Annotated in this window: 55 protein-coding genes, 1 tRNA gene and 2 pseudogenes (2 of these 58 only partly in view); 27 read left to right on the top strand and 31 right to left on the bottom strand. The window is 73.4% G+C overall.

What is annotated here, in order from left to right; translation table 11 throughout:
• Positions 1-110 carry the end of a TetR family transcriptional regulator gene (locus ACGF5C_RS16755; protein ID WP_393302762.1) on the top strand. Its footprint begins 574 nt before the window's first position, so only the last 110 of its 684 coding nucleotides appear in the window; its start codon lies beyond the left edge, outside the window; its stop codon occupies positions 108-110.
• Positions 111-122: 12 nt separating this feature from the next.
• On the opposite strand, the gene ACGF5C_RS16750 is transcribed toward ACGF5C_RS16755, so the two are convergent.
• From ACGF5C_RS16750 to ACGF5C_RS16720, 7 genes are all read right to left on the bottom strand, one after another.
• Complete coding sequence (locus ACGF5C_RS16750) at positions 123-599, bottom strand: DUF4383 domain-containing protein (protein ID WP_357694138.1); 477 nt, start codon at positions 597-599, stop codon at positions 123-125.
• 249 nt (positions 600-848) lie between these two features.
• A complete protein-coding gene (locus ACGF5C_RS16745; protein WP_393302483.1) occupies positions 849-1,304 on the bottom strand; it encodes a DUF4383 domain-containing protein in 456 nt (151 codons plus the stop codon).
• A 113-nt stretch (positions 1,305-1,417) separates the two neighbouring features.
• A complete protein-coding gene (locus ACGF5C_RS16740; protein WP_393302480.1) occupies positions 1,418-3,223 on the bottom strand; it encodes an ABC-F family ATP-binding cassette domain-containing protein in 1,806 nt (601 codons plus the stop codon).
• A gap of 172 nt (positions 3,224-3,395) precedes the next feature.
• Complete coding sequence (locus ACGF5C_RS16735) at positions 3,396-4,352, bottom strand: 4-(cytidine 5'-diphospho)-2-C-methyl-D-erythritol kinase (RefSeq protein WP_393302477.1); 957 nt, start codon at positions 4,350-4,352, stop codon at positions 3,396-3,398.
• Complete coding sequence (locus ACGF5C_RS16730; RefSeq protein WP_350701394.1) at positions 4,349-4,489, bottom strand: hypothetical protein; 141 nt, start codon at positions 4,487-4,489, stop codon at positions 4,349-4,351. The genes ACGF5C_RS16735 and ACGF5C_RS16730 overlap by 4 nt, the downstream gene beginning before the upstream one ends.
• A 9-nt stretch (positions 4,490-4,498) precedes the next feature.
• The gene (gene rsmA / locus ACGF5C_RS16725) at positions 4,499-5,368 is read right to left on the bottom strand and encodes a 16S rRNA (adenine(1518)-N(6)/adenine(1519)-N(6))-dimethyltransferase RsmA (protein WP_357457251.1); all 870 of its coding nucleotides are present in this window, start codon (positions 5,366-5,368) and stop codon (positions 4,499-4,501) included.
• A gap of 64 nt (positions 5,369-5,432) precedes the next feature.
• A complete protein-coding gene (locus tag ACGF5C_RS16720) occupies positions 5,433-6,368 on the bottom strand; it encodes a TatD family hydrolase (protein ID WP_393302473.1) in 936 nt (311 codons plus the stop codon).
• A gap of 95 nt (positions 6,369-6,463) precedes the next feature.
• On the opposite strand from ACGF5C_RS16720, the gene ACGF5C_RS16715 reads away from it, so the two are divergent.
• Positions 6,464-7,693 carry a hypothetical protein gene (locus tag ACGF5C_RS16715; protein WP_393302470.1) on the top strand — a complete coding sequence of 410 codons (1,230 nt, stop codon included), beginning with the start codon at positions 6,464-6,466 and terminating at the stop codon, positions 7,691-7,693.
• An 87-nt stretch (positions 7,694-7,780) separates the two neighbouring features.
• Complete coding sequence (locus ACGF5C_RS16710) at positions 7,781-8,632, top strand: alpha/beta fold hydrolase (RefSeq protein WP_393302467.1); 852 nt, start codon at positions 7,781-7,783, stop codon at positions 8,630-8,632.
• An 88-nt stretch (positions 8,633-8,720) separates the two neighbouring features.
• On the opposite strand, the gene metG is transcribed toward ACGF5C_RS16710, so the two are convergent.
• On the bottom strand, positions 8,721-10,553 hold the full coding sequence (gene metG / locus ACGF5C_RS16705; RefSeq protein ID WP_357457242.1) for a methionine--tRNA ligase: 1,833 nt from the start codon (positions 10,551-10,553) through the stop codon (positions 8,721-8,723).
• A 149-nt stretch (positions 10,554-10,702) separates the two neighbouring features.
• On the opposite strand from metG, the gene ACGF5C_RS16700 reads away from it, so the two are divergent.
• Complete coding sequence (locus tag ACGF5C_RS16700; protein ID WP_393302464.1) at positions 10,703-11,716, top strand: hypothetical protein; 1,014 nt, start codon at positions 10,703-10,705, stop codon at positions 11,714-11,716.
• A 13-nt stretch (positions 11,717-11,729) separates the two neighbouring features.
• Here the strand turns inward: ACGF5C_RS16700 and rsmI are convergent, their stop codons facing one another.
• A complete protein-coding gene (gene rsmI, locus ACGF5C_RS16695) occupies positions 11,730-12,569 on the bottom strand; it encodes a 16S rRNA (cytidine(1402)-2'-O)-methyltransferase (protein WP_393302760.1) in 840 nt (279 codons plus the stop codon).
• A 92-nt stretch (positions 12,570-12,661) separates the two neighbouring features.
• Between rsmI and ACGF5C_RS16690 the strand changes: the two genes are divergently transcribed.
• The 6 genes from ACGF5C_RS16690 (at position 12,662) to ACGF5C_RS16665 (ending at position 23,287) form a co-directional block, all read left to right on the top strand.
• A complete protein-coding gene (locus ACGF5C_RS16690) occupies positions 12,662-14,347 on the top strand; it encodes a dolichyl-phosphate-mannose--protein mannosyltransferase (protein ID WP_393302461.1) in 1,686 nt (561 codons plus the stop codon).
• 1,085 nt (positions 14,348-15,432) lie between these two features.
• Positions 15,433-19,476 carry a Pls/PosA family non-ribosomal peptide synthetase gene (locus tag ACGF5C_RS16685; RefSeq protein WP_393302459.1) on the top strand — a complete coding sequence of 1,348 codons (4,044 nt, stop codon included), beginning with the start codon at positions 15,433-15,435 and terminating at the stop codon, positions 19,474-19,476.
• Between the two features lie 83 nt (positions 19,477-19,559).
• The gene (locus ACGF5C_RS16680; RefSeq protein WP_393302456.1) at positions 19,560-20,369 is read left to right on the top strand and encodes a dimethylarginine dimethylaminohydrolase family protein; all 810 of its coding nucleotides are present in this window, start codon (positions 19,560-19,562) and stop codon (positions 20,367-20,369) included.
• On the top strand, positions 20,369-21,130 hold the full coding sequence (locus ACGF5C_RS16675; protein WP_393302453.1) for a BPL-N domain-containing protein: 762 nt from the start codon (positions 20,369-20,371) through the stop codon (positions 21,128-21,130). Before ACGF5C_RS16680 ends, ACGF5C_RS16675 begins: the two co-directional genes overlap by 1 nt.
• Complete coding sequence (locus ACGF5C_RS16670; RefSeq protein WP_393302450.1) at positions 21,127-22,446, top strand: heparan-alpha-glucosaminide N-acetyltransferase domain-containing protein; 1,320 nt, start codon at positions 21,127-21,129, stop codon at positions 22,444-22,446. The genes ACGF5C_RS16675 and ACGF5C_RS16670 overlap by 4 nt, the downstream gene beginning before the upstream one ends.
• 16 nt (positions 22,447-22,462) lie before the next feature.
• A complete protein-coding gene (locus ACGF5C_RS16665; RefSeq protein ID WP_393302447.1) occupies positions 22,463-23,287 on the top strand; it encodes a BPL-N domain-containing protein in 825 nt (274 codons plus the stop codon).
• Positions 23,288-23,300: 13 nt separating this feature from the next.
• On the opposite strand, the gene ACGF5C_RS16660 is transcribed toward ACGF5C_RS16665, so the two are convergent.
• Positions 23,301-23,537, bottom strand: coding sequence for a hypothetical protein (locus ACGF5C_RS16660; RefSeq protein WP_393302444.1), 237 nt, complete (start codon positions 23,535-23,537; stop codon positions 23,301-23,303).
• A gap of 173 nt (positions 23,538-23,710) precedes the next feature.
• Between ACGF5C_RS16660 and ACGF5C_RS16655 the strand changes: the two genes are divergently transcribed.
• The 3 genes from ACGF5C_RS16655 to ACGF5C_RS16645 all read left to right on the top strand — a co-directional run bounded on the left by ACGF5C_RS16655 (position 23,711) and on the right by ACGF5C_RS16645 (position 26,690).
• Complete coding sequence (locus tag ACGF5C_RS16655) at positions 23,711-24,823, top strand: DNA glycosylase AlkZ-like family protein (RefSeq protein ID WP_393302441.1); 1,113 nt, start codon at positions 23,711-23,713, stop codon at positions 24,821-24,823.
• Complete coding sequence (locus tag ACGF5C_RS16650) at positions 24,816-25,472, top strand: 4'-phosphopantetheinyl transferase (RefSeq protein ID WP_393302438.1); 657 nt, start codon at positions 24,816-24,818, stop codon at positions 25,470-25,472. Before ACGF5C_RS16655 ends, ACGF5C_RS16650 begins: the two co-directional genes overlap by 8 nt.
• 147 nt (positions 25,473-25,619) lie before the next feature.
• Positions 25,620-26,690, top strand: coding sequence for a DUF4352 domain-containing protein (locus ACGF5C_RS16645; protein ID WP_393302435.1), 1,071 nt, complete (start codon positions 25,620-25,622; stop codon positions 26,688-26,690).
• A 92-nt stretch (positions 26,691-26,782) separates the two neighbouring features.
• Here the strand turns inward: ACGF5C_RS16645 and ACGF5C_RS16640 are convergent, their stop codons facing one another.
• Positions 26,783-27,460 carry a hypothetical protein gene (locus ACGF5C_RS16640; RefSeq protein WP_393302432.1) on the bottom strand — a complete coding sequence of 226 codons (678 nt, stop codon included), beginning with the start codon at positions 27,458-27,460 and terminating at the stop codon, positions 26,783-26,785.
• Between the two features lie 245 nt (positions 27,461-27,705).
• Here ACGF5C_RS16640 and ACGF5C_RS16635 point away from each other — a divergent pair, with 245 nt between their 5' ends.
• The gene (locus tag ACGF5C_RS16635) at positions 27,706-28,260 is read left to right on the top strand and encodes a M23 family metallopeptidase (protein ID WP_393302429.1); all 555 of its coding nucleotides are present in this window, start codon (positions 27,706-27,708) and stop codon (positions 28,258-28,260) included.
• Positions 28,261-28,551: 291 nt separating this feature from the next.
• Positions 28,552-28,743 (top strand): general stress protein CsbD, encoded by a 192-nt coding sequence (locus ACGF5C_RS16630; RefSeq protein ID WP_393302426.1) that lies wholly within the window; start codon positions 28,552-28,554, stop codon positions 28,741-28,743.
• Positions 28,744-28,800: 57 nt separating this feature from the next.
• Here ACGF5C_RS16630 and solA read toward each other — a convergent pair whose 3' ends face one another.
• Positions 28,801-29,946: an N-methyl-L-tryptophan oxidase gene (solA, locus tag ACGF5C_RS16625; RefSeq protein ID WP_393302423.1), complete on the bottom strand. Its 1,146-nt coding sequence runs from the start codon at positions 29,944-29,946 to the stop codon at positions 28,801-28,803.
• A 215-nt stretch (positions 29,947-30,161) separates the two neighbouring features.
• Between solA and ACGF5C_RS16620 the strand changes: the two genes are divergently transcribed.
• The 6 genes and pseudogenes from ACGF5C_RS16620 (at position 30,162) to ACGF5C_RS16595 (ending at position 34,752) form a co-directional block, all read left to right on the top strand.
• Positions 30,162-30,785: an AAA family ATPase gene (locus ACGF5C_RS16620; protein WP_393302420.1), complete on the top strand. Its 624-nt coding sequence runs from the start codon at positions 30,162-30,164 to the stop codon at positions 30,783-30,785.
• A 414-nt stretch (positions 30,786-31,199) separates the two neighbouring features.
• Positions 31,200-31,766, top strand: coding sequence for a hypothetical protein (locus ACGF5C_RS16615; protein ID WP_393302417.1), 567 nt, complete (start codon positions 31,200-31,202; stop codon positions 31,764-31,766).
• A 177-nt stretch (positions 31,767-31,943) separates the two neighbouring features.
• Positions 31,944-32,338 (top strand): annotated as a pseudogene (locus tag ACGF5C_RS16610) (replication initiator); the annotation flags it as partial.
• 421 nt (positions 32,339-32,759) lie between these two features.
• A complete protein-coding gene (locus ACGF5C_RS16605; protein ID WP_393302414.1) occupies positions 32,760-32,936 on the top strand; it encodes a hypothetical protein in 177 nt (58 codons plus the stop codon).
• Between the two features lie 45 nt (positions 32,937-32,981).
• Positions 32,982-33,425, top strand: a complete 444-nt coding sequence (locus ACGF5C_RS16600) for a hypothetical protein (RefSeq protein WP_393302411.1) — start codon at positions 32,982-32,984, stop codon at positions 33,423-33,425.
• A 571-nt stretch (positions 33,426-33,996) separates the two neighbouring features.
• On the top strand, positions 33,997-34,752 hold the full coding sequence (locus tag ACGF5C_RS16595; protein ID WP_393302408.1) for a hypothetical protein: 756 nt from the start codon (positions 33,997-33,999) through the stop codon (positions 34,750-34,752).
• A gap of 209 nt (positions 34,753-34,961) precedes the next feature.
• Here the strand turns inward: ACGF5C_RS16595 and ACGF5C_RS16590 are convergent, their stop codons facing one another.
• Positions 34,962-35,192, bottom strand: coding sequence for a winged helix-turn-helix domain-containing protein (locus ACGF5C_RS16590; RefSeq protein WP_350708492.1), 231 nt, complete (start codon positions 35,190-35,192; stop codon positions 34,962-34,964).
• 201 nt (positions 35,193-35,393) lie between these two features.
• On the opposite strand from ACGF5C_RS16590, the pseudogene ACGF5C_RS16585 reads away from it, so the two are divergent.
• A pseudogene (locus tag ACGF5C_RS16585) lies at positions 35,394-35,669 on the top strand (hypothetical protein); the annotation flags it as partial.
• Positions 35,670-36,283: 614 nt separating this feature from the next.
• On the opposite strand, the gene ACGF5C_RS16580 reads toward ACGF5C_RS16585, so the two are convergent.
• From ACGF5C_RS16580 to ACGF5C_RS16550, 7 genes are all read right to left on the bottom strand, one after another.
• Positions 36,284-36,706, bottom strand: coding sequence for a DUF6193 family natural product biosynthesis protein (locus ACGF5C_RS16580; RefSeq protein WP_393302405.1), 423 nt, complete (start codon positions 36,704-36,706; stop codon positions 36,284-36,286).
• Positions 36,707-37,236: 530 nt separating this feature from the next.
• A tRNA-Ala gene (locus ACGF5C_RS16575) sits at positions 37,237-37,310 on the bottom strand.
• Positions 37,311-37,497: 187 nt separating this feature from the next.
• Complete coding sequence (locus ACGF5C_RS16570; protein ID WP_393302402.1) at positions 37,498-38,289, bottom strand: hypothetical protein; 792 nt, start codon at positions 38,287-38,289, stop codon at positions 37,498-37,500.
• Between the two features lie 178 nt (positions 38,290-38,467).
• Positions 38,468-39,076 carry a GNAT family N-acetyltransferase gene (locus ACGF5C_RS16565; protein ID WP_393302758.1) on the bottom strand — a complete coding sequence of 203 codons (609 nt, stop codon included), beginning with the start codon at positions 39,074-39,076 and terminating at the stop codon, positions 38,468-38,470.
• A gap of 131 nt (positions 39,077-39,207) precedes the next feature.
• Positions 39,208-40,521, bottom strand: coding sequence for a gephyrin-like molybdotransferase Glp (gene glp, locus ACGF5C_RS16560; RefSeq protein WP_393302399.1), 1,314 nt, complete (start codon positions 40,519-40,521; stop codon positions 39,208-39,210).
• Positions 40,518-41,480: a UTP--glucose-1-phosphate uridylyltransferase gene (locus tag ACGF5C_RS16555; RefSeq protein ID WP_393302396.1), complete on the bottom strand. Its 963-nt coding sequence runs from the start codon at positions 41,478-41,480 to the stop codon at positions 40,518-40,520. The genes glp and ACGF5C_RS16555 overlap by 4 nt, the downstream gene beginning before the upstream one ends.
• A 9-nt stretch (positions 41,481-41,489) precedes the next feature.
• Positions 41,490-43,892, bottom strand: coding sequence for a diguanylate cyclase (locus ACGF5C_RS16550; protein WP_393302393.1), 2,403 nt, complete (start codon positions 43,890-43,892; stop codon positions 41,490-41,492).
• A gap of 85 nt (positions 43,893-43,977) precedes the next feature.
• Between ACGF5C_RS16550 and ACGF5C_RS16545 the strand changes: the two genes are divergently transcribed.
• Positions 43,978-44,664 (top strand): 5-formyltetrahydrofolate cyclo-ligase, encoded by a 687-nt coding sequence (locus ACGF5C_RS16545; RefSeq protein WP_393302390.1) that lies wholly within the window; start codon positions 43,978-43,980, stop codon positions 44,662-44,664.
• 40 nt (positions 44,665-44,704) lie between these two features.
• Entirely contained in the window at positions 44,705-45,100 is a 396-nt protein-coding gene (locus tag ACGF5C_RS16540; RefSeq protein ID WP_393302387.1) for an FmdB family zinc ribbon protein, read from the top strand.
• A 374-nt stretch (positions 45,101-45,474) separates the two neighbouring features.
• Here ACGF5C_RS16540 and ACGF5C_RS16535 read toward each other — a convergent pair whose 3' ends face one another.
• A complete protein-coding gene (locus ACGF5C_RS16535; RefSeq protein ID WP_350701446.1) occupies positions 45,475-45,657 on the bottom strand; it encodes a hypothetical protein in 183 nt (60 codons plus the stop codon).
• A gap of 249 nt (positions 45,658-45,906) precedes the next feature.
• Between ACGF5C_RS16535 and ACGF5C_RS16530 the strand changes: the two genes are divergently transcribed.
• A complete protein-coding gene (locus ACGF5C_RS16530) occupies positions 45,907-46,227 on the top strand; it encodes a hypothetical protein (RefSeq protein ID WP_393302384.1) in 321 nt (106 codons plus the stop codon).
• Positions 46,228-46,340: 113 nt separating this feature from the next.
• On the opposite strand, the gene ACGF5C_RS16525 is transcribed toward ACGF5C_RS16530, so the two are convergent.
• The gene (locus tag ACGF5C_RS16525; protein WP_393302381.1) at positions 46,341-46,823 is read right to left on the bottom strand and encodes a DUF2231 domain-containing protein; all 483 of its coding nucleotides are present in this window, start codon (positions 46,821-46,823) and stop codon (positions 46,341-46,343) included.
• A 194-nt stretch (positions 46,824-47,017) separates the two neighbouring features.
• Between ACGF5C_RS16525 and ACGF5C_RS16520 the strand changes: the two genes are divergently transcribed.
• Both ACGF5C_RS16520 and ACGF5C_RS16515 read left to right on the top strand, forming a co-directional pair.
• Positions 47,018-47,446 carry a Fur family transcriptional regulator gene (locus tag ACGF5C_RS16520; protein WP_393302378.1) on the top strand — a complete coding sequence of 143 codons (429 nt, stop codon included), beginning with the start codon at positions 47,018-47,020 and terminating at the stop codon, positions 47,444-47,446.
• 164 nt (positions 47,447-47,610) lie between these two features.
• Positions 47,611-48,468, top strand: a complete 858-nt coding sequence (locus tag ACGF5C_RS16515; RefSeq protein WP_393302375.1) for an oxygenase MpaB family protein — start codon at positions 47,611-47,613, stop codon at positions 48,466-48,468.
• A gap of 5 nt (positions 48,469-48,473) precedes the next feature.
• Here ACGF5C_RS16515 and ACGF5C_RS16510 read toward each other — a convergent pair whose 3' ends face one another.
• The 9 genes from ACGF5C_RS16510 to ACGF5C_RS16470 form a co-directional block, all read right to left on the bottom strand.
• Positions 48,474-49,316, bottom strand: coding sequence for a RecB family exonuclease (locus tag ACGF5C_RS16510; protein WP_393302756.1), 843 nt, complete (start codon positions 49,314-49,316; stop codon positions 48,474-48,476).
• A 135-nt stretch (positions 49,317-49,451) separates the two neighbouring features.
• Complete coding sequence (locus tag ACGF5C_RS16505) at positions 49,452-50,066, bottom strand: MarC family protein (RefSeq protein ID WP_357457187.1); 615 nt, start codon at positions 50,064-50,066, stop codon at positions 49,452-49,454.
• A gap of 40 nt (positions 50,067-50,106) precedes the next feature.
• Positions 50,107-50,973 carry a PHP domain-containing protein gene (locus tag ACGF5C_RS16500; protein ID WP_393302372.1) on the bottom strand — a complete coding sequence of 289 codons (867 nt, stop codon included), beginning with the start codon at positions 50,971-50,973 and terminating at the stop codon, positions 50,107-50,109.
• A 47-nt stretch (positions 50,974-51,020) separates the two neighbouring features.
• Positions 51,021-52,247, bottom strand: coding sequence for a hypothetical protein (locus tag ACGF5C_RS16495; protein WP_393302369.1), 1,227 nt, complete (start codon positions 52,245-52,247; stop codon positions 51,021-51,023).
• Positions 52,248-52,303: 56 nt separating this feature from the next.
• Positions 52,304-53,233 (bottom strand): SigE family RNA polymerase sigma factor, encoded by a 930-nt coding sequence (locus ACGF5C_RS16490; protein ID WP_393302365.1) that lies wholly within the window; start codon positions 53,231-53,233, stop codon positions 52,304-52,306.
• A 102-nt stretch (positions 53,234-53,335) separates the two neighbouring features.
• A complete protein-coding gene (locus tag ACGF5C_RS16485; protein WP_350678039.1) occupies positions 53,336-54,211 on the bottom strand; it encodes a PH domain-containing protein in 876 nt (291 codons plus the stop codon).
• Between the two features lie 6 nt (positions 54,212-54,217).
• Positions 54,218-54,376, bottom strand: coding sequence for a hypothetical protein (locus tag ACGF5C_RS16480; protein ID WP_007455302.1), 159 nt, complete (start codon positions 54,374-54,376; stop codon positions 54,218-54,220).
• Between the two features lie 133 nt (positions 54,377-54,509).
• Positions 54,510-55,196 carry a DUF6758 family protein gene (locus ACGF5C_RS16475; RefSeq protein WP_393258221.1) on the bottom strand — a complete coding sequence of 229 codons (687 nt, stop codon included), beginning with the start codon at positions 55,194-55,196 and terminating at the stop codon, positions 54,510-54,512.
• Between the two features lie 95 nt (positions 55,197-55,291).
• Positions 55,292-55,529: the 3' end of an RNA methyltransferase gene (locus tag ACGF5C_RS16470; protein ID WP_357694048.1), read on the bottom strand. 386 nt of this gene lie beyond the right edge of the window; the window shows 238 of its 624 coding nt (coding positions 387-624); the start codon falls outside the window, past its right edge; the stop codon is at positions 55,292-55,294.

The following is a 55,529-nucleotide window of genomic DNA, read 5'->3' as shown; positions in this document are numbered from 1 at the left end:
TGCGCAAGCCGCGGAAGGAGACGGTGGCGGCGCACCTGGTCAACCTGGCCTGGAACGGGCTGTCGCACCTGGAGGCCAAGCCGGGCCTGATCACGGTGCGGGGGCGCTGAGTCCGCCGCCGGTCAGCGGGTGTGCGCCTCGGAGACGGGGTGGTGGCGGTGGCGCCGCTCCTCCGCGGCGTGTTCGTCGGTGCCGACCTTGTCGTACAGGCCGGTGCCGAGCAGGAGGAGGCCGAAGAACATCGACACGATGACGGTGGACATCGAGAAGTTGAGGAAGTTGGCCTCGGTCTGGAGCACGGCCATCATGAGGATGCTGGTCACCAGGAAGACGACTCCGGCGGTCAGGTTCATGTAGTGGCCGAGGTTGCCGCGCCGTGAGGCGCCGATGATCAGGACGATTCCGAAGATCACCGAGACCAGCGAGAACGCCAGGTTGGTGCGGAGCCCGAGGACCCAGGTGTCGCCCCGGTCGAAGAGTGGTTCGCCTAGCGTCTGGACGGTGCCCCAGACCCCGAAGACCAGGATGTAGAGCCCGACCAGCCCGGCGAGGACCCGGTAGATCGGCCGCGCCGGGTGGTTTACCGGAAAGTGCACCATGGCCCCTCCGCCCGAGTAGTGACAATCACCCGATTGTCACCCGGACAGAAGGCCGATGTCCGGCAAAACGCGCGAAGGCGGCATTCGGCAGAGGCCAGAACCACAAAGATCCCACCCCACCGGCCGCAGGGCCGGGATGGAGCGGGACCAGGTCGGTTGTCGCCGGAGCCCGACCTGCGGAGGGATCAAGCCTGACCGCCCGGAGCGGGGCGGGCTCCGGCGACAACCCGGAGAGCAACCAGCGACGACTCAGAGCACGAGGCGGGCCTTCTGCCAGGCCTCCTGCTCCTCCTCGGTGCCGACCTTGCCGTACATGCCGGCCGTCAGCAGGACCAGGCTGACCACCATCAGCACGATGACGGTGATGATGCTGAAGTTGAAGATGTTGGCCTCGGTCTGGATGAAGGCGAGACCGGCGAGGCTGATCACCATGATGCCGTACGCCATCCACTGGTTGATCATGACGTCGATGTTGCGACCGATCACGGTGCCGGCCAGCACCGCCGCCCCGAGCAGGGCGGTGAGCAGCGAGAAGCCGAGGTTCGTGCCCTGGCCGAGGACCTGGGTGTCATCCTGGGCGAGGACCTCGTTGCCGGCGCTCGCGATGATGCCGAGCACGCCGAAGGCCACCAGGTACAGACCGGTCAGCCCGCCGATCGCCCGGTAGACCGGCCGCGCGGGGTGGTTGACGGGGGTGTGGGCCATGTCTGTGTCTCCAACGCCGTTCGGGTGAGGGGTCGCGGACGATTGTCCCGCACGTGGCGGTGTGACGCCGCACACGGGGTCCTCCCGCGTGCGACGCCACGCCGAGGGCCGGCTCAGATCGCCGGGATCTCGTCCGCCAGGGCCAGCCAGGTCTCCTCGGTCCGCTCCCGCTCGGCCCGCAGCTCCTTGAGTTGCGCGTCGAGTTCCGCGACCTTGGCGTAGTCGGTGGCGTGCGCGGCGAGCTGGTCGAGCAGGGCGGCCTCCTTCTGCTCCAGCTTGGCGATCTGCCGTTCCAGCCGGGCCAGTTCCTTGCGGGCCTGGCGCGCCTCGGCGGCGGACATGCCGACCTCGGCCGGCGCGTCGGCGCTGACCGCGGCGGCCGGCTCGGTCGGGGCCGGTCCGGGTCGGCCGGCGGCCCGGGCGAGGTACTCGTCGACGCCACCGGGCAGGTGCACCAGCCGCCCGTCGCCGAACATCCCGTACGCGACGTCCGTGACCCGCTCGATGAGGTAGCGGTCGTGGCTGGCCACGACGATGGTGCCGGGCCAGGAGTCGAGCAGGTCCTCCAGAGCGGCGAGGGTGTCGGTGTCGAGGTCGTTGGTGGGCTCGTCGAACAGGAGCACGTTGGGCTCCCCGGCGAGCAGCCGGAGCATCTGCAACCGGCGGCGCTCGCCACCGGAGAGGTCGCTGACCGGGGTCCAGAGCCGCCGGTCGTCGAAGCCGAACACCTCGGCGAGCTGGGCGGCGGAGACCTCCCGGTCGCCGAGCTGCACCCGGCGGGCGACCTCCTCGACGGCTTCGAGGACCCGCAGGTGACCGGGCAGCTCGGCCAGCTCCTGGGAGAGGAAGGCCGGCCGGACGGTCGAGCCGGTGGCGAGGCGCCCGCCGTCGGGGCGGGTGACGCCGGCCAGCATCCGCAGCAGGGTTGTCTTGCCGGCGCCGTTGCGGCCGAGGATCGCGATGCGGTCACCGGGGCCGACCTGCCAGGTGACGTCGCGCAGGATCTCCTTCGGGCCGGCGTGCAGGGTCACCTGCTCCAGGTCGTACACCTGCTTGCCGAGCCGGGCAGTGGCGAGCCGTTGCAGCGACATGGTGTCGCGCGGCGGCGGGACGTCGGCGATGAGCGCGTTGGCCGCGTCGATGCGGAACCGAGGCTTGGAGGTGCGGGCGGGCGGGCCCCGGCGCAGCCAGGCGATCTCCTTGCGGAGCAGGTTCTGCCGGCGGGCCTCGGTGGCCGCGGCGACCCGCTCGCGCTCGGCGCGGGCGAGGGTCCAGGCGGCGAAGCCGCCCTCGTACGCCCGGACGGTCTGGTCGGCGACCTCCCAGGTGGTGGTGCAGACGGCGTCGAGGAACCACCGGTCGTGGGTGACCACGACGAGCGCGCCCTTGCGGCCGACGAGGTGGCGGGCCAGCCAGTCGACGCCGCCGACGTCGAGGTGGTTGGTGGGCTCGTCGAGGATGAGCAGGTCGGACTCGCGGACCAGCAGCGCGGCCAGGGCGACGCGCCGCCGCTCGCCGCCGGACATCGGGCCGACCCGCTGGTCGAGCCCGAGATGGGGCATGCCGAGGCCGTCGAGGATGGCACGGACGCCGGCGTCGCCGGCCCACTCGTGCTCGGCGCCCATGCTCTCGCCGAGCCAGGCCGTGCCGAGCACCACGTCCCGGACGGTGGCGTCGGGGGCGAGCGTCAGGCTCTGCGGCAGCCAGGCGACCCGCAGGTCACGGCGGTGGGTGACGCGCCCGTCGTCCGGTTCCTCCTGCTTGGTGAGCAGCCGCAGCAGGGTGGACTTGCCGGCGCCGTTGAGGCCGACCACGCCGATCCGGTCGGCGTCGTCGAGGCCGAGCGAGACGTCGGTGAGCAGTGGCCCGGCGGCGCCGTAGCCCTTGGACACCCGGTCCAGGTTGACGATGTTGGCCACGACCTCACCTCCCATGATCAAGGCGTCCCCGTGCCGGTCGGCACCTGGGACGCCTGAGCCTCCCAGGGTACGCGGGCGCCGGGGCCCGCCCCGGCCGGAGCCGGGCCCGCCGCGGGTCAACCAGCGGGGCGGCCGGCTTGTTCCAGGTCAGCGGGCGCCGGAGCGCCGGCGGTCAGATGACGCGGGCGCCGGCGACCGGGCCGTGGGCGGTCCGTGCCTCGCGGCACACCCCGGCCGACGCCAGCTCGGCGGCGATCCGTTCGGCGTCGGCGGCGTCCACGGCGAGGAAGACGCAGGTCGGCCCCGAGCCGGAGACGATGCCGGCGAGCGCGCCGGCCGCCTCGCCGGCCTTCAGCGTCGCCGCCAGCGACGGGCGCATGGCCAGGGCGGCGTCCTGGAGGTCGTTGCCGAGGGCCGCGGCGAGCACCCGCGGGTCCCGCTGGCGCAGCGCCGCGAGCAGCGCGTCGGTGCTGCCCAGCGGCGCACCGGCGGTGCCGGCGTCGCGGAGCCGGTCCAGTTCGCGGTAGGCGGCCGGGGTGGAGAGGCCGCCGTCGGCGACGGCGACCACCCAGTGCCAGGACGTGGGGCGGGCCAGCACCGGGCTGACCGCCTCGCCCCGGCCGGTGCCGAGCGCCGTGCCGCCGTGGATCAGGAACGGCACGTCGGAGCCCAGGTCGGCGGCGATCCCGGCCAGTTCGTCGCGGGACAGCCCGGTGCCCCAGAGCGCGTCGCAGGCGACCAGTGCGGCGGCGGCGTCGGCGCTGCCCCCGGCCAGCCCGCCGGCCAGCGGGATCTGCTTGCGCAGGTGCAGCCGGGCGTGCGGCGTCACCCCGGCGTACGCGGCGAGGGCGTGGGCCGCCCGGATGACCAGGTTGGAGTCGTCCAAGGCCAGCTCGCCGGCGCCCTCGCCCTCCATGGTGAGGGTGAGCGTGTCGCCCCGGCGGGCGGTCAGCTCGTCGTGGATGGAGATGGCGTGGTAGACGGTGTTCAGCTCGTGGTAGCCGTCGCGGCGCAGCGGCCCCACCCCGAGGTGCAGGTTGACCTTGGCGGGCACCCGGACCCGCACCGGTCCGCTGGCGCCGCGCCGCCGCTGCTCGTCCTCGTCGTCCGGTCCCCAGGCCTCGGTCACGGGGCGGTGTCCCGCAGGCGCAGGCGGATGTCGAACGGCTTCTCCACGATCAGCTCCTCGGCGGCGTCGGCGGCCGGCACGCACCGGCCGTCGACCAGGTCGTACGCGTACACGTGCGGATGGCCCGGGGCGGGCACGGCGTCAGCCTACTGTGCGGCGGACGGGGCGGCCGGAGCCGACGCGGCGATGGCGGCGAACTGCTCGACGGAGAGCGACTCGCCGCGCGCGCCGGGGTCGACGCCGGCGGCGGCGAGCGCGGCGGCGGCCCGGTCCGCGCCGCCTGCCCAGCCGGCCAGCGCGGCGCGCAGGGTCTTGCGGCGCTGCGCGAACGCCGCGTCCACCACGGCGAAGACCCGTTCCCGGGGTACGTCGTCGCGGGGCGGCTCGCGGCGGGTGAAGGCGACCAGCCCGGAGTCGACGTTCGGCACCGGCCAGAACACGTTCGGCGGGACCTTCCCGGCGGCGCGGGCGCGGGAGTACCAGGCGAGCTTGACCGACGGGACGCCGTACACCTTGGAGCCGGGACCGGCGACGAGCCGGTCGGCGACCTCCTTCTGCACCATCACCAGGCCGTGCCGCAGGCTGGGCAGCTCGGCGAGCAGGTGCAGCACCACCGGCACGGCCACGTTGTAGGGCAGGTTCGCCACCAGCGCGGTCGGCGCCGGGTCGGCCAGGTCGGCGGCGCGTACGCGCAGCGCGTCGGCGTGGTGCACGGTGAGCCGGGCGGCGTCCGGGCCGGCGTGCCGGGCGGCGGTCTCCGGCAGCGCGCCGGCCAGCGTCGGGTCGATCTCCACGGCGTGCACGTGGGCGGCGGCGGGGAGCAGGGCCAGGGTGAGCGAGCCGAGGCCGGGGCCGACCTCCAGCGCAACGTCGTCCGGGGTCAGCCCGGCGGCGGTGACGATGCGCCGCACCGTGTTGGGGTCGTGCACGAAGTTCTGGCCGAGCCTCTTGGTGGGGGCGACGCCCAGCCGGGCGGCCAGTTCCCGGATCTCCGCCGGGCCGAGGAGACCGGTCACGCCCCGTAGCCTATGCGGGCGGGCACGGGCGTGCGGAGGGGGCCCGTGGCGGGGGACCTGCCGGTCACCACGGGCCGAAGACGCGGTCGCCGGTGGCGGAGATGGCGGCGCAGAGATCATCCAGGTCCGCGCCGGTCGTCTCGGCCAGCGCCCGGACGGTCAGCGGGATCAGGTACGACGCGTTGGGTCGGCCACGGTGCGGCATCGGGGTCAGGTACGGCGCGTCGGTCTCCACCAGGATCTGGTCGAGCGGGGTCAGCGCGGCGGCCTCGCGCAGCGCCCCGGCGCTGCCGAAGGTGACGGTGCCGGCGAAGCTGAGCAGGTAGCCGCGGCGGACGCACTCGGCGGCGAAGTCGGCGTCGCCGGAGAAGCAGTGCAGCACCACGGTGTCGGGCGCGCCCTCGTCGTCGAGGATCCGCAGCACGTCGGCGTGCGCGTCCCGGTCGTGGATGACCAACGCCTTGCCGTACCGCTTGGCGATGGCGATGTGCGCGCGGAAGCTCTCCTCCTGCACGGCCCGCCCCTCCTCCCCGGTGCGGTAGAAGTCCATCCCGGTCTCGCCGACGCCGCGTACCCGGTCGCGGGCGGCGAGTGCCTCGATCTCGCGCAGCGCCTCGTCGAGGTCGGCCAGGCGGGGCGCCTCGTTCGGGTGCAGCGCCACGGTGGCCAGCACGGCCGGGTGGGCGTCGGCGGCGTCGGCGCCCCAGCGGGACGACGCCACGTCCACCCCGACCTGCACCAGCCGGTCGACGCCCACGGAGGCGGCGACGGCGACGACCGCGGCGACGGGGTCCTCGGCGGGGCCGCCGCCCGAGTCGGCATCTGCCCGCGCCCCCGGCTCGCCCGTCGCGCCCTGTGGGGGCACGCCGGCCTCGCTGACGGTGATGTCGAGGTGGGTGTGGCTGTCCAGCACGGGGCGGGGCAGCGGCTCGGGGGCGGGCGGGAACTCCCCGGCCCGGCGGGCGGCGCGCTGCTTGCGGGTTTCGGTGGGCTCGCTCATCGCAGGCCAGCATCACACACCGTCGGCGGCCCGCGTCGCGGGGACGCCACCGGCCGTTCACCGACTCGGCACATGTCGGGCCTAGCGTCAGCGGGGTGACCGTCACCCCTCAGACCAGCGAAAACGGCCTCAGCGTCACGTACGAGGGCGCGGTGTACCCGGCGGAGGAGATCGCCCGGGGCGCGGCGTACGAGTTGTCCAGCGCGGCCGAGGCGCCCGGCTTCGAGTGGTCCCGGCCCGGCACGACCCGGCCGTGGCGCAGGTTCGTGCACGCCACCGAGGTCAGCGACGTGCATCCGGTGACCGAGCCGGCCGAGGAGCCGGAGGCGCCGCTGCTGGTGCCGCTGCACCGGGAGCGGGGCTGGTCGTACGTGCAGCAGCTCAGCCAGCAGCCGACGGCGGCCGGCGACCCGACGCTGGCGGCGGTGCGCGCCTCGGCGGTGGTCCGGCGCGGCACCCGGATGGTGAAGGTGCTCTCCGCCCGGCAGCTCGCCGGGTACGTGCGCGGGTGGCTGCCGCACGGCTTCTGCTACCGGGAGCACGACGTGGCGCACCTGCGTACCCCGGCGGCGACGACGGTGCTGCGCACCGACGGCTCGGACGCCCGGGACGGCGCGGACGTGACGTACGCGCTGCGCTGGCGGGCCGCCGACCCGGACGACTACGACGTGCCGGTCGGCGAGACGCACCGCGGCCTGACGGCGCTGGCGCCCCGCGACCGGCTCGGCGCGGCGGTCCTCGGCACGGGGTTCGTGCCGAGCAACAGCCAGCTCGTCCCGGAGTTCGTCACGCGGGACTTCGCGGACCTGCCGATGCCGGCGAACGCCACCCTGCTCGCCTACCCGGCCGACGGCGTGGAGGTGGTGCTCTACAGCTACCAGGCCGAGCAGCGCGGCTGGCTGCGGATGGCCGGCCCGCAGTGGCGGCACCTGCTCGCGGCGGTGCCGGGGCTCTCCCCCGACCAGGAGTACGTGCCGACGCGCGAGGCGCCCCGCTCCACCCGGCTGGTCGGTGGCTACGCCGGCGGCGACTACGAGGCGGTGGCCGACCTGCCCGGCGGGTTCCGGGTGCTGGCGATGACCCGCGCCGCCCGGTACCCGGTCGAGTGGGCGGCCCGCCGGCTGCGGCTGGCCGACTGGCGGGGCGTGCCCTGCCTGGTGCTGCGGGAGGAGACCGGCTGGCTCCGCCTGCGGCTGCGCCGACCGGATCCGGACGCGGTGGCGGAGACCGGGGCGCAGTGCCACGAGCGGGGCGTCTACGAGGCGTGGGCGCCGGCCGCCGAGGTCACCGAGGACCGGGTGGTGGACCTGCCGTACCGGCTCTGACCGGGCGCGTGCCGGATCTCGCTGGCATAACCGGGGACGGGGCGGGAACCCGCACGGGTCCGGCTGTCACGTGACCAGGAGACGCGCATGCCCTTCATCACCGTGGGGACGGAGAACTCCGCCCCCATCGACCTGTACTACGAGGACCACGGCTCCGGTCAGCCGATCGTGCTGATCCACGGCTTCCCGTTCAACGGGGCGACCTGGGAGAAGCAGACCGGGCCGCTGCTGGCCGCCGGATACCGGACGATCACGTACGACCGGCGGGGTTTCGGTGCTTCCGCCCAACCGGCGTTCGGGTACGACTACGACACGTTCGCCGCCGACCTGGACGTGCTGATGACCGAGCTGGACCTGCGCGACGCGATCCTGGTCGGCCACTCGATGGGCACCGGCGAGGTGACCCGCTACCTGGGCGTGTACGGCTCACGGCGGGTCGACCGGGCGGTGCTGCTGGCCCCGCTCGCGCCGTTCCTGCTGAAGACCTCGGACAACCCGGAGGGGGTCGAGAAGAGCCTCTTCCAGGGCTTCCAGCAGGCGATCCTCGACGACCGCTTCGCCTACCTCACCACCTTCTGCGAGGCGTTCTTCAACTACCAGGAGAACAGGGGCAAGCTGGTCAGCGAGGAGGCGTTCCGGGCGCACTGGGAGATCGGCACCCGGGCCTCGGCGAAGGGCACCCACGACAGCGTGGACGCCTGGCAGACCGACTTCCGGGGCGACGTGTCCCGCATCGACGTGCCGGTGCTGATCGTGCAGGGCGACTCCGACGCGGTGCTGCCGTACCCGAAGACCGGGCAGCGACTGCAACCGCTGCTGGCCGGCAGCCAGTTGGTCACCCTGAAGGGCGCGCCGCACGGCATCCCGTGGACGAACGCGCCCGAGGTGAACCGCAGCATCATGGACTTCATCGGCGCGCCGGCGATGGCGCGGGCCTGACCGCCCCGCCCGTGGCGCCGCACGCGCTGGCGCCGACGACGACGGGCGCGACCCCCTCGGGGGCCGCGCCCGTCGGCACGCTCGGGGATCAGCCGGCCAGGCGGGCCAACTCCTCGTCGACGATCGACGGGTCGAGCTTGCGGAAGACCGGCTTCGGTGCGGCCAACGCCCGGCCCACCTCCAGCGGCACGGACTCCCAGCGCGCGCCGACCGAGTAGTCACCGGTCAGCACCGGGTACGCGGGCCCGCCGTCGAGGTCGTCGACCTCCTCGATGACCGGCATCGGGGCGTGCACGCCGGTGCCGCCGAGCAGCTCGTGCACCTTCTGCGCGGAGTGCGGCAGGAACGGGGTGAGCAGCGTGTTGGCGTCGCTGACCACCTGGAGGGCTACGTGCAGGATGGTGCCCATCCGGGGCTTGTCGGCCTCGCCCTTGAGCTTCCACGGGGCCTGCTCGGAGAGGTACTTGTTGGCTTCGGCGACCACCCGCATCGCCTCGCCGATGGCCTGCTTCTGCCGGTGCCGGGCGATCAGGTCACCGACCGTCGCGAAGCCGGCCCGGGCGACCGCGAGCAGCGCCTCGTCGGCTTCGGTGAGCCCGGCCGGGTCGACGGGCGGGATCGCGCCGAAGTTCTTCGCCGCCATCGAGATGGAGCGGTTGACCAGGTTGCCCCAGCCGGCGACCAGCTCGTCGTTGTTGCGGCGGAGGAATTCGGCCCAGGTGAAGTCGGTGTCGTTGCTCTCCGGGCCGGCGGCGGCGATGAAGTAGCGCAGCGCGTCGGCGTCGTACCGCTCGAGGAAGTCCCGGACGTAGATGACGACCCGCCGGGAGGAGGAGAACTTGCGCCCCTCCATGGTCAGGTATTCGCTGGAGACCACCTCGGTGGGCAGGTTGAGCCGGCCCAGCTCGCCCGGCTGGCCGTCGCGGTCACCCTCGCCCGAGTAGCCGGAGAGCAGCGCCGGCCAGATCACCGAGTGGAAGACGATGTTGTCCTTGCCCATGAAGTAGTAGGCGCGGGCGTCACCGCCGACTCCGTCGGCAAACGGGACACCGCCCTCCGCGCCCGTTGAATTCCAGTACCTGCGCCACGCCTCCGGGTCGCCGGAGCGGCGGGCCCACTCGATCGAGGCGGAGAGGTAGCCGATCACCGCGTCGAACCAGACGTAGATGCGCTTGTCGGGGCGGTCCCGCCAGCCGTCGAGCGGGATCGGCACGCCCCACTCCAGGTCCCGGGTGATGGCCCGGGGCTGGAGGTCGTCGAGCAGGTTCCGCGAGAAGCGCAGCACGTTGGGCCGCCAGCCCTCGCGGGTGTCCAGCCACTGCCGCAGCACGTCGGCCAGGGCGGGCAGGTCCAGGAAGAAGTGCTCGGTCTCGACGAACTTCGGGGTCTCCCCGTTGATCCGCGACTTCGGGTCGATCAGGTCGATCGGGTCGAGTTGGTTGCCGCAGTTGTCGCACTGGTCGCCCCGGGCGCTGTCGTAGCCGCAGATCGGGCAGGTGCCCTCGATGTAGCGGTCGGGCAGGGTCCGGCCGGTGGACGGGGAGATCGCGCCCATGGTGGTCTTCGGGACGATGTAGCCGTTGCGGTACATCCCCTCGAACAGCTCCTGCACCACCGCGTAGTGGTTGCGGGTGGTGGTGCGGGTGAACAGGTCGTAGGAGAGCCCGAGGCCGTGCAGGTCCTCGACGATCACCCGGTTGTAGCGGTCGGCCAGCTCGCGCGGGGTGACGCCGTCGGCGTCCGCCTGCACCTGGATGGGGGTGCCGTGCTCGTCGGTGCCCGACACCATGAGCACGTCGTGGCCGGCCATCCGCATGTACCGGCTGAAGACGTCGGAGGGAACGCCGAAACCGGAGACGTGGCCGATGTGGCGCGGGCCGTTGGCGTACGGCCAGGCAACCGCCGCGAGAACGTGACTCATGACCAGCAAGCCTAGTGACCCGCTTCGGGTGACCGCGAATCAATAGGGCTCGCGGGTCGGCGGACCGGCCGGATCGGGTCCGCCGTTTGTCCGATTTGCCGCCGACACGCGGCCTGAGCTGCCCATCCATGCGCGGGTGGCGGGGTGCAATGAACGCCGTGACTGGCAGACGAGCGGCCCGGGATCACGACGACCGCCCCTCCGGCCCGCCGGACGGCGGTGCGGCCGGTACGTCGCGCGGCAGCCTCGCGCCGCATCCGCGGGTGGTCCCGCCCGCCGCGCCGCCGGAGCCGCCCGCCGACCCCACCGCGCCGCCGGAGCCGCCCGCCGACCCCGCCGGGCCGCCCGCCGGGCCGCCCGCCGGGCCCGCCGAGCCGGCCGAGGCCGCCGGGCCGGCCGCCGAGGTCGAGCCCACGACCGGGGCGCCGGTCGACGCCGTGCCGCGCCGGGTCCCGGTCCGCCAGCCCCACCACACCCGCCGTGGACGTCCCGCCGACGGGGGTACGCCGGACGGCGACGACCCCGGCGGTACGCCCGACGGCGACGAGGGCGCGTACTGGCCGCCGATCGAGCAGGTGCACTGGGACGGCACGCCGATCAGAGAGGAGCCGCCGCACGAACGGCAGCGGTCGTCCCGGGACGGGGACCGGCGGACCCGGCGCGCCCCGCGCCCGCCCGATCCGCTGCCGGGGCTGGCCGTGCTGCTGGCGCTGAGCCTGGTCGCGGCCTTCTTCGCCTGGGTCATCGCGGGGCCGTTCTGGCTGGCGGTGGGGCACGCCACCCGGGGCACGGCGGTGATCGTCGACTGCACCGGGGGCGGACTCGCCCAGCGCTGCCGGGGCAACTTCACCCCCGCCGACGAGCCGTGGATCGCGCATGGCGTACGGGTCAGCGGGGTGGCCGCGGAGCGGACCGCGACCGGCGCGACGCTGCCGGCCCGGATGACCGGCCCGGACGGCGGCACCGCGTACGCGGACGCCGGGGCGGCCGGGCACCTGCGCTGGCTGCTCGGCCTGCTGGTGGTGCTGGGCTGCTGCGCCGGGATCGCCAGGTGGACCGGGGCCATCCGGCTCGCCGACCCCCGGACCCGCCGCTGGGCCGTCACCGGCGCCGTGGCCGGCCCGCTGGTGATCACCCTCGGCTTCCTCGTCGCCGCCTGGTGAGTCGCCTCGCGCGTCAGGCGTGCACGACGCCGTAGACGTCGCGCCGGCGCAGGCCGTACTCCGTGGCGACCTCGGTGATCGCGTCCCGCCGGGACAGGCCGGCGGCCTCCCGGGCGGCGACGGCGGCCCGCAGGGTGTCGTCGTCGGGGCGTTCCGGGGCCGTCTGGGGCGCGCCCGCCACCACGAGGGTGATCTCGCCGCGGGGCTCCCCCGCGGCGGCCCAGTCGGCCAGCTCGCCGAGCGGGCGGCGGACGATCTCCTCGTACGTCTTGGTCAGCTCGCGGCACAGCGCGGCGGGCCGGTCGGCGCCGAACGCGGCGGCCAGGTCGGCGAGCGCGCCGGCGATCCGGTGGGGCGCCTCGAAGAAGACCAGCGTCCGTTCCTCGGCGGCGAGCGCCCGCAGCCGGGACCGGCGGGCGCCGGGGGTGCGCGGCAGGAATCCCTCGAAGCAGAACCGGTCGCAGGGCAGCCCGGACAGCGCCAGCGCGGTGGTGACGGCGCTCGGGCCGGGCGCGGCGGTGACCGGCACGCCGGCGTCCAGGGCGGCCCGCACCAGCCGGTAGCCGGGGTCGGAGACGCTCGGCATGCCGCCGTCGGTGACCAGGGCGACCACGTAGCCGGCGGTCAGCACGTCGGCCAGCTCGGGGGTGCGCCGCTCCTCGTTGCCCTCGAAGTAGGAGACGATCCGCCCCGCCACGGTGACGTCCAGGTCGCGGGCCAGGCGGGTGAGCCGGCGGGTGTCCTCGGCGGCCACCACGTCGGCGGCGGCGAGCACCTCGCGGAAGCGCGCCGAGGCGTCGGCCGGGTTGCCGAGCGGCGCGCCGAGGAGGATCAGGCGCCCGGTGTCGGACATTTCACCCACGGGAACGGCTCCTTCATCGACAGGGGTGCCGGTATCGGAGACGACGGGCGCCACCGGGCACCTTGGCAGCCTACGATCGCCGGGTGACGAGTGCGTCGACAGCACAGAGCGCGGACCAGGCGGGACCCGATCCCACGACGGGCGCGCCACCGGAGGGGTCGTCCCCGGCTCCCGGCAGCGGAGTTCCCGGCGTCGTCCGGCGCCGGCTGGCGACCGTGGAGGCCCGGCTGGACGCGCGCTCCTGGCTGGCCACCGGCGTGATCGTCGCGATCGCGGCGATCCTGCGGTTCGTCGGCCTGAGCCATCCGCCCGGGAAGATCTTCGACGAGATCTACTACGCCCGCGAGGGCTGGGCCCTGGTCGACAAGGGCGTCGAGTGGAACTACCAGGACGGCGGCCCCTCGTACGTGGTCCACCCGCCGCTCGGCAAGTGGCTGATCGGGCTCGGCGAGTGGGCGTTCGGCTACTCGGACGCCGAGCACGGCATCTCCGTGCCGGGGCACCTGATGACCACCGCCCCGGAGTTCGGCTGGCGGTTCTCGGCGGCGGTCGTCGGCACCCTGTCGGTGCTGATGTTGGTCCGCATCGGCCGGCGGATGTTCCGCTCGACCGCGCTCGGCTGCGCGGCCGGCCTGCTGCTCGCGCTGGACGGCTTCCACCTGGTGCTGTCCCGCACGGCGCTGCTCGACATCTTCCTGCTGTTCTTCGTGCTGGCCACGTTCGGCGCCCTGGTGCTGGACCGGGACGCCCGGCGCCGCCGGTGGGCCCGGGCGCTGGAGGCGGGCCTCGACCCGGGCCGGCCGGGGCGGGCCGGGCGGCCGGCGGGCGGCTGGCGGAACTGGCCGTGGTGGCGCCTGGCCGCCGGGGTGCTGTTCGGCTGTGCCTGCGCGGTGAAGTGGAGCGCGCTCTACTTCGTGCCCGTGTTCGCGCTGCTGGTGATCCTCTGGGAGGTCGGGGTCCGCCGCTCCGCGGGCGCCCGCCGGCCGTGGCGGGACACCCTCCTCGACGAGCTGCCCTGGCTGGTGCTGGCCGGGGTGCTGATGGTGGTCACCTACGTCGCCACCTGGTCCGGTTGGCTGCTCGGCGACGACGGCTACTACCGGCTCGCGGAGCGGTACCCGAACGCCCCGCTGAGCGACACCCCGGTCATCGGGGCGCTGCACAACCTCGTCGAGTACCACAAGGCGGCGTACGGCTTCCACAGGACGCTGGACGACCCACACAAGTACCAGTCGTGGCCGTGGCAGTGGCTGCTGCTGGGCCGGCCGGTCGCCTTCTACTGGTCGGGCAACGGGGCCTGCGGCGCGCCGAGCTGCGCCTCGGAGGTCCTGCTGCTCGGCACGCCCCTGCTCTGGTGGTCGTTCCTGCCCGCCCTGGTGGCGCTGGCGTGGCTGGGCCTGGCCCGGCGGGACTGGCGGGCCGGCGCGATCCTGCTCGTCGTGGCGGCCGGCCTGCTGCCCTGGTTCTGGTTCGCGCTGGACGGCCGGACGATGTTCTCCTTCTACACCGCGCCGGTGCTGCCGTTCCTGGTGCTGGCGGTGGTCTACGTGCTCGGCGCGATCGTCACACCCGCCGGCCCGCCCGGGGGCGGCACCGTCGCGCCGCTCGACGCCGGCCAGGACCGCCGGCTCGTGGGCGGGGTGATCGCCGGGGCGTACGTCCTGCTGGTCGCGCTCTGCTTCGCGTACTTCCATCCGATCTTCGTCGGCAAGCTGCTCCCGTACGCCGAGTGGTCGGCGCGGATGTGGCTGGACGGCCGCTGGATCTGACCGACGGCGCGCGACCCGCCGCGGCTCCGGGGCCTCACCCGGGAGCGCGGCGGGCGCACGGGAACGGGCCCGCACGCGTGGCGTGCGGGCCCGTCGACGTAGAAGCGCGCCCCGATCGCCTGCCACGGGGGAAGCGGGCGATTGGGGCGCGCATGAAGAGCTTAACCACCCCACACCACTGGCACAACGGGTCGACTTCGGTCAGATTTCCGACCTACGCGACACCGAACGGATGGTTTACATCCGACATCTTACGGTCCGTCATCCCGCGCAAACGGTGCGGATCGACCGCCGCCGCGAGCCGACGGCCGCCCGGACTTCCCGGTCGGCCACCCCCTGGCCGACGCGGGGTTCATGCCTCGTCATTCCATATTCGACTGCCTGCGCCGGTCGTCACCGGTGTCGCCGGACAGGCCGTTCATCCGGATGTTCACCTTCTGGAGACCGCACATCACGCAACACCGCATAACCCGACATAAAGCTCTAATTGCCTCCCTACTCTCGTCCGAGTGGCCGTTTACATTCACGACGGTGGGTCGCCCGCCGTCCTCAAGGGACTTTCCGTCGCCGCCCGCTCCGCCGCGGCCCGCTCCGTCGCCGCCCCGGCCCTTGTCGACGCCACCGGGCGGCGACATCGACCGGCACGGCGCAGCGGCGTCCGCGCCGCGGCAGGTCCCCTGACGCACCTCTCGGTCGTCGCGGCCACTGTCCGGTCGGGACCGGCGCTCCCGACCCGCGGCCCTCGGGGTGTCGATGCCCCGCCACACCCGCACGCGACCGATCAGCCCCGGCCGGTAGCAGGCGCAAGCACCGGCTGATCCCGGCTGCGGTCGGCGGGTTCAGCCGACACCCGTTACGACGATTTGCCACTTCCGTGACGCCTCGCGGGCTTCACGGCGGTCTCGCTGTCCATCGCACCTGCCCTGCGGGTGGCTTCTGTCGGACATCCCTGCCACCGATCCGGTGATGCCGGGGTCCGCACAGGCGTCCGCCGCACGGCACCGGTTGCTCGCTCGTAATCGACGCAGGAGGTTTGCGGTTCCGTGGAACAGGTAGGTCTCACCGGTACGCCCACGTCTCCCCCGATGCCGGAGCATCTTCCGGACGCGGAGGCGCGCGTCGCGGTCGGCTCGCTGGTCGTCGATGCCGTGCGGGGGCCGTGGGACGAGGGCGGCGTCACACGCACGCGGCGCCTGCACCACGTGTTCGAGTCCGCGTGCGACCGGAACCCGTCGGCCATCGCGCTCGAGTGCGGCGGTGCGCGGTTGACCTACCGCGAGCTGGACGAGCGCGCCAACCGGTTGGCCCACCACCTGCGCGCGCTCGGTGTCGGGGACGACTCGCGGGTGGCCATCCTGCTGCGGCGCTCCGTCGAGACGTACGTGGCGTTGCTGGGCGTGGGGAAAGCCGGCGCGGCGTTCGTGCCGATCGACCCCGAGTCCCCGGCCGACCGGGTCGCCTACATCGCCGAGGATTCCGCCGTCGACCTGGTGTTGACGTCCTCGGCGCTCGCCGACCGGGTGGGCGACCGGCCGGCCCTCGTCGTCGACGAGTGCGCTGCCGAACTCGCCGCCGCGCCCGGCGACCGGCCGGAACTCGGCGGCGACGGCAGCCAGGACCCCGGCGCCTACGTGATCTACACCTCCGGGTCGAGCGGTCGACCCAAGGGCGTCGACGTCGCGCAGTCGAGCATCTGCAACTTCCTCGACGTGGTGCCCGGCGTGTACGACGTGCGCCCGACGGACCGGGTCTACCAGGGAATGACGATCGCGTTCGACTTCGCGATCGAGGAAATCTGGCCGACGTGGTCGGTCGGCGCCACCCTGGTGGCCGGTCCGAACGACTCGCGCCGCCTCGGCGCGGAGCTGGCGGACTTCCTGGACGAGGCACGCATCACCGTCCTCTACTGCGTGCCCACCCTGCTGGCCACCGTTCCGCGCGACCTGCCCCGGATCCGCAACCTGCTCGTCGGCGGGGAGGCCTGCCCGGGGCAGCTGGTCGAGCGGTGGAGCCGGCCCGGCCGGCGAATCCTCAACACCTACGGGCCGACCGAGGCCACGGTCACCGCGACCTGGGGCGAGCTGCGCCCCGGGCGACCGGTCACCATCGGGCGGCCCCTGCCGACCTACTCCGTGGTGCTGCTTGACGAGCAGCGGCAGCCGGTCGCCGACGGCGAGGTGGGTGAGATCTGCATCGGCGGCCCGGGGGTGGCGCGCGGGTACGTGGGTCGCCCGGACCTGACCGCCGACCGGTTCATCGCGCACGCCCTGGCGCCGCCCGGCGGTCGGCTGTACCGCACCGGGGACCTCGGTCGGATCACCGAGGAAGGCGAGATCGAGTACCTGGGCCGGGCGGACTCCGAGGTCAAGATCCGTGGCCATCGGGTGGACCTCGGTGAGATCGAGAGCGTACTGCTGGAGGACCCGGGGGTGGCCGAGGCCGTGGCGGCGCTGGTCCCGGTCGCCGACGCCCCGGACGCCCCCCACGAGCTGGCCGCCTACCTCGTCGCGCACGACAGCGACGAGGGCGGGCGCAAGGAACTGGTCGCCCGGCTGTGCCACACCCTGCAGACCCGGCTGCCCGGTTACATGGTGCCCTCCTTCCTGGACGTCGTCACCGCGCTGCCGACCATGCCCAGCGGAAAGGTCGACCGGAAACGGCTGCCCCCGCCGAACCGCCGGCTCACCCTCGCCACCGGCCCGGTCGTGGCCGCCGAGGGCGAGCTGGAGGAGCAGGTACGCGCGGCGTGGGCGGAGGCGTTCGGCATCGAGTCCGAGGCGCTCTCGGTCGAGGCGGACTTCTTCGCCGACCTCGGCGGGCATTCGCTGCTGGCGGCGCGGGTGGTGTCGCTGCTGCGCGCCCGCAAGGTCGGCGTGAGTCCGGCGGTCCGCGACCTGTACGCCCACCCGACCGTACGAGGCATGGCGGCTCATCTCGGCGCCGCCGATCGGACCGTCGCGCCCAGCGCTCCGCCCCGCCCCGCCCCGGTGCGGCACGGCAGCCGGCGGATCGCGCTGGCCGGGTCCGGCCAGGCGGCGGTGATCTACCTGCTGCTGCTGGCGGTCACGCTCCCCGTCTCCTACGTCTACACCCGCAACGACGGTTTCGTGTCGGCCCGCGTCCTCGTGGAGCTGATGGTCGCGATCCTGCTCAGCTACCTCGGCGTGCGGTGGGTGCTGCCGGTGCTGCTGGCCCGGCCGTTGGCCGCGGGCATCCGGCCCGGCCGGTACCGCCTGTGGGGCCCCACCTACGTCCGGCTCTGGGCGCTGAACACGCTGCTGGCGGTCGGGCCGCTGCCCGCGCTCAGCGGTTCTCCGCTGATGGCGACCTACCTGCGGCTGCTCGGTGCCCGGATCGGCCGCCGGACCATGATCGCGACGAGCGCGATCAGCCTGCCGACCCTGATTTCCGTCGGGCGGGACGCCTCGGTCGGGTACGGCGTCTCGCTGCGGCCGTGGCGGGCGGAGGACGGCTGGGTCGTCGTCGGGCCGGTCACGATCGGGGCGGACGCCTTCGTCGGCGCGAACGCGGTCCTCGAGCCCGGCGCCTCGGTCGGGGCGGACGCCGGCCTCGGCGAACAGTCCGTCCTCGTCCACGGCGAGACGGTGCCACCCGGGGAGCGTTGGGCGGGCTCGCCGCCGGCACCGACCCCCCGGCTCGCTCCCACCGTGGAATCGCTGCTCAGCTACCGCCGCCTGCGGCGTGGCTGGCGCGTGCACCACATCGCCGCCGCGCTGGTCGGCCTGGTCGGGCTGGAACTCATGGCGATCGCGATGGTCCTGCCCAGCGTGGCGCTGGTGTGGTGGGTGCTGCTGACCCATGGTCTGCTCGCCGGCCTGGTCGCGACCCTGCCGGCCGGAATCGTCTACGTACTCACCGTCTGCGCGTTGGTCGCCGCCGGCAAGCGTCTCGTGCTGCCGCGGGTGCCGGTCGGCATTCACCACCGCATCCACTCGATGCTCGGCGTGCGCAAGTGGATCGCCGACAAGCTGCTCGAGTCGAGCCTCATGTTCACCAACTCGCTCTACGCGACCCTCTACACCGGGCCCTGGCTGCGACTGCTCGGTGCCCGGGTCGGCCGTGGCGCCGAGGTCTCCACCGCCGCGCACCTGGACCCCGACCTGCTCACCCTGGGATCGGAGAGCTTCGTCGCCGACATGGCCAGCCTCGGCGCCGCGACGTTCGCCAACGGCCGCATGGCGTTCCTGCCCACCACGGTCGGCAGCCGGGCCTTCGTCGGCAACGCCGCGTTCGTACCGGCCGGAACGGTGCTGGGCGAGGGGTCCCTGATCGGCGTCGGCACGCTGCCGCCCGACGACGGCGTCCCGGAGGGCACGTCCTGGTTGGGTTCACCGGCGATGCACCTGCCGGCGCGCCAGAGCAGCGGCTCCTTCTCCGAGGAAGTGACGTACCGCCCGCCGCGCGTCGTGGTGGCCCGGCGGCTGTTCGTCGAGTTCTTCCGCGCGACCCTGCCCGCATCGGTGCTCGGCGCCAGCTTCTACCTCTACCTCATGGCGCTGTCCCAACTCGCCAACGGCCGGGACCTGCTCGTGCCGGCGCTGGTGTCGCCCTTCGTCGCGATGACGTCGAGCGTCGCCGTGATCGCCTTCTGCGCGGCGACCAAGCGCAACGTCGTCGGCACCTATCGGCCCCGGGTGGAACCGCTGTGGAGCGGCTTCGTCCGGCGCACCGAGTTCGTCACCGGCCTCTACGAGGCCGCAGCGGTCCCCGCCGGCATCGGGCTCCTGGTCGGCACGCCGTTCCTGCCGCCGCTGCTGCGCTGGTTCGGGGTCCGCGTCGGCAGACGCACCTGGATCGGCACGACGTACCTCACCGAGTTCGACCTCGTCGAGATCGGCGACGACGCGACCGTGGGCACCGAGGTGTCGCTGCAGACCCACCTGTTCGAGGACCGGGTGATGAAGATGTCCGTCGTCACGGTCGGCGCCGGCGCCACGATCGGCACCCGCGCCATCGTGCTCTACGACGCGGTCGTCGGCGACGACGTCATGTTGGGCTCGCTCTCGCTGCTGATGAAGGGCGAACACCTGGTTCCCGGGACCCGATGGCGCGGAATCCCCGCCCAGGGCGTGCTCACCCACGACACCACAAGCCAACGGGCGGCCTGATGCCGCGCCGTACGGCTGCGGCTCGCACCGCTCCGCAGCTCGATCCCGTCCACCATCCACTCACCGAAAGGGAAGCACGTTCGATGAACAAGGCACTGCTGGTTTCCGACGCGGCTCACTTCCGCGTCGACTACGAGATCAACCCGTACATGCACACCGAGATCCAGCCCGATCACGCGGTGGCGATCCTCGAACACGAGCGCATCGTCGCCGCGCACCGGGCGGCGGGGCGCCGCACCGAGTACGTGACGTCGGCGCCGGAGTGCCCGGACATGGTCTTCACCGCGAACGCCGCCCTGGTGCGGGGCCGTCGAGCCGTGCTGGGAGCACCACCACCTGAGCGCAAGGCGGAACTGCCGTACTTCCAGGAGTGGCTGATCGACCACGACTTCGAGGTCCTGGAGGCGCCGTACCCGTTCAGCGGGCAGGGCGACGCCCTGGCCTGCGGCGACCTGCTGCTCGCCGGCTACGGCCAGCGGACCGACCGGCGGATGCATGCCGTGCTCGCGGAGGAGCTGGGCTACGAGATCGTGCCGCTGCGGACGGTGAGCCACCGGTGGTACGACCTCGACCTGGCGGTGGGCGTCGTCGAGCCGGGACGAACGCTCGCCTACTGCCCGGAGGCCCTCGACGAGCCGAGCCGCCAGCGGCTGCGCGGCCTCGGCATGGACCTGATCGAGGTCTGCGTCGAGGAGGCGACGCGCTTCGCGCTCAACCTGATCAGTGACGGCACCACCGTGACCATGACCAGCGGGGCGCCGCGGCTCGCGACCGCGCTGCGCGAGCGCGGCCTGCGGGTCGTCGAACTCGACACGACCGAGCTCGCCAAGGGCGGAGGCGGAGTCCGCTGCACCGCGCTGACCCTCGACGCCCCGCTGCCGACGAGGCCGTGATGGCGATGGGGAACGTCGGTCGGCTGCTCGCCGCCGGCGGGCGGGCACTCGCCGGTCGTGGCCTGACGGTCCGCTCGCCACTGCCCGGGTCGCCGGAGCCGCTGGTGGCGCTGGTCTACCGGGGGCCGGCGACGCTGCCCGGCTGCCCGGAGGCGGTGGCGGCGCTACTCAAGTCCAGCCGTTGGGGCTTCGACGTCCGGTACGTCGGCCCGGACGCGGACGACCTGCCGCTGACCCAGCGGGCCCTGGCCGGGGCGACGCTCTACGCCCAGCCCGGTGGCGGCACCCTCAAACGCGGCTACCGCCACCTGAAGGGCCACCGCGACGAGATCAGGCAGTTCGTCCACTCCGGCGGGAGGTACCTCGGCATCTGCCTCGGCGGCTACCTCGCGGGGGCCACCCCCGGCTTCGGCCTCCTGCCCGGGGACACCGACCAGTACATCGCCTCGTCCGCCGCCACGGTCGACTCGGAACGGAACACCGTCGTCCAGGTCTCCTGGCGCGGCCGGCGGCGGACGCTCTTCTTCCAGGACGGCCCGTACTTCTGGCTGCGCCCGAAGGCCGAGGCCGACGTCCTCGCGACCTACCCGAACGGCACCGTCGCCGCGATGGTCGCCCCCTTCGGCGCGGGCCGGGTCGGGGTCGTCGGCCCGCACCCCGAAGCCACCGACGACTGGTACGTCGACGCCGGGTTGCCGATCGCCGACCGGCTCGGCACGGATCTCGGCTGCGACCTGATCGACACCGTGATGAGGCCATGACACAGACCGTTTACCTCAGCCGCGCCGCCCTGGACCGGGCCGGCGACGCTCCGCCCGCGACGGCCGGGCGCTCCCGGCTGCTCGGCGTGGACGCCGCGCGTGGCGTCGCGCTGTTCGGGATGATCGCCGTGCATTCGCTGTACCAGTCCGACGCCCTGGGCCGACCGACCTGGTCGTTCACCATCTTCGGCGGCCGGGCGGCCGCCCTGTTCGCGGTGCTGGCCGGGGTCGGCATCGCGTTCATGACCGGTCGACGGCGGGTCCGCCTGGCCGACGGCGCGGGCCCGGTGGCGGCGCTCGTCGTCCGGGCCCTGGCCATCGGCGCGATCGGCTTGGCACTGGGCTACACCGACGCGTCCCTGGCGTCGGTGATCCTGCCGTACTACGCGGCGATGTTCGTGCTGGCCATCCCGCTGGTGTTCCTGCCGACCTGGCTGGTGGCGTTCACCGGCCTGGCCGTGGCCGCCGGCGTTCCCGTGCTCCGCCAGCTTCTGCTGCCGCAGCTACCGGAACCGACCTACGACAATCCGGCGTTCGCGCACCTCGTCGACGCTCCCGGCGCGCTGCTCACCGAGCTGTCGATGACGGGGGAGTTCCCGGCGGTGACGTGGCTGGCGTACCTCTGCGCCGGGCTGGTGGTCGGGCGGTTGACCCTCACCCGGCTGGGGGTGATCCTCGGCCTGCTCTACACCGGGGTCGCGCTCGCCGCGGCGGTGCCGGTGGCGTCGTGGGTCCTGCTGAACCGGTACGAGGGTCTGCAACAGATCTGGTTCACGCAGCCGAAGAGCGGGTTGACCGTGGCCGAGACGAGCGGGCTCCTCGCGCTCGGCGGGGACGGCAGCACGCCCACCTCGACGTGGTGGTGGCTCGCGGTCGACGCGCCGCACACCAGCACCCCGCTCGATCTGCTCGGCACGATCGGGAGCGCGGTCGCCGTGCTCGCCGCCATGCTGCTCCTCGGCCACGTCGCACGGCGGGCGGCCTCCGTGCTGCTGGTGCCCCTCGCCGCGGCCGGCAGCATGACGCTGACGCTCTACACCGCGCACATCGTGTTCATCAATTCCGAGCTCGACACTCTCGAGCCCACGGCCGGATACCTCGCGCAGGTCCTGGTCGTCGTGCTGGTCGCGACCGCCTGGTGGGCCACTGCGGGCCGTGGCCCGCTGGAAGGGCTCGTGACGCTGCTCTCGCGCGGCGCCGGTCGACTGGTCACCCGGCCAGGCCGAGCATCGCGGGGTCGGGCCGGCATGTCGATGTACGCACGACCTGCGCCGCCTTCCGCCGACCGGCACGTCACCGCCTGGCGGCGCGGCTGAACGGCAGGGATGCGACATGGGACGGACCAGCTCGGGCCTGCTGCGGGGAGAGACCCGGCGGATCAGCCGGCGACGCCTCGTCGTCGGTGCCGGTGCCGCCGGCACCCTGGCCGCCCTCGGGTGGGCCGGCGTGTCGGCGGTCACCGGGGACGGCGACCGGCCGCTGGCACTGGTCTACCGGGGACCGGCTGCCTGTTCCGGCTGCGCCGAGGCCGTGGCCGCCCTCCTGCGCAGCGCACCCGGCGAGTTCCGCACCGAATACTGCGGCCCGGGCGAGCAGCGGCAGATCTCGCGGAGCGCGCTGGCCGAAGCGGCGGTCTACGCCCAACCCGGCGGCGGCAACGTCGGCCCGGCCTGGCGCAGGCTGCGTGACCACGCCGAGGACATCCGTGGCTTCGTCCGCGACGGCGGCCACTACCTCGGTTTCTGCCTGGGGGCGTACCTCGCCGCCGCCCGGCCCGGCTTCGGGCTGCTCGACGGGAAGGTCGACCAGTACATCAGGACGGCCGGGGCGAGCGTCGACAGCGCCGACGACGCGGTGGTACCCGTCCGGTGGCGCGGCCGGCCCCGGCACATGTTCTTCCAGGACGGGCCGACGCTCGAGCTGCGACCCGGGACGCCGGGCATCGTGCTCGCCACCTACGACACCGGCGCACCCGCCGCCGTCGTCACCGCCTTCGGCGCCGGGCGGGTCGGACTCGTGGGACCGCACCCCGAAGCCGACCGGTCGTGGTACGCCGACGCCGAGCTGACCAACCCGGACGGCATCCGCCTCGATCTGGGCCATGACCTGGTGCGGAGCACGGTGGACGGGTGGGCCCCGGCGGCCGGTGGAAGCTGATCGGCCCGCGCCGTCACTCGCGCCGGTGCTGCCGGGGCAGCCAGCCCATGAACCGGTCCTGGAGGGTGGTCCCGGGCGCCGGCGTCAGGTCCTGGGCGGCGGCCGCGAGGCAGGAGCCCAGGTAGACGCTGAGCATGGCGCGGTCGACCCGGTACTCCTCCAGCAACCGGGCGCGCTTGGTGGTGCACGGCCAGTCGGCGCCGCAGGTGCCGCAGGTCCAGCCCGGCGTCACCGGGGCGTGATCGTCCATGGGGGACTTTGAGCCTTCCACACCACCGGTCATCGCACTCCCTCTCTGGTTCACGTGGCGGCCCGCCCCCCGGCGGACCAGAGTCGACAATGGATGAGAGCCGTCCCCCTGCGACGCCCCATCAGCGCCACCGAACGCTACGGCGTTACGCGGTTGCGGTACGTTCACCAACCATGGCCGTCGCGACGCTGACCGTGGACCAGGTGCTGGCCTGGCGGGCCAGCCGGCACCTGCTGCACCGGCCGGCGGGCGTGGCCCCCGTCGACGTGGTCGGCCGCCTGGTCGGCGTGCAGGCGCAGGTCGCCTCCACCGCCGAGCAGGCCGTCGCCGCCCGACAGGCCGATCCCCGGCCCGGGGCGGTCGCGGCCGCGCTCGCGCGGCGTCGGCTGCTGCGCACCTGGGCGATGCGCGGCACCCTGCACGTGCTGCGCGTCGAGGACGCGCCCGCCTGCCTGTCCCTGCTGGCCGCCGGCCGGTTCTGGGAGAAGGGCTCGTGGCAGCGCACCTTCGTGACCGTGGACCGGCTCGCGGCGATCGCCGAGTCGGCCGCCGCCGCGCTCGACGGCCGGACGCTGACCCGAAAGCAGCTCACCGCCGAGATCGTGGAACGCACCGGCGACCGGACGGTCGCCGCACACCTCGACTCCGGGTGGGGGGCCGTGCTCAAGCCGCTGGCCTGGCAGGGCCTGCTGGTGCAGGGGCCGACCGAGGGCAACCGGGTCACCTTCACCCGGCCGGAGACGCTGCTGCCCGACTGGCCCGGCCTGCCCGACCCCGAGGAGGCCGCGTCCCGGGTGGTGCCGGCCTGGCTGGGCGCGTACGGGCCGGCGAGCGCGGAGACCTTCGACCAGTGGCTGAGCCGGGGCGGCTCGAAGCGGGCCGCGCTGCGCGGCTGGTTCGCCCGGCTCGTCGACGCGGGCGAACTGGTGCCGGTGACCGTCGACGAGCGGCCCGCGTACGCGCGTGCAGTCGACGTGGACGAGATCGCCGCCGCCCGCCCCGACGACGCCGTACGCTTGCTGCCCGCCTTCGACCAGTGGGTGCTCGGGCCGGGCACGAAGGACACCACGATCGTCCCGGCCGACCGACGCGCCTCCGTCAGCCGGGCCGCCGGCTGGATCTCGCCGGTGGTGGTGCACCGGGGTCGGGTGGTGGGCACCTGGGAGGCCCGCGACGGCGAGCCGGTGGTGGAGCTGTGGCCGGAGTCGCCGCCGGTGCCGGCCGACGGGCTCGACGCCGAGCGGGCGCGCGTGCGGGCGTACCTCTCGGGGGGCGGCGATGCGTGACCTGCTGCCGCCGTCGGTGGCGGTTGCGGTGGCCGGGCCGGCGGACTGGACGGGCGAGTTGCTGCCGGCCGAGCGGGCGTGCCTCAGCGACCGGGCGGTGGAGAGCCGCCGCCGCGACTTCACCGCCGGGCGGGTGTGCGCCCGCCGCGCGATGGGGGCGCTCGGCGTGCCCCCGGCCCCGGTGCCGGCGGCGGCCGACCGGTCGCCGATCTGGCCGGCGGGCGTGGTCGGCGCCATCACCCACACCCGGGACTACTGCGCGGCCGTCGCGGCCCGCGACGCCGAGGTCCGGTCGGTCGGCATCGACGCCGAGCGGCACAAGGAGCTCAACTCGGGCGTACGCCGGCTGATCTGCCTGCCCGAGGAGGAGGACCGGTTCGCCCGCCTGCCGGCGGGGACCTCCTGGCCGGCGGTGGTGTTCAGCGCCAAGGAGACGATCTACAAGGTGTGGCATCCGGTCGTCGGCACCTGGCTGGACTTCCACGACGCCCTGGTGGAACTCGACCCGGACGCCGGCACGTTCACCGCCCGCATCACGCCGGCCCGGACCGACGCCGCCCCGGTGGCCGACCCGCCGACCCTGGTCACCGGCCGGTTCAGCGTCGACGACGCCCTGGTGCGCACCGCCGCCGTGCTGCCGCCCCGCTGACCCGCCACGGGAGCCATGGCCCTTCGACCCGGCACGGGAACCGTTCAGGGGACGACGCCGGGCCGCCGGAGACGCGAGGATGTTCCGTTGTCCGCGAACGGTAGCGTCAGCCGCGTTTGCCGTCGTCGTCAGGTGCCTAGGAGTACGGTGAGTCACCCCCAGCCCCCATACGGGCCGCAGGATCCCTACCAGCCGAGCCCGCAGCAGCCGCAGCCGTACCCGCCGGCACCGATGCCGCAGTTCCCCGCCAACCAGGGCGGTTACCCGCCCCAGCCGCCGGTCTCCGGCGGCCCCCAGCCCGCGGGCGACCCGTGGTCCCCGCTCCCGCCCGTGCCGCAGCAGCCGGCCAACGACCCGTGGGCCGCGCCCCAGCCGCCGGTCTCCGGCGCCCCGCAGCCCCCGGTGTCGGGCGTGCCCGGCGAGCCGTGGGCGCAGCCGCCGGTCTCCGGCGCGCCGCAGCCGCCGGTGTCCGGGACGCCGGGCGAGCCGTGGGCCCCACCGCACCAGCCGACGTCCGGGATGCCGCAGCCGCCGATCTCCGGCATGCCGTACCCGCAGGTGACGTCCGGCGCGCCCGGCTACCCGCTCGGCCCGCCGCAGCCGGTCGCGCCGCCGAACAACAAGAAGAAGACCGTCCTGATCATCGCGATCGTGGCGGTCGTGCTGACCCTGCTCTGCTGCGTCGGCGGCATCGCGGCGGTCGTCGCCGGCGCCGACAAGGCGAAGGACGACCTGGAGAAGGCCCTGCCCACCCCGGCGACCACCAAGGTCGCGCCGGGCGGGGCGCCCGCCACCAGCGCCGCCCCGGGCAAGGACGACGAGACCTACAACATGAAGCCCGGCGACACGCTGGTCCTCTCCGACGACGAGGGGACCCTGGAGGTCACGGTCACCCGGTTCACCACCGCCTCCAAGGGCTGCCGGGAGTACGCTCCGGACCCGGACAAGGGCATGTACCTGATCGCCCACGTCACCGCCACGGTGACCAAGGGCAAGGGCTCGATCAACCCGTTCTACTTCGAGTGGGTGGCCTCGGACGGCACCACGACCAACGGGCTGGCCAGCGCGCTCTCCGGCTGCGGCGACACGCTGAGCTCCGGCAACAACCTGCGCGAGGGCAGCAAGCGCACGGGCACCGTGGTTTTCGACGTCCGCAACAAGAACGGCGCGCTGGAGTACAAGCACAAGTTCGAGAGCGCCGGCTCCTGGAAGCCGTAGCCCGCACCTGCTGACGGGGGGCCTGTCCCCTCGGGGCCGGCCTCCCGAGCTGTCCAGGGCCGTTTCCCGCCGGCATGTCGGTGCGTGGTTGGTCAGCGGCCCTGCTCCAGCAGGTCGGCGACCGTGATCAGCGGAGCCACCAGGGACGGCACCAGGGCCGGGTCGTCCAGCCGGCCGTGCCGGTAAGTGATCAGCTCCGCGCCGCGCACGCTCCAGGCCGGCACCGCCCCCGCCAGGTGCGCGCCGATCAGGGTCGGCCCGACCAGGGCCTGCTGACCCGGGGCCGCCGCGCCCACCCGCCACTGCCGGTCGAACTCCTCGTGCCCGGTGGCGTAGCTGTCGCTGCCGAACAGCGCGCGTCCCAGCTTCGAGAACACGTGGCGCGGCGCGACCGCCAGCGCCGGGAACTGCCGCCGCAGCCACACCGAACAGACGACGTACGTGTGGGTCTGCGAGTTGGTCGTCTGGTTGCCGTCCGCGCCGGTCGAGGTGTGCGTCTCCGTGTACGCGTACTCGGCCACCCCCACCGGGCGGCCGTGCAGCATCCCGGTCAGCGCGAACCGCACGCCCCGGCGGCTGCGGCCCGGCACCCGGTCGGTCCAGGCGACCTGCGGACGCTCGGCGTACGTCCATCCGTACCGGGCGGCCCACTGCCGCCACCGGTCCCGCCGTTCCCGCTCCCGCCGGTGGGTCGTCACGACCAGCGCGGCGAGCCCGACCCCGAGGAGGACGGCGAACGCCCCGCAGCCGCCCAACATGAACACGCTCATCAATCGATCCACGGGCGGCAGCGTAGTGACCGGCCGCACGCGCGCCGGCCGTCGGGACGCCGGGCGGGGATCATCTCGACGCCATGCCTCGCCTTCGTCACCCGCAGTCGCGGCGACCCCTGATCCCACCCCTGTCGTCCACCCGGTTCGTTGAACCGCCCCCCGGCGTGCTGTTCAGTTCCCACCGGCGCGGTCGACGACGACGGTGCTGAATCTCCGCTGGCACACCAAGGGAGGGATCCACAATGAACAGAGACAAGACGGTCCTGCGCCGGATCGGCGCGACCGTGAGCGCGATGCTGATGGTCGCCGGGGCCGTGGTCGTCGGAGCCACCCCGGCCTCGGCCGCGGACTACTACTACGAGCTGCCGTACCCGGCCGGCGAGTCCTACCGGGTCACGCAGGGGCCGGAGGGCACGTACTCGCACGTCGGCGCGTACAACGAGTACGCCTGGGACTTCGGGCTGCCGGCGAACTACGAGGTCTCCGCCTCCCAGGCGGGCACCATCATCATGTCGAACTGGTCGCCGTACTGGCAGAACGGCATCGAGGTGATCATCCGGCACTCGAACGGCCAGTGCACCCACTACGCGCACCTGAACCGGGCGATCTACAACGCCGGCACCTGGGTACCGCAGGGCCGGGTCATCGGCTGGTCGGGCAGCACCGGCGCGTCCACCGCGCCGCACCTGCACTTCCAGGTCATCAACTGCAACACGCGGGTGGGCCTGCCCGCCACGCTCCAGGGCTGGACGCCGTGGACCGGCACCTGGCCGGTCAGCGTCAACTACTACGCCTGACGACGACGCCCTCCCGCGTGGGGGCATCGGGACCAGCCCTGGTCGATCCCTGACCGGCCCTGGTTCCGGCCGGGCAAGGATTCGCGCGCCGACCTGCAGGAACGCGGACCCCGTCCACGGAGGCACCGGCGTTTAGAAAAGGCCCGTTCCGGCCGAAGGCACTCAGACGGAGCTCAACCGCCTCGGTGACCGGCCCAGCCGCTGATCGGGGTTTTCACCGAGGGGCGGGCGGGGACGCAGGTCGGGAGGCGCGGACAGCACCCTGGTCCGCCGAAGCGACAGGGAGGCGACATGAGCCTGGAGAGGGCGAAGGACAAGGTCGAGCGGGTCGCCGGCGCCGCCAGGGCGCGGATGGGCGACATGACGCAGGGCGAGCGGGCACAGGCGGAGCGGGTGGCGAAGCGGGACGAGATACGGGGCAACCAGCCCGGCGAGCACGTCCAGGAGGACGCTCGGGACGCGCGGGACAACTTCACCACCTGACCCGGCACGTCGCCACGCCCCCGGCCACGCGCCGGGGGCGGTGCCCCATGTCGGGGGCTATCCGGAGAAGTCGCGTCGCGGGTCGAAGAGCCCGATGGGGTGTGCGGTCGCGCCGCTCGTCGCCAGGTCGGCGAGGATCTCCCCGACGACCGGGACGAACTTGAAGCCGTGCCCGGAGAACCCGCACGCGACGGTGACCTGCGGGTGCCGCGGGTGCGTCGCGATCACGAAGTGCTGGTCCGGCGTGTTGGTGTACATGCAGGTCGCGGCCCGCAGGAAGCGGCCCGGAAGGGTCGGCAGGACTCCGGCGAGATGTTGCCGCATGTCCTGCACCTCCTCCGGGTGCACCTGCCGGTCGGTGGTGTCCGGCGTGCAGGGCGCACCGCCACGGAAGAAGGCCACCTTGGCACCGCCGTCGGGCCCGTCGATGGCCGGGAAGCCGTACACCTGCGTGCCGGCGGCGTCCTCGTGGATGTAGATGGGATGCCGCCCGGGCTCGAAGGGGGCTACCCCGGTCTCCGGCTGGAACCAATACATGATCTGCCGCTCGACCGTCAACGGCACACCGAGGTCGGCGAGGAGTTCGGGCGCCCAGGCACCCGGGCAGACGACGAGCCGGCCGGCAGTGTAAGAACCCTTCTCGGTCGTCACGCGTACGCCGCCCTCGGGCAGCGCCTGCCAGCGCGCCACCGGCTCGCCGTAGCGCAGGTCGGCACCGTGCCGGGCAGCGAGGTCGAGGTGAGCGGCGACGGTCGCCTCGGGGCGCACGAAGCCCGCCTTGGCCTCGAAGAGCGCCAGCTCGTCGTCCCGAGGGCTGAACGTCGGGAAGCGGCGGCGCAGCTCGCCCGCGTCGAGGATCTCGTGCGGCAGGTTCCACTCGCGCGACGCGCGCAGGCTGCCGGCGAAGGTGACGCTCTCCGGTCGGCCGACGAACACCCCGCCGGTGAGCGAGATGATCTCCCGCCCGGCGTCGTGTTCCAGCTTCTCCCACAGCTCGTACGCCCGGAGCAGGAGCGGTACGTAGGCCGGGTCCTCGAAGTACGACTGCCGGATGATGCGCGAGCCGCCGTGGCTGGACCCCCGGTCGTGCGCCCGCCCGAACCTCTCGAGACCGAGCACGCGCTGCCCCCGCGCGGCCAGGTGGTAGGCGGCACTGCTGCCCATCCCACCGAGCCCCACGACGATGACGTCGTAGACCGACATACTTCCTCCACCCTTCGGGCGTCAGCGGCAACCGGTGCGTGCCTGGCCCGCCGCTACCGTACAGAATCCAATGGCCGCCTCCCGCGTAGTGAGAACAGCGCTGAGCTGGGCAAAGCCAAGGGGCCTTGGATCTCCCCCGACCCCTCGATGCGAACTGGCCGTTCGGGCGCTGCGGCTCGTCGACAGCGTGGCTGGAAATCTGGCACCATCGGCGGATGCTCGGGAGGGAAAGACCGGTGGTGGTTGCCGTGTGCGGGTCCCCGGGAGCAGGAAAGACCACCATTGCCTCGGCAACGGCGCGCCGCCTCGGCCTGCTGCTCCTGACCCGGGACGAGATCAAGACCGGTCTCGGGCTGTCAGCGGCCTCCGCCGCACAGGACGGCGGCCGTCAACTCGACCGGGAATTTCACGTCGCCGGCGGCCCCTTCAGCGTCCGCGCTGAGGCCGTGATGGTCGACGCCGCCCGGCTGCTCGCCACCTCACGGGTGACCTTCATCGTGGAGTCCTCGGTGTTGTCCCGCGAACTGCTGGACGCGCTGCTCGCGTGTGGCGCCCGGGTGCTCGCTGTTCACGTCGTCGCCCAAGAGTCGGTGATCGGCGAACGCCTCCGTGCCAGAGCGGCCAAGGGCGGGGCCGTCGACCAACACCTTGCATCTCAGTTCGAGCGTGGCGAGATGAAGCGGTCGATCTTCGAGCCGCCAGACGGAGTCGACGCCGTCGTCGAAGTCGACACCTCAGATGGACATCCGGTCGTCGAGACCGTCGAGGCGGCGTTCGTCGCCCTGCTTCGGCCACCGTCTGGTCCCTACGTGCCAGTCGCGGTCCGGCCCAGGCGTTGAAGCGGAACGTGGACGGCCACTCGCCTGGCCTGCGGTACCCGTGCGAAGTGAGTTGCACGGTTCACCAGGTGCAGGGGCTGGTCTACCTCACCGTGCGCCCAACGGTGGCGGTACACAGCGACGTTCATGACGGGCGTTGAACAGGTCGAAGTAGGTCTTCACCGAAGATTGCGGCTCCACCTGTTGCCCGAGTCCGCGATCGTCCGCTCATGCGCGCCGACTTGGCTGCTCGCCGGGTCCCTGCCGCCTCGCTTGCGAGCTCAGTGCGAGCGAGGTCGCCGGCGTCAGGAGATGCGGCCCACTGGGAAGCGGCTTGAGCTAAATCTCCAATGCCGGTAGTGAACCGATTTAGGGCAACTGGACGAGGCAAACGTCGGGGGCAGCAGGGTTGCGCCGCGCATATACGCTAGCTGCGTGGACTGGACAACGCTGATAGCAACGCTGGGCGGTGCCGCAATTGCTTTTACTGGAACTCTGCTTGCCGATTTCCTGAGGCATCGCAACGAACGCGATCGAGGCCAAGAAGCGCGGTCGCGGGATCTCTATATCCAATTCATCGTCGCGGCGGGAATTTGCCACACGAGGCTTCGCGAAATAGCCCAAAGCGCCGATCAGCACGCGAACCGCGAGATCGACAGCAGGTCGGCCCTTGCGGAAGCCCGGATCTACGAGATCCGCGAGCGTTTGTTCATTGACGCCGCCCCCGCTGTCGCTGCCGCGGGACAGATCATGTTCGAGCGACTCCGTGCGATGAGGAAGGTGGTGGCTAACGGCGCCTCCTTGACTTCGCCCGAGCTTCATGAGTCTTATCATCCATATCTTGAGGCTGTTTGGAACTACCGCGCGGCGGTCAGAGAAGAACTGAAAAACAAGTCTCTCTCTTTGTCCGACTTCGGTTGGCCCGTTTGGAACGGATCGACTACTTGCAGTGTTTGCCTGTCGATAGCCCAGAGTAAGGCGCCTGCGAGGACTTCGCCGTGATCCGCACCCGAGACGTCCTTCCCAGGCCCCCTGCCGGCTCAAATGGCCGGTCCGCCGAGGAACAGGCCTGCGGGTGGTCCAATGCCCCGAAGCACTCCTCGCAGAAATTTTGATCCGTAGACCCTGGCAAGAGGGATGGATAGGGTCACTACCGCTGCTTGGAGCCGTCTTTCGCGCTCCAGCCGACAGATCACCGGCACCACACCCGCGCACCCCGACCGGCCGCAGGGCTGGCGGATCACCTGGGGTGAACAGGTCGACGTGCGCCGCGTCGGCACCGGCGACGGGGACCTGAGCGACGGGAAGGTGGCCGCCTACCTGGCGAAGTACGCCACGAAGTCCACCGAGGTCGCCGGCCACTGCTCCACCCGCCTCAACCCGGACACCATCAACGCCTACGCCGACCAGGAAGGCGACCACCTGGCCCGCCTCATCGACGCCTGCTGGTGGCTCGGCCGCCCTACCCACACCCGGACCAGCAACACCGCCGCCAGACGGACGAGCGTCAAGGCAACCTTGACACCCAACCGAACCCCTACGCCGGGCTGCGCCGCTGGGCGCACATGCTGGGTCGCGCTCAACAACGCCGTCCGCGACGAACTGCTGACCCGCAATCCGGCCGCCCTGCTTCGCGTCGCCAAGCCCCGCCCGCGCAAGACCTGACCCTGGTCCGTCGACGAGGTACGCCAGTTCCTGGAGTCGGCCCGCGCCGAGGGTGACCCGCTCTACGCCGCATACATGCTGATCCTGGTCCTCACTCCCGCACCGGGAGACCAAGAGCGAGTGACGCCACCCTGCACCTACCCGCCATCTGCGCCACCGCCCTCCGCTCCCGCCGCGAAGATCAACAGCGGCACCGCGACCATGCCGGGCGGGCCTGGCAGGTCACCGGCCTGGTCTTCACCACCCGGCTCGGCACCCCGCTCGAGCCGAGGAACTTCCACCGGGAGTTCAAGACCCGCTGCCGCAAGGCCCGACGTCCAGGAGATCTCCGTGCACACCACCCGACGCACCTGCGCGTCCCTGCTGGTGGCCCTCGACGTCCATCCCCGGGTCATGATGCGGATCCTGCGGCACAGTCAGATCGCCGTGACCATGAACAGCTACGCCCAGATCGCCTCGGAGGCGACCGAGACAGCCCTCACCCGACTCGGCGAGCAGTTCCTGTGAGTTGCTGTACTGTCGCGGGTCTCGATCAACTCAAGGAGTGTCAGAGTGGAGCTGTTGGGGATCTCGCATGACGCCTTCGGTCGGCTTCGCCTCGCCGACTTCATAGCGGCGGAGCACCTTGAGCAGCTTCGCGGCTGGGAGTACTTGGACCGTTGCTGGGTCGGGGAGGCCTCAGGCTTCACGGAGTGGCTTCGCCTTGAGTCGGCTCCCGAGGTAACGCGTTCGGTAGCAATCGACCTCGTCGCCCTGCCGGAGTCAACGGTCCAGAGCATGATCGACACGCTCCGGCTTCCCCTGCGGGCAGGGCAGGACCACCAGGAGATCACCGGCGTGTTCGGAAAGCCCACCGGCACACAGAGATTCGTGCGGGATCGGGTCACCCTCGTCTTCCGCATCGGCGCTGCCGAGCCCTACGAACTGAGGTGCACCGTTCACGAGGAGCAGGGGCTGATCCACCTCACGATGCATCCAACGCCGCTGCCGGATTAGCCCGTGATCGCCTCCGTCGAGCCTGGGTCAGCGACTGCTGTACTTCGTTGCCGTACAAGATCGAAAAAGGCCGTTTCCCGCTACGGGAAACGGCCTTTGAACTGGGTGGAGCTGAGGGGATTTGAACCCCTAATGCCGTGGGCCGGGTGAAGATCGTCCGCAATCGGGCACATCTGGCCCCTGATCAGGGCTGGAGTCCTCAGCGCCTCTCGACGTTTTACAGGCGTTTCCGGGCTCAGTTGTGCCGGATCTGTGCCCGATGATCATGCCAGAGCATCGAACCTGATCGAGCTGTCGGCGTACGGGTTCCGCTACAGAGTCAGGTACGCGCTGACGTACAAAGATCCGCCCGCTCCGAGACGCAGCGTGCCGCTGGCCATCGGCCCAGCCAGCCTCCGTGCCAACACCTACGCTCAGTTACCGGCACGCAGTCGGCCAACGCCCGGATCGCGGCATGACCGTACGTTGCTGTGTGGGCCAACAGCTCCTATCGGAGGTCTCCTGCCGATCAAGAGCCGACAACCGGTAAGTACGCTGCCGCCGTGCCATTGGTCAACTTTTGGAGGTCGAAATGAGTCGATGGCCGGAGGGGATCTTCCCGCTCGACCGGACGTTGGTGGCGGAAGCGCATGGGCGGACGAGAGGCGCTCTCGTCGGTAATCCGTTGCTCGTCACGGACGCGGCCAAGTTCGGCTTCTCCTTCGACGACCTCGACCGACGGATGGCCAACGCCCCCGACAGCCTTGACGGCGAGTCGCTGTGGGCCTGGCTCGACGGCCCCGACCAGTACCGGTGGGCGGCGCTCTCTGTGCTCGCCGAGGCCTACCAGCCGGTGCCCACCGAGACGCTTCGGCTGGCGGGTCGCGTGGTGGTGCCCGCATCGGGCACCCCCGTCATCGCCGGTGATGTGCACATCGACGGGGACCTGATCCTTGAGGACCAGGCCATGGTGTTCGTGCTTGGCCGGCTGATCGTGACCGGCGCGCTCGTCGCCGAGGGCGCGGACTACTCGATGGTCGGCGCCCGCGACATCACCTGTCGCGACGGGGTGACCCCCGGCGAGGTGCTTGCCGTGGAAGCCATCCGGTGCCCCGGTGCCTTTCTGCTCTGGGGCAACAACTACTCCTCGCGCGCACAGACCTACGTTGGTGGTGTGCTCGTCGATTTCGAGCGTCACAACGTGTTCGGCCGGGTGGATGTGCAGATGCGGCTGACCGACTGGGACTTCGCCGCCGCGGCGCGCGCTATGGGCCTGGCCGAGGACGACGACATCACCACCGCGTATGCCGCCAAGCTCCTCCAAACCGGCGAGCAGGGCGATGCGTAGCGGCGCACGAGCGGCCGGCCCAGGCGACCAGGGAGGAAACGCCCGCACATCGGCAGATCAGGACGCCGCCAGGAACGACCCGTCATCACTCAACGTAATGATCGATCGTCCGCATCCCGATGCCGTCTGGCTCACTTCGGTGTTGCGGACGACACCCAGGGCGACAGGGCGACCTGTCACGCCTCGTTCGTCGGCGGCCTGCGGTCTATTCAGTGCGGCTTGACGAACGTGCCCTTCCCGGGCACCACGTAGACCAGGTCCTCAGCGACCAGGACCCGAACCGTGTGCAGGATGGTGCCCCGCGCCAGGCCGTATTCCTGTTGGAGCCGGGCCACGCTCGGAATCGGCCGGTTGGGCGGCAAGTCTCCGCGCTCGATCTGCTCGCGCAGGATCGCCGCTAACTGCTGGTAGACCGGCACCGGCCCTTCGGGGTCGATCACGTTTCGACAGTAGGTGTGCAGGAACGGCACTGGTCAGGCTTGGTAGACCATGGACCACCATGTACCGGTTGGGATATGGTGCGGCTACCCGCTGTGCTGGTCGTAGAGGAACGGAACTCGCCCCGGTGCGGCGGCATCCCTGCCCGGCCGGGGCTCCTCCGACTCGGCCGGGCAGGGCAACCTCGAGCAGGAAGGGCCTTCATGCCTGCCGAACAGCACGGCCGCACGTGGGCCAAGCCGCAGCCCCGCCCGCCCAAGCCCGGCGAGGAACTGTGGATCGACCGGGAAGCGTCGGTGCAGTTCGCACGACAGCCGCGATTCGTGTTCCGGGTGATCTCGGTGTGCCCGAAGCCGACCTATCCGGGCTGGGTGTGGCTGACGGGTTACGTGCTCGATGCGCGGGGCAACGCTGTCGACAAGCGGGAGATCTTCGTCCGGCTGGCTGGCCTGCGCTCTGCCCGTCGATCTGATGGGCGCCCGGGGTCGGAGTCGGCTTTCGTGTCACGGTCCGGCACTCGGCGGGCACCGCCACAGCGGCGCTCTTGACCTGAACCGGGACCGGCAGCGGAGCCGGCTCCTGGCCGATCGTCCCGACCCCGGCGGCTGCCCACCCCCTTCCAGGCGCAGGTTTTGACCTGACCTGGACTCGGTCGTGGCTGGTACGGGGGGTCGTCTGCTCGGCACCGCGGGCGCCGCCCCCATGCTTGGGGCTTGCCGGTTCGGCCCCGCGCGTCATTCTCGGCGCTCAGTCCCCGGCGGCGGCCCGTTCTGACGCCGGGGTACACGAGGGTTAACCCGGTCGGCCGGGGAGCTGCACTGCGGCCGCCAAGGGCTTCCCCTGATACGCCGTGCGCCGGGGCGTGACCGGCCGCCAGGCCGCACGCGCGCCCCGGCGCGAACACGGCGGCGGGCCGCAGGCCCGCCCTTGACCAAGTAAAGAAAGTCTGAACACACTACGCTCCGGCCATACTGTCCGGTCTCGGGACCTGCGTAACAGATCGGTGTCAGGACCTGCGTGACACTCCGCCGAGTGTTGGTGGAAATAAGCGTGATGGAGCAGCGGTACCGGCCGTCCCGGACGTGCTTCCGGATCAACGGTCACGGAGGTCGCTGCGCCGTTCGGAAGCCGGATCGTCTGGCAGGTGAGTAACAACAAGCGCGGCGGCGTCTTCCGGTGTTGCTGCCGTGCCGAGGAGCTCTCTGTAACCGGCGGCGTACACCCGATACGGCGGTTCTCCGCAGACGATGAAGGGAAGCAGCTCCCTCTCGTCTGGCTGCCATGGTGGTGCAGTACGAAGAAACTTCAGGGTTCCGTGCGTTGGGAACGGGTACAACGCGCGGAGCCGTGGTTGGGCGTAGGCAGCTTCGATCACTAGTGGGTCTCCCTGCCGGGAGTGCGGGGTCTTCTCCCGCAGCTGCCGCCAGGCGGTCGGGATGTCCGGCGCTTCCGGCATGCCGGCGAGGTTAGCGACGTCGTCTCCTGGCAGCACACCCACCACCAGAATCTGGAACATGCCCCGTAAAGATCGTCTAGCTGGACGTGTCACCCACGTCCTGAGACAGATCTGTCACGGACGTCCTGAGACCCGACATACGCTCCGGCCATACTGAGCCACGACGGCCAATGCATTACGGCTGATCCTGCATACTCCGCTCGATGGCATCTGCCGCTTCACCAGTTGACACAGACTCGGTGTCGATTCGCATGTCTGCGGCCGGCAGACGAAGCGTTTGCTCGACAGCCGCGAAGCGCTGGTCGTCATCCCCGGTACCCCGCGACTGAATGCGCCAACGGAGTACGGCTGGTCGGGCGTATGGTTCGACCACGGTCCAGCTCGCCTCGGTGTTGCCGGCTATAGCTCCGATCGCCTCAATCTGGCCAAGGTGAACAACTGGAACCTGACCCGACGCCCATAGCTCGTCAGCACAGCGCTTCGGGATGCTGCGGGCAACCGCTCGGGGGTGGCGCTTCCGGACTGAGTTGTGCCGGATCTGTGCCAAACGATCAATGGCCAGCGTTTCCGCCGGCCATTGATGTTCTGGGTGGAGCTGAGGGGATTTGAACCCCTGACCCCCTCGATGCGAACGAGGTGCGCTACCGGTCTGCGCCACAGCCCCTCCGCCGGCGAACCGGCGTCGGTCCCACCCGGCTTTCACCGGGCGGGCCGGCGCCAAGGCTAACAGGTCGACCGCCCCAGCCGCGAATCCACCCCCCGGCGCGGCGGGATCTTGGCGGGAACCGACCCACGGCGGATCGGATCGGCGACGCCGGAAGCGGACATCCGGGCCGGGTCGAAACGGACAATCAGGCCGAGTGGGTGCCGCGGCCGGACTGGTACGGGCGGCCCCGCAGGCCGCCCGTACGCCGGTAGGACACGGAGCCGCCGTTGGCCGCCGCGGGCAGGTCGGCCGGCCGGTCCAGGCCCATCGCCGCGCGGCGTACCACCTCGCGCTGGGCCGCCAGGCGGCGCTGGGCCTCCCGGCGGGCCGCCGCCCGACGGGCCTGCTCCCGCCGCACCTCGGCCTGCCGGGCGGCCAGCCAGGCCGCCTCCCGGGCCTGCGCCCGCCGCCGCCGGCGATCCGCCACCGCCCGCGCCCGCAGGTGTACGACGTACGCGACCAGCAGGGTGGCGGTGACCCCGAAGCTGATCCAGAAGCCGGGGCCGACCACGATCACGCCGATCAGCTCGACGAAGTTGAGCAGCAGCAGCGCGGCGAGCACCCGGCGCCGGCGGTAGACGGCGGGGGTGTGCTGCCGGCGGGGCGGCGGACGGCGGCGGGTCTTCTTCCCGGCGGGCGGCACAGCGCGCAGCCGGCTCGACCGGCGGGCGGCGGGCGGCGCGGAGACCGGGGCCGCGAGACCACCCGTGTCCTTGCTCTCGCTCAGGGTGACGACGAGTGAGCGGGGCGGGTGGACCGGCCGCCGCCCCGGGACAGTACGACGCCGCCGGCGGCGCTGGAGCACCCGCGCCGTCGACTGCGCCCGCTCCGCCACCAGCCGCTCGGTGGCGTCGTACCGGCGGACCAGCGCCGGCGCGAGGGCGAGCAGGCCGGCGGCGGCGAGGACGGCGAGGAGCACCGAGGTCGGCACCCTCACCCCTCCCGTCACCGAATTCGGAGCAACCGCCGCCCGACCGCAGGATCTTCCACCGAGCGTGGTCGGGTGCGTGGATCGTACGGGTGGAGCAGCGCTTGCCACAGCTTGCAGTCACTTGAGGTTACGGGCCGCCGACGCGGATGGTGACGCGCCGCGCCGATCCCGTCCGTGGGACGGCTCACCCCGCGATGGCGCGGATCCGGTGCCAGCGGCCCAGCAGGCCGCCCTCGGCGGCGACCTCCTCACTGGTCATCGCGTATCCGATGTGATCCCGCCACGCACCGTCGATGTGCATGTAGCGCACGTGGTACGACTCCTCGCGGAAGCCCAGCTTCTCCACCACCCGGCGGGACGGCCGGTTCTCGGGGCGGATGTTCACCTCGACCCGGTGCAGCCCGCCCGGGCCGAAGGCGTGGTCGACGGCGAGCGCCAACGCGGTCGGGATGATGCCGCGACCGGCCACCCGGTAGTCGACCCAGTAGCCGACGTACCCGGAGCAGAACGCCCGCCGGACGATGCTGCCCACGTTGAGGTGACCGACCAGCCGCTCCTGGCCGTCCTCGCGCAGGCAGACCGCGAACGGCATCCCCTCGCCGCTGCGCGCCGACCGGCGCTGGTCGCGGTGCACCCAGCGGAACGCGGCCGGCGAGTTCAGCTCGTGCCAGCTTCCCGGCAGGGACGACTCCCACGGCGCGAGCCACTCCCGGTTGGCGCGGCGCACCTCCGACCAGGCGGCGGCGTCCGCCCGCCGGTAGGGCCGCAGCAGCACCGGGCCGTCGGTCAGCACCGCCGGCCACCCCGGCGCCCGCCCACCCCCGAACAGATTCACCGCGTCAGCTTCCGCTCACGACCGCGTCACCGCAAGCGCACTCCCGCCCGAACCGCACCGTCCGTCCAGCCGCGCCCGGGAGGCCACGCTCACCGGCGCCGGTCCAGCAGGAGGACGTCCACCGTGGACCCGGCCGCCGCGGTGGTCACCCGCTCGCCGAGCACCAACAGGCCGTTCGCCTCGGCCAGGCCGGAGAGGGTGTACGGCCCGCCGTTGAGCGGCTGGACCGTGTAGCCGCCGCCGCGCCGCTCGGCGACGTGCGCGGGGCGGAACTCGCGCAGCCCGACCGGGGACGAGATCGTCTCCAGCAGGTGCGCGCGGACGCTGGGCCGGAACACCGGTTCCGCCCCGGCGAGCAGGTTTATCGCCGGGCGGGCCAGCACCTCGAAGCCGATCAGGGCGGCGCCCGTGTCGCCGGGCAGGCACACCACCGGCACCTCCTCGGCGCCGACCGTGCCGAAGCCGAGGGAGGTGCCGGGATAGAGAGCCACCTCGGTGAACGTGACCGGCCCGGCCCGGCCACCCTCGCGGCGGGAGAGGATCCGCCGCACCATGTCGCCCGGCCCGGTGCCGGTGCCCCCCGTGGTGATGATCAGGTCGGCACGCAGCGTCTGGTCCTCCAGCAGCCCGCGCAGCCCCTCCGGGTCGTCGTCGCAGATGCCCACCCGGTACGCCAAGGCGCCCACCTCGGCCGCCGCCGCGGTGAGCGCGTGCGAGTTGGCGTCGACCGTCTGGCCGGGCTGGCTGCCCCGGCCCACGTCGACCAGCTCGTCGCCGGTGGCCACGATGACCACCCGGGGGCTGGGCCGGACCACCACGTGCCCGATGCCGGTGGCGGCGAACACCGCGACCAGCGCCGGGGAGACGTAGGTGCCGGCCCGGGCCAGCAGGGTCCCGGCGGGCAGCTCCTCGCCGGCCCGGCGCACCCCGTACCCGCGCTTGGGGACGCGGAAGATCTCCACCGCGGCCATGCCCTGGTCGGTCCACTCGACGGGGACCACCACGTCCGCGGCGAGCGGCAGCGGCGCCCCGTTGGCGACGGAGAAGCACGCGCCGGGGGTGAGCCGCACCGGGCGCCAGCTCGCCGCGCCGAGGTCGCCGACGACGTTGAGCCGGACGTTGCGCCCGCCCGGCCCGCCGGACTGGGTCGGGACGTAGCCCACGCCCCGACCGCCTCCGGAGATGTCCTCCCAGCGGGCCGCGTACCCGTCCACGGCCGCCTGGTCGAAGGCCGGAAAGGAGTGCGGCGCGACGACGTCCTCGGCGAGGACGTTGCCGTGCGCCTGGGTGAGGTCGAGGTCGAGCGGAGGCAGCGCGCGTAACCTGCGCAGCACGCTGCCCAGGTAGTCGGCGAGCGGCGTCAACTCGTTCGCGGCCGCCTCGGCGTCGGCCGACGCTGTCATGTACCAGTCACGCCCGACACGTCGGAGTTGACGAACTCGGCCAGCCACTTGCGGAACTCGCCGCCGAGGTCGTCGCGCTCGGCGGCGATCTGCACCACGGTCTGGAGGTAGCCCAGCGGCATGCCGGTGTCGTAGCGGGTGCCCCGGTAGACAATCGCGTGCACCGGCGTGCCCTCGTTGCGCAGCAGCTCCATCGCGTCGGTCAACTGGATCTCCCCGCCGCTGCCCGGCTTCGTACGCCGGATCGCGTCGAAGATGCTGGCGGGCAGCACGTAGCGGCCCAGCACCGCGAGGTTGCTCGGCGCGTCCTCCGGCTTCGGCTTCTCCACCATGCCGGTGACCCGGACGACCTCGCCGACGTCGGTCAGTTCCGCCTCCGCCGGCTCCACCGAGGCGATGCCGTAGCGCTTGGTCTCGGAGGGGTCGACCTCGAAGAAGGCCAGCACGACGCCGCCGGTACGCGCCTGGAGCTCCAACATGGCCGGCAGCAGCGGCTCGGACTGCTTCACGAACTCGTCACCCAGCAGCACCGCGAAGGGCTGGTCGCCGACGTGCGACTCGGCGTAACCGACGGCGTGGCCGAGGCCGAGCTGCTCCGGCTGGCGGCAGGTGTAGATCTCGGCCAGCTCGCTGGGGCGGCGCACGGCGGCCAGTCGCTCGGCGTCGCCCTTCTCCTCCAGCCGGGCCTCCAGGTCGGGGCGGCGGTCGAAGTGGTCCACCATCGACGTCTTGCCCCGCCCGGTGATCAGCAGGACGTCGCCGATGCCGGCCTGGGTGGCCTCCTCGACGATGTACTGCAGCACCGGCCGGTCGACCACCGGGAGCAGCTCCTTGGGCACCGCCTTCGTGGCCGGCAGGAACCGGGTGGCCAGTCCGGCGGCCGGGATGACTGCTTTGACCGCACGGGAGCGACCGGTTGCGGCGGTCGCCGTTGAGGGGCTCGCTGAGTGCTCCGACATGTCGCGAGACTATCGGCCACGGCTCTGCCGTGGAGGGTGAGGACCGGAAGACGCGCCGCCGCTCGTGCCGGGCCGCGCGGGACCGGGTCCGGCCGGCGCGGTCCGGGGCTCGGCCCCGGGTCCGGCCGGCGCGCCGTGCGGCTCGACGTCGACCGGATCGGGCGGTTCGGGGCGGGTCCGGGCCGGCTGGCGCGGGGCGCCGGCGCGCGGCATCCCGTCCTCGGGGCTGAGCGCGCCCGCCGGGACGGGGATCTCCCGGGCCGGCGGGTCGGCCCGGCCGTGGGCGACCGGCTCCTCACCGGCCCGGCCGCCACCCGCCCGCTCCTCGCCGGCCCGGCCGCCACCCGCCCGCTCCTCGCCGGCCCGGTCGTCGGCGATCCGCCAGGTGTCCCGGCCGGCCGCCTTGGCGGCGTAGAGCGCGTCGTCGGCGGCGTCCAGGACCTCCTGGCCCGTGCTGGCGTGGCCGGGATAGACGGCGATGCCGATGGAGACGGTCACCGCGATGGCCACAGGCGCGCCCCCGCCGTGCCCGTCGGCCGTGATCGGGGCCTCCCGGATCGCCGCGCCGAGCCGCTCCGCGACGATCGCCGCCCCCCGGGCGTCGGTCTCCGGCAGCAGCACCACGAACTCCTCGCCGCCCTGCCGGAAGGCCAGGTCGACCTCGCGGATCTCGCCCCGCACCCGGCGGGCGAACTCGGCCAGCACGGCGTCGCCGGCCGCGTGCCCGTGCGTGTCGTTGACGTCCTTGAACCGGTCCAGGTCGAGGGCGAGGACGCTGAGCATCCGGCCGAACCGATTCGCCCGCTCGACCTCCCGGCGGATCGACTCCCGCAGGTAGCGGTAGTTCCAGAGCCCGGTCAGCGGGTCGGTCAGCGAGAGCCGCTGCGCCTCCTCGTGCACCCGCACGTTGTCGACCGCCACGGCGGCGTGGCCGGCAAAGGTCCGCAGGGTCACCAGGTCGTCGTCGTCGAACTCGTCCGCGCCGAGCCGGTCGTAGAGGGCCAGCACACCGAGCGCCCCGGCCGGGGACGCCGGCTCCGACGACCCGGGCCGAGTGGGCGGGGCGTCCGCGCGGGCGGCGGCATCGACCGCGCCCGTAGCGCCCGGGGCGGCGAACGGCACCGCGACGTACGTCCGGCAGCTCGGCTCGCCCGGCGGCACCGCGGAGGGTTCCGCCCGGCCGCGCTGCGGCTCGCCGGTCGCGGCGACGGCCCCGAGCACGCCACTGCCCAGCGGCACCCGCAGCGGCCCGGCCCGCTCCTCGGGCGGGCAGCGCCCGTCCAGCCCCTCCGCGCACTGCGCCACGAGCACCCCGCCGTCGTCGACCAGGAGCAGCGCGCCGGCCCGGGCGCCCGTCGCCGCGATCGCGCTGTGCAGGATCACCCGCAGGATGCGTTGCAGGTCGTGCGTGCTGGCCAGGGTGTCCCCCAGCACCGCGAGGTGCCCGCGCAACTGGTCGCGGCTGCTGGTCAGCGCCGCCACGTAGGTGCCGGTTTCCCGGGTCATCCGGTTGAACGCGCCGGCCAGCCGGCCGATCTCGTCGCGGCTGCGCACCGGCACCCGGGCGGTCAGGTCGCCGAGGGCCACCCGGTCCACCGCGCCCGCCAGCTCCACCAGCGGCCGGGTGGTCACCCGGGCCAGCCGCCCGGCGGCCACCACGGCCAGCAGGGCCGCCACGAGCACCGCCGCGACCAGGGCGGCGTACAGGCCGGGCGGCTGGTCGCTGGGGACCGAGAGCACGAGCGGCAGGGGCTGCCCGGCGGACGGGCCGACCCGGCGGACGTACCGGCCGTCGGCGGTCTCGGTGACCCGCTCGCCGTCGACCGTGCCGGCGGCGGCGAGCACGGCGTCGCGTACCCCGGTCGACTCGGTGGTGTGGGCGAGCCGGACGGGGGCCTCGGCGTCGTCGAGCAGGGTGACCGCCACGCCGGTCACGGCCGCGAGCCGCGCCACGAAGGCCGGGTCGACCGGATGCGCCGCGGCGACCGTGCCCAACGGCCCGCCGGACCGGTCGCGCAGGTCGACCCGGACGGCGAGCGCCCGCACCGGGCCGGCGGCCGGCGCGGCGGTGGAGCAGTCCCGCCAGGGCTCCGGCGGCCCGCCCGGCGAGGCGTAGGTGACCCGGCCGGCCACGTCGGTGACCCGCACGGCGGCCGCCAGGCCGCGGCTGACCACCTGGCCCGCGGCGCCGGGCCGGTCGCCGGTCAGGGCCACCGCGTCGGCGGCGGCCCGCAGCTGCTGGCAGAGGGCGTCGACCGAGGTGCGCACGGTCGCGGCGGCCACCGCCAGCCGCTCGGTGGAACGACTCCGGTCGACGGCCACCACGGTCGAACCGACGAAGAACGCCCCGAGCAGGACCGGGCCGAGCACCACCGCCAGGAAGGCTGTGGTCAACCGCCCGCGTAGCGTCACTCGGTCCCCCCGGAAGTTCCGCCGCCGTCGCTTGCGATGCTGACACAGAGCAACCAGGTGACAAACGTTGCGTCAGGAGTGTTGCGTGCCCGATTTTTCTCATGAAGCGGAAGCGGCGAAGCGGGACGTGCGCGCCGCCGTGCTCACCGCCCGCCGGGCGCTGACCGCGCCGACGCGAGCCGAGGCCGCCGGGCGCGTCCAGGCCGAGCTGGTGGCTCTCGTACGCCGGCTGCGCCCGCGCCGGATGACGGCGTACGTGCCGGTCGGCTCCGAGCCGGGCGGGCCCGACCTGCCGGCGGTGCTGCATGCGGCGCTGCCGCCGGGGGCCGAGCTGCTGCTGCCGGTGCTCTGTGCCGACCTCGACCTGGACTGGGCGGCCTGGGCCGGGGCGGACGCGCTGGTGGCCGCCGGCCGGGGCATGCGCGAGCCGGCGGGGCCGCGACTGGGCCGGGACGCGGTGGCGACGGCCGAGCTGGTGGTGGTGCCGGCGCTGGCGGTGGACCGCCGGGGGCTGCGGCTGGGCCGGGGCGGTGGCTCCTACGACCGGGCGCTGGCCCGGGTACCCGCGACCGCGCTGACCGTGGTGCCGCTGCACGACGGGGAGCTGGTCGGGTCGCTGCCCGCCGAGCCGCACGACCGCCCGGTACGCGCGGTGGTCACTCCCGCCGACGGCCTGCGTACGCTTGACGCCGCCCCCGGGACGCGGCGGGTCGCGCCTGCGGGCGGCGGTGTCGCGCCCCACACTTCCGCTGGACGAATCCGGGGGCGATGACGCACCATTGGCACTCGAAGACGTCGAGTGCCAACCGGCCGTGCCAGATCCGGAGGAGAACGTGCCCACGTACCAGTACGCCTGCACCGCGTGCGGCCACCAGCTCGAGGCGGTGCAGTCCTTCTCTGACGAGCCGCTGACCGAGTGCCCCACGTGTGAGGGGCGGCTGCGCAAGCTCTTCAACTCGGTCGGCATCGTGTTCAAGGGCTCGGGCTTCTACCGCACGGACTCCCGCGCCTCGGGCAGCGACACCGACAGCAACGGCGGCGCCGCCAAGCCGGCGAAGTCCGACTCGTCCTCCTCCGGCGGCGACTCCGGCTCGTCGAGCGGCTCGACCTCCGCCTCGTCCTCGTCGCCCTCGTCGTCGTCCAGCTCGAACGGCTCCGGCGGCGGGACGAGCAAGACCCCGGCCGCCAGCACCGCCAGCGCCTCCTGACGCACGCCACCACCTGTCCCCAGGCCGGCCCCGCCCGGCCCCGGGCACGACCCGCTGGGCGGGCCACCGGCGTAGGGTCACGGCCCCCGCCTCCCGGCTCGCCGTCTCGGGTCCCTGGTCGACCGCGGCGGCGTCTCGGATCGCCTGGTGACGCCCGTGGGCGCGACGGGGTGGCCGCGCCGTCGCCGACAGGCGGTTGTCCACAGGGCCGCCCGTCATCCACAGGCCCGGCGGCGTTGTCCACAGGCCGCCGAGGTTTCTCCACAGGCGCGAAAGCGGGCCCGGGCGCCTGCCGGTCACACGGAAGCGGCCCGAAATGCCGGCAGGTTCGCGGAAGCAGCCTCGGATTGTCGGCGGGGCGCCTGGCAGCCGGTTCAGTCCCAGTGCGGCGGGCGCTCCGCGAGCAGCCAGTCGTCGTTGCCGCCGGAACGCTCGCCCCAGCCCCGATCGGTGTCGTCGGCGGTCTGCTCGGGCAGCACCACGAAGTCGTCGCTCAGGTCGACCGTACGGTCGTCGTCGCCGCGTACCGCCGGCGTCGGAGGAAACTCGGTGCTCACGAGCGGCAAGACTAGCGCAGCCGCGACCGGGCCACCGCGAGGAACCAGGTCCGCCACGGTGCCCCGGTGCTCCGCCGACACGGCTGCCGAGAGCGTCCGGCCACGGCTCGCCGGGCTGTCCGGCCACGGCTGACCGGTGCTCGCCAGGCTGTCCGGCCACGGCTGACCGGGGTGTCCGGCGCCGACCCGCCGGTGGGCCGGCCGCGTCCGGCCGGTCACCGGGCCGGAGCGTTGGTAGCGTCGGACGGCGTGACGACCCCCACCTCCGGCAGCGCCCCGGACGAGTACTGGCGGCGGCCCGACACCGCGCCGGAGCAGTCCGGGACCCGGGCCGCGCCAGCGCCCGGGGGCGGCTACGTGGGCCCGCCGGCCACCACCCCGCCCCCGGCCGGGTGGCGACCGCCCGTGCACCTGCGACCACCACCGCCCCGGCGGCTGCCCCCGCAGGACATGGCCGGGCTCGACACGGCGGAACAGCGGGCGCAGCGACTCACGTACGGCGTCGGCGCGCTGGCCGGCGCGGTGCTGGTCATCCTGACCTGCCTGCTCTGCTCACGCCTGATCTTCTAACCCCCTCCCCCCACTTCCCCAGCGCGATCTTGCAGTTGCCGCCCCGGCAAAGCGCGCGAACGGGGACAAAAGGCGGGCCGAAAGTGCAAGATCGCGGAGGCCGGGGGCGGGTGTCAGAGGGTGTTGCCCCAGACCGCCTCGGCGCCGGAGTGGCCAGTCAGGTAGGCGTAGATCAGGCTCGCGACGCCGAGCGCGACCACCGCGACCGACAGCACCGGCGTGATCCAGGACGGCAGCCTCGGCACGCGCGGGTGCCCGCTCGTCACCACGAGCAGCAGCAGCGACGCCACGGCCAGCGGCAGGACGTACCAGAACAGGATGTCGCCGTAGCGCGAGTGCTCGAGAATCTGGTCCACGATCGGGCCCTGCATGCCCTGGGCCAGGAACGCGTCGTTCAGCTCCTCGCCGGACTCGACCGCGACGAAGGCCGCCACCGGCGCCGCCACGGCGAGGATCGCCACCGCCCAGTCCAGCCGGGGCCGGAACCGGGGCAGCGCCACGTACGCGGCGGAGAGCAGGGCCAGCAGCGGCACGAGCACGACGACCGCGTGCACCACCAGCACGTGGGCCGGCAGGCCCAGGATCTCCTTGAACATCCACACCTCCGGCGTACGCGGTCGCGGGTTGCCAGCGTACGGTGCGCCGGCCGCCCCGCCCAGAACTCTCGATCCGCTACACGCGCCCCGGGCCGGTCCGGTTCACCGCCCCGACGGGCACGCTGGCTGTGGCCGGGGCCACCCTCTGCCGGAGGCCGGTTGTCGACCCGGTCACCTCGTGCTGTCATTGACGGATGTCCGGCGGGGAGGAGCTGCTCCGGTCGAGGGGCCTGCGGGTCACCCGGCCGCGCCTCGCCGTGCTCGACGTACTGGCCGGCGGCGGCCATCTCGAGGTGGACGAGATCACCCGGCGGGTCCGCGAGCGCCTCGACTCCGTCTCCACCCAGGCCGTCTACGACGTGCTCGGCGCGTTGTCCCGGGCCGGGCTGTCCCGCCGGATCGAGCCGGCCGGCAGCCCCGCCCGCTACGAGGCGCGGGCCGGGGACAACCACCACCACGTGGTGTGCCGGGGCTGCGGCGAGATCGCCGACATCGACTGCGCGGTCGGCAGGGCCCCCTGCCTGGACCCGGACATCGCCCACGGGTTCGAGGTCGACGAGGCGGAAGTGACCTTCTGGGGCCTCTGCCCCACCTGCCAGGCCCGACGCTCCGCCGACGACTGACCCGGCCGCGCCGGATCCGCCGCGCCGCCGACGTCTGACCGCCCCGCAGGCCCTGGCTCTGCCACTCCGCCGACAACCGGCCGTCCCCGCCGACGACGGGACGGCCGACGGGCTGACGTCCGTTGCCCGGGGCGGAGGGTCGCGGGGCATGGCACGCTTGGTCGGTGGACTCCGATGACCTCGGTCTGTTCGGTCCGGGTTCGGTCACGTGGAAGGTGCACGAGGAGCCGATCCTGATCGTCGCCGGCCTGCGTTCGCTCTACCTCCAGGCACTGCATCCCCGCGCGATGGCCGGGGTCGCCCAGAACAGCGACTACCGCTCCGACGCCTGGGGTCGCCTGGTCCGCACCGCCACCTACGTGGCGACCACCATCTACGGGACCACCGCGGAGGCGGAGGCCGCCGGGCGGCGGGTACGCCGGCGGCACGCCCGCCTGCGGGCGACCGACCCGTCCACCGGGGAGGAGTTCCGCGTCGACGACCCCGACCTGCTGCGCTGGGTGCACGTCACCGAGATCGAGTCGTTCCTCGACACGGCCCGCCGGGCGGGGCTGCCGCTGACCGCCGACGAGATCGACGGCTACTACACCGAGCAGCGGCGCGCCGCCGCGCTGGTGGGCCTCGACCCGCAGACGGTCCCCGGCACCGCCGCCGAGGTGGCCGACTACTACCGGCGGATCCGCCCGGAGCTGCGGATCACCCGCGAGGCGGCCGAGACGGCGCTCTTCCTGACCGCCCCGCCTATCCCGTGGAAGCTCAGCCTGCCCGCCCGGATCGGGCTCAACCTGGGGCCGGCCCGCTGGGCGTACTTCGGCATCGCCGGCACCGCGTTCGCGCTGCTGCCCGCCTGGGCCCGGCGGCTGTACGGCGGCCTGGGCCTGCCGACCACCGCGCTCTCGGCCGACCTGACGGTGCGGGCGCTGCGGCTGACCCTCGCCGCCGTGCCCCGCCGCTGGCTGGAGGGGCCGTTGCAGCAGGCCGCGAAGGACCGCGCCGCCCGCCTCGCCCGCACCTCCGCCTGAGCCGGTCAGTCCCGGCCGGGCACCGGGCCGGCGGGCTGCTCGACGGCCGCCCACGGCTCCTTGCCCGGCGCCTGCGCCCCGGCCGGGCAGGTGCGCCGGTAGTCGCACCAGCCGCAGCGGGGACCCGGCGTGGTGGGGAAGGCGTCGTCGGGCTCGTCCCCGTCGGCGACCGCCCGCTCGGCGGCCATGATGTCGCGCGCGGTCTCCTCGGCCCGGGTGAGCTGTCGGGCCAGCGACTCGACGGTGTGCTCGTGCGCCGCGACCGTGCCGGTGGGCAGGTGGTGCAGCTCCACCCGGCGGCACGGCCGGCGGAACACCCGCTCGGCGGCGTACGCGTAGAGCGCCAGGGCCTGCGAGCCGCGCGCGTCGTCGGCGTCGAGCCCGGTGCGGCCCGTCTTGTAGTCCACGATGACCAGCTCGGGGCCCTCGGGCCCGGGGCGGGAGTCGATCCGGTCGGCCCGGCCGTTGAAGGCCAGCACCCCGGTCTTGACCGCCACCACCCGCTCCACGCCGAGCGGGTCGACCCCCGGCTCCAGGGTCTCGACGTAGGACTCCAGCCAGCCCAGCGCCCGCCGGTAGGCCGCCCGCTCCTGCTCCTCGTCGCGGTAGCCCTCGCGCACCCAGGTGCCCTTGAGCAGCGCGGCGAGCGCCTCGGGCCGGCGCCGCTCGGGGCTGAGGGCATACCAGTTCTTCAGGGCCGTGTGCACGCTCGCGCCGAGGGAGTTGTGCGCCCACGGCGGGCCCTTGGGCGGGGCCGGCCGGTCGACGTAGGAGTAGCGGTAGCGCCGGGGGCAGTCCGCGTAGGCGCCGAGCTTGCTGGGGGTGCAGACGAAGAGTCGTTCCGGCATGCCCTCGAAGCCGAGCTGCTCGGGCTGGTCGCCGCGGGGGCGGGGCGCCCGGCCCGTGGCGGAGGACCGTCCGGCTGAAGAGGCTCGTCGCACACCTCGATCCTGCCATCCGGCCCCGACAAACCCGCGCGGCGGTCAGGCCATGTTGGCGTACTGGGTCACGAAGGCCGCCACCGCGTCCGCGATGAGCTGCACCGCGATCGCCGCGAGCAGCAGGCCGGCGATCCGGGTCAGCACCTCGATCCCGCCCGGGCGCAGGATCTTGACGATCCCACCGGAGAACCGGAGCACCACCCAGACCGCGACCATCACCGCGACGATCGCGGCGGCGATGGCGGTGTAGTCCGACCCGCCGTCGGCCTCCTTGACGAAGAGCATGGTGGCGACGATGGCGCCGGGACCCGCCAGCAGCGGCGTACCCAACGGCACCAGCGCGATGTTCGAGGTGACCTGCTGGCTCGGGTCGTCGGCCTTGCCGGTCAGCAGCTCCAACGCCACCAGGATGAGCAGCAGCCCGCCGGCGGCCTGCAACGCCGGCAGGTCGACGTGCAGGTAGTCGAGCAGCGTCTGGCCGGCCACCGCGAAGATGACGATCACGCCGAGCGCCAGGGCGACGGCCTGCCAGGCCGCCCGGTTGCGGTCCCGGGCCGTGAGCGGGCCGGTCAGCGCCAGGAAGATGGGCATCATGCCCGGCGGGTCGACGATCACCAGCAGGGTCACGAAGACCTCACCGAACAGCTTGGCATCCACGTGATCAACGTAGTCGCGCCGCCGGGGACTGAAACGCGGATCAGCCGGAAGCGATCCCGGTCACCCCGCTCGCCTCGGCGAGGATCCGTTCGTACGCCTCCGGGCCGGTGGTGAACGCGCCGAGCCGGACGGTCTTGTGCGTGCCGTGGAAGTCCGACGAGCCGGTCACCAGCAGGCCCAGCTCGCCGGCGAGGGCGCGGACGTGCGCCCGCTCGGCCGGGGAGTGGTCCTCGTGGTCGGCCTCCAGCCCCGCCAGGCCCATTGCGGCCAGGTCGGCGATCAGCGCGTCCGGGACGATCCGCCCCCGCCGCGTCGCCCGGGGGTGGGCGAAGACCGGCACGCCGCCCGCCGCGCGGACGAGCCGGACCGCGTGGAAGACGTCGATGTCCTCCTTCGGCAGCCGGTAGCGCTCGCCCAGCCAGTCCGGCCCGAACGCCTCCGTGGTGGTGGCCACCAGGCCGGCCCGGATCAGCGCCTGGGCGATGTGCGGCCGGCCCACCGAGCCGCCCGCCGCGCCGGCCAGGATCTCCAGCCAGTCCACGTCGATCCCGTCGGCCCGCAGCAGCGCCACGATCCGCTCGCCCCGCTCCTCCCGCGCGGCTCGCACCCGGGCCAGCTCGGCGACCAGCTCCGGGGCGTCCGGATCGAAGAGGTACGCGAGCAGGTGCAGCGGCACCGCCGGCTCCTCGCCGTACCAGCGGCAGGAGATCTCCGCCCCACGGACGAGGCTGAGCCCGGCCGGCAGCGCCCGCAGCGCGGGTTCCCAGCCGGCGGTGGTGTCGTGGTCGGTGATCGCCACGACGTCCAGCCCCGACTCCGCCGCCGCCCGCACCAGCTCGGCGGGGCTGAGCGTGCCGTCGCTGGCGGTGGAGTGGGTGTGCAGGTCGATCCGCGGGCGCGCGCTCACCGCCCCGACGCTACCGGCCACGCCCGATGCCCGGCGCGCGGGCGTGGTCAGGAACCGTCGCGGCCGACCGGGATCGGGCGCTGCCCGTCGCCCAGGCCGCTGACCGGGGCGCCCGACGACTCCTCGCCCGCGAGCACCCGGCTCACGTCGACGCGCACCAGGCCGGCGCGGGCTTCGGAGTAGTACGCCGTCCCCTCGGGCGTCCACGCCACCGGCCCGTGCACGGGCGGCCCGGCCGGGCGGACCGCCAGGGTGGCGCCCAGCCGGTCCAGGTCGACCAGCAGCGCCCGGTCCTCGCCGCCCACCCGCCCGTTGACCAACAGCCACCGGCCGTCGGCCGAGACGCCACCGCGCCCGTCGTCGCCGAGGGTGGGCCCGCAGCCGGTCCGGGCGGGCGCGAGGTTTCGGGTCGGGTCGAGCAGGGCGAGACAGAGCCGGCGCGGCGTGCCCGCGGACACCTGCGCGACCACCAAGCCGTCGGGGCGGGTGCCGTAGACCCGCAGGGTCGCGCGGTCGCCATCGCTCTTCAGCGGACCCTGCGCCGGACGCCACAGGGTGTGGCCGGGCTGGTCCGCGTCGAGGCGCACCAGGACGGCGTCGCCGGCGAAGCCGACCGGCACCGCCCCGGCCGGCACCGGCGTGCGGGCGGCGGCGACGACCTGGGTGCCGACGATCCCCGCGGCGACCAGCTCGGCGCCCTCCCGCCAGGCGACCTGGCGCCCGTCGCGGCTGAGGGCGATGTCCCGCGCCCCGGCCAGGAGCAGGTGCACCGCGCCGTGGGGCTGCACCACCCACAGCGCCTGGCCGGCCGCCGTCGGGGCGCCGACCACGGCCCAGCCGGTGCCGTCCGGCAGCCGCTGGGCGCGCTCGGCCGGGCCCACGTCGGGCAGCGTCAGCCGCTGCCCGCTCGTGGTGGCGAGCACCGTGCCGAGGATCAGGTCCACCTCGCCCCGGCCCGCGCCCTGCGCCGGGTCGGTCGGCGGGGCGGCCGGCAGCGTCGGGGTCAGGTTCGGCAGGGGCGAGGCGTACGGGTCGCCGAGCACGACGGTGGGATGGGTGGGCCGGCCGGGCTGCTGCCCCAGCTGGGCGATCCCGGCGCCGATCCCGACGGTGGTGACCGCGGCCAGCGCCAGCCCGGCCACGGTGCGCCGGCGCCGGGCCCGGTCGGCCCGGCGGATCGCCAGGCCCGCCGGGTCGGCGGCGAGCGGATGGGCGACGGCGACCCGGCGGGCGAACGTCTCCCGCACCGCCTGCTCCAGCTCGTCCTCGGTCACGCCGTATGGACGCCTCGGGCCGCCGGTCCGGTTGTCAGCAGGGCCCGCCGGGCGGCTCACCGACGCTCTCCGGCACCGGTGCCGGCCGGTACGACCGGCAGGCCTCGCGCCTCGTCGCGGTCGGCCCCCGCCGGGCCGGCCTGGGTTCCCGGGACAGATCCTTCCCCACGGCCCGCCCGCGCCGCCTCCGACGACACGGAAACGGGCTCCGCCGCCGGCCCGCCGCCGGACGGCGTGCGCCCGGCGGCCGGCCCGGGCAGCCCGGCGTCGGGGGCGGGCAGCGCGGGCGCGGGCCCGACGTCCGGTGCGTCGACGCGCGGCGGGGCGTTGGTCGCCGCGACCACGGCCGCCGCGTCCGCGCCCACCACCATCCTCGGCGCGCCGTACGCCGGTGACCTTCCGGCATCGGCGGGTGCGGGTGCCGGCCGGTCGGCGGGAGCGCGCCGGGGCCGGGGCGGGCTCGGCGCGGCCCCGCTCGGCAGGTCGAGGGCGGCCTCGGCGCCCATCCGGCGGCGCAGCGTGCCCAGGGCACGCGAGGTCTGGCTCTTGACGGTGCCCGGGGAGATGCCGAGCAGGGCGGCGGTCTGCGCCTCGGACATGTCCTCGTAGTAGCGCAGCACGAGCACCGCCCGCTGCCGGGTGGGCAGCGCGCTCAGGTGGCGCCAGAGCAGGTCGCGGTCGAGCTGATGCTCGATCTCGTCGACCGCGGCGCGCTCCGGCAGCACCTCGGTGGGGCGTTCACCGTGCCAGCGCCGGCGCCACCAGCTCGTCGAGGTGTTGACCATGACCCGGCGGGCGTACGGCTCGATCGCCTCGATCCCGCCGAGCCGCTTCCAGGCCAGGTAGGTCTTGGTCAACGCGGTCTGGAGCAGGTCCTCCGCGGTCGCCCAGTCCCCGCTGAGCAGGTACGCGGTGCGCAGCAGGGCGCCGGAGCGGGCCGCGACGAAGTCGCGGAACTCCTCCTCCAAGGGATCCCTGCTCGCCATCAGCCACCTCCGCGCCCCGTTTCCTTGGCAGGTTGCCACGGCCGGGCAGGTCGGGTCGACGGCGAATGGTGCGCAGTCTCTCCGATGTTCGGACGAAAAGTTTCACGCCCCGTCGTCGGCCTTGGCCTCGTCGGCCTCCTTGCCCAGCCGCGCCTCGACCGCCTGCGGCTCGTACATCTCTTCGACGACGCGCAGGTAGAGCTCGTTCGGGTTGGGCAGATTCTTGATCTCGCGGAGCGCCTGCTCCTGACCGGCGGACTCCAGCACGAACGTGCCGTAGTTGAGCGCCCGGCCGGTCGGGGTCTGCTCGTACTTCATGTCGGTGACCCGGACCAGCGGCATCATCGCGACCCGCCGGGTGATGATGCCGTTGACCACCATCACCCGCTTGTTGGTCAGGATGAAGCGGTCGTACCACCAGTCGGCGACCTTCCACGCCACCCATCCCATCACCGCGAACCAGAGCAGCACGGCGATCGTGGTGAGCGCGCCGACGTCCTGCCCGGCGAGGAAGCCGGAGAGGTAGCCGAGCACGAACGTCGCGGCGATGCCGACCAGCAGCGGGGTGGAGAGGTGGATCCAGTGCCGCTTCCACTCGCCCCGGTAGCGCTCAGTCGGGAAGAGGTAGCGCGCGACCAGCGAGCTGGGCTCGTCCTCCAGCGGCAGCACCCGGCGCGGGGCCATGCCGGCGGCGTCGGCCCGCAGGCCGGCCAACTCGTCCTCGGAGATCTGCGGCGGCTGGTAGCCGGCCTCGGGATCACGGATCCAGGCTCGACCGGACCGCCCCTCCCCGGCGTACGCCGGGCCGTCGCCGAAGCCGGCGTCGTCCGAAAGGGAGGGGCCGTCGCCGAGGCCCGGGCCGGTGCCGTAGCCCGGCCCGTCGTCGGGCCCGAGCCGGGGGATCGGCTCCGTGTCTCGCTCCCGGCGCTCCCGGTCGGGGTCGTCGGGGTCGAACGGTGGACCGGAGGGGTTACCCATCGGCGGCTAGGCGACGAGGCTGGTGAAGAAGTCGCCGAAGCCCTGTGCGATGTCCATGATGCCGCCGCCCAGGGACTTGAACACGTCCGCGGCGGAATTTGGCCGGTAGGCGACGAAGAAGATCAAGAATGCGATTCCGGCCCAGGTGAGGACCTTCTTGACCATGGCGGGCCATCCTCTCGCGCGGCGCCGGGTCCCATTACCGCAGCGGCACCCAGAGTATCAGTGTGATGTCGTACAGTGAATATCTGCGTCCGTTCTCCGTCATTCCGGGAGACCTGTCAAGCCCTGGAGCTTGTCAAGCCTTCCCGTGCAGATACGGAGACGGTGCGCCGTACACGAGTTCGGGCGGTGTCCACTCGGTCAGGTCGTGCAGCACGACGTCTTCCGCGAGCAGGTGACCCGCACTCGCCGGCCAGGCTATCGCATGGAGCCACAAACCCCGAGCCTCGCCGGCGTACGCGCTTCGATCCGTAGGCGAGTTCACAAGCCACAGTGGAGTCGGGTGACCGGCCACCTTGATCCTGGCCTGCCCGACGTGCTCCGGATGGCCGGGCCCGGGGTCGGTCAACGCCTCGGCCAGTTCCGGCCCCGGGTCCGGGCCGGCCATCCCGGCGAACCGGGTGCCCAGGCCGACGCCCGGCTCCTCGGCCACGAAGACCAGGTCGGCGGGGCCCTCGCCGAGCGGCGCGGGCCCGGCGCAGGCGACCGCCGTGGCGCGCACGCCGGTCCGGTCGTCCCCGGCGTACGCCACCCCGGTCATGGTCCAGCCCGGCGGCAGCGGCCACGGGCACCAGAGCGGCGTCGCCGGCCGGCGCGGCAGGTCGGCGGCGGCGGTGATGCGGTCCACCACGCTGGCGACGATCTCCGCGCCGATGTGCTCGGGCACGTGCAGCGGAGGGACGGGCCCGCAGTCCAGGCAACGCGATTCGGTGTGCATCAGGTCCGGCGCCCGCACGGGCCCGCCACATCTCGGACAACTCACCGCGACACTCACCTTCCCACCGTCACCCCGCGCCGCCGCCCCGTCAAGCGGAGCGCCGGTTTCGGTGCGGCCGGCCGGTGCCGGGAACGACCCGCTCAGGCGGGCGGCGGGCCGGCGTGCGCGCGGATCCAGGCGTGCATCGCGATGCCGCTGGCCACGCCGGCGTTGATCGACCGGGTGGAGCCGTACTGTGCGATGGAGAAGAGCTGGTCGCAGGCGGTGCGGGCCGGGTCGGACAGGCCCGGTCCCTCCTGCCCGAAGAGCAGCACACAGCGCCGCGGCAGGGTGGTGGTCTCCAGCGGGCGCGACCCGGGCAGGTTGTCGATGCCGACC

Source organism: Micromonospora sp. NPDC047620 (genome assembly GCF_043205005.1).
Taxonomy (GTDB): domain Bacteria; phylum Actinomycetota; class Actinomycetes; order Mycobacteriales; family Micromonosporaceae; genus Micromonospora.
The sequence above is the reverse complement of the archived record's forward strand: the minus strand, read 5'-3'. Positions and strand labels throughout refer to the sequence as shown.

Coding starts and splice junctions, on each gene's coding strand:
- ACGF5C_RS16655 (WP_393302441.1), top strand. CDS start 23,711: ATGGCCGTCGCGACGCTGACCGTGGACCAGGTGCTGGCCTGGCGGGCC.
- ACGF5C_RS16630 (WP_393302426.1), top strand. CDS start 28,552: ATGAGCCTGGAGAGGGCGAAGGACAAGGTCGAGCGGGTCGCCGGCGCC.
- ACGF5C_RS16640 (WP_393302432.1), bottom strand. CDS start 27,460: ATGAGCGTGTTCATGTTGGGCGGCTGCGGGGCGTTCGCCGTCCTCCTC.
- ACGF5C_RS16675 (WP_393302453.1), top strand. CDS start 20,369: ATGGCGATGGGGAACGTCGGTCGGCTGCTCGCCGCCGGCGGGCGGGCA.
- ACGF5C_RS16670 (WP_393302450.1), top strand. CDS start 21,127: ATGACACAGACCGTTTACCTCAGCCGCGCCGCCCTGGACCGGGCCGGC.
- ACGF5C_RS16580 (WP_393302405.1), bottom strand. CDS start 36,706: ATGTTCCAGATTCTGGTGGTGGGTGTGCTGCCAGGAGACGACGTCGCT.
- metG (WP_357457242.1), bottom strand. CDS start 10,553: ATGAGTCACGTTCTCGCGGCGGTTGCCTGGCCGTACGCCAACGGCCCG.
- ACGF5C_RS16710 (WP_393302467.1), top strand. CDS start 7,781: ATGCCCTTCATCACCGTGGGGACGGAGAACTCCGCCCCCATCGACCTG.
- ACGF5C_RS16685 (WP_393302459.1), top strand. CDS start 15,433: ATGCCGGAGCATCTTCCGGACGCGGAGGCGCGCGTCGCGGTCGGCTCG.
- glp (WP_393302399.1), bottom strand. CDS start 40,521: ATGACAGCGTCGGCCGACGCCGAGGCGGCCGCGAACGAGTTGACGCCG.
- ACGF5C_RS16700 (WP_393302464.1), top strand. CDS start 10,703: ATGAACGCCGTGACTGGCAGACGAGCGGCCCGGGATCACGACGACCGC.
- ACGF5C_RS16660 (WP_393302444.1), bottom strand. CDS start 23,537: ATGGACGATCACGCCCCGGTGACGCCGGGCTGGACCTGCGGCACCTGC.
- ACGF5C_RS16595 (WP_393302408.1), top strand. CDS start 33,997: ATGAGTCGATGGCCGGAGGGGATCTTCCCGCTCGACCGGACGTTGGTG.
- ACGF5C_RS16555 (WP_393302396.1), bottom strand. CDS start 41,480: ATGTCGGAGCACTCAGCGAGCCCCTCAACGGCGACCGCCGCAACCGGT.
- ACGF5C_RS16665 (WP_393302447.1), top strand. CDS start 22,463: ATGGGACGGACCAGCTCGGGCCTGCTGCGGGGAGAGACCCGGCGGATC.
- ACGF5C_RS16620 (WP_393302420.1), top strand. CDS start 30,162: ATGCTCGGGAGGGAAAGACCGGTGGTGGTTGCCGTGTGCGGGTCCCCG.
- ACGF5C_RS16650 (WP_393302438.1), top strand. CDS start 24,816: ATGCGTGACCTGCTGCCGCCGTCGGTGGCGGTTGCGGTGGCCGGGCCG.
- solA (WP_393302423.1), bottom strand. CDS start 29,946: ATGTCGGTCTACGACGTCATCGTCGTGGGGCTCGGTGGGATGGGCAGC.
- ACGF5C_RS16720 (WP_393302473.1), bottom strand. CDS start 6,368: ATGAGCGAGCCCACCGAAACCCGCAAGCAGCGCGCCGCCCGCCGGGCC.
- ACGF5C_RS16680 (WP_393302456.1), top strand. CDS start 19,560: ATGAACAAGGCACTGCTGGTTTCCGACGCGGCTCACTTCCGCGTCGAC.
- ACGF5C_RS16635 (WP_393302429.1), top strand. CDS start 27,706: ATGAACAGAGACAAGACGGTCCTGCGCCGGATCGGCGCGACCGTGAGC.
- ACGF5C_RS16510 (WP_393302756.1), bottom strand. CDS start 49,316: ATGCCGGAACGACTCTTCGTCTGCACCCCCAGCAAGCTCGGCGCCTAC.
- ACGF5C_RS16745 (WP_393302483.1), bottom strand. CDS start 1,304: ATGGCCCACACCCCCGTCAACCACCCCGCGCGGCCGGTCTACCGGGCG.
- ACGF5C_RS16480 (WP_007455302.1), bottom strand. CDS start 54,376: ATGGTCAAGAAGGTCCTCACCTGGGCCGGAATCGCATTCTTGATCTTC.
- ACGF5C_RS16490 (WP_393302365.1), bottom strand. CDS start 53,233: ATGGCGAGCAGGGATCCCTTGGAGGAGGAGTTCCGCGACTTCGTCGCG.
- ACGF5C_RS16485 (WP_350678039.1), bottom strand. CDS start 54,211: ATGGGTAACCCCTCCGGTCCACCGTTCGACCCCGACGACCCCGACCGG.
- ACGF5C_RS16520 (WP_393302378.1), top strand. CDS start 47,018: ATGTCCGGCGGGGAGGAGCTGCTCCGGTCGAGGGGCCTGCGGGTCACC.
- rsmI (WP_393302760.1), bottom strand. CDS start 12,569: ATGTCCGACACCGGGCGCCTGATCCTCCTCGGCGCGCCGCTCGGCAAC.
- ACGF5C_RS16525 (WP_393302381.1), bottom strand. CDS start 46,823: ATGTTCAAGGAGATCCTGGGCCTGCCGGCCCACGTGCTGGTGGTGCAC.
- ACGF5C_RS16750 (WP_357694138.1), bottom strand. CDS start 599: ATGGTGCACTTTCCGGTAAACCACCCGGCGCGGCCGATCTACCGGGTC.